Annotated in this window: 50 protein-coding genes and 1 riboswitch (1 of these 51 running past the window's edge); of the genes, 23 read left to right on the top strand and 27 right to left on the bottom strand. The window is 40.2% G+C overall.

Annotated elements, in window-relative coordinates; genetic code table 11:
- Both Q1A31_RS15525 and Q1A31_RS15520 read right to left on the bottom strand, forming a co-directional pair.
- On the bottom strand, nt 1-1,338 hold the 5' portion of the coding sequence (locus Q1A31_RS15525) for a glutamine synthetase family protein (protein WP_299878721.1). 33 nt of this gene lie to the left of the window's left edge; only the first 1,338 of its 1,371 coding nucleotides appear in the window; its start codon is at nt 1,336-1,338; its stop codon lies off the left edge, out of view.
- Nucleotides 1,339-1,389: 51 nt separating this feature from the next.
- Nucleotides 1,390-2,184, bottom strand: coding sequence for an N-formylglutamate amidohydrolase (locus Q1A31_RS15520; RefSeq protein WP_299878718.1), 795 nt, complete (start codon nt 2,182-2,184; stop codon nt 1,390-1,392).
- A 97-nt stretch (nt 2,185-2,281) separates the two neighbouring features.
- On the opposite strand from Q1A31_RS15520, the gene Q1A31_RS15515 reads away from it, so the two are divergent.
- From Q1A31_RS15515 to Q1A31_RS15495, 5 genes are all read left to right on the top strand, one after another.
- The gene (locus tag Q1A31_RS15515) at nt 2,282-3,154 is read left to right on the top strand and encodes a MurR/RpiR family transcriptional regulator (protein ID WP_299878716.1); all 873 of its coding nucleotides are present in this window, start codon (nt 2,282-2,284) and stop codon (nt 3,152-3,154) included.
- A gap of 19 nt (nt 3,155-3,173) precedes the next feature.
- Nucleotides 3,174-4,790, top strand: coding sequence for a GMC family oxidoreductase (locus Q1A31_RS15510; RefSeq protein WP_299878713.1), 1,617 nt, complete (start codon nt 3,174-3,176; stop codon nt 4,788-4,790).
- A gap of 175 nt (nt 4,791-4,965) precedes the next feature.
- The gene (locus tag Q1A31_RS15505) at nt 4,966-5,574 is read left to right on the top strand and encodes a nuclease-related domain-containing protein (RefSeq protein ID WP_299878711.1); all 609 of its coding nucleotides are present in this window, start codon (nt 4,966-4,968) and stop codon (nt 5,572-5,574) included.
- Between the two features lie 290 nt (nt 5,575-5,864).
- Complete coding sequence (locus Q1A31_RS15500) at nt 5,865-7,016, top strand: mandelate racemase/muconate lactonizing enzyme family protein (protein WP_299878708.1); 1,152 nt, start codon at nt 5,865-5,867, stop codon at nt 7,014-7,016.
- Between the two features lie 80 nt (nt 7,017-7,096).
- Entirely contained in the window at nt 7,097-8,044 is a 948-nt protein-coding gene (locus Q1A31_RS15495; protein WP_299878705.1) for a 2-hydroxyacid dehydrogenase, read from the top strand.
- Nucleotides 8,045-8,174: 130 nt separating this feature from the next.
- Here the strand turns inward: Q1A31_RS15495 and csiR are convergent, their stop codons facing one another.
- Nucleotides 8,175-8,921 (bottom strand): DNA-binding transcriptional regulator CsiR, encoded by a 747-nt coding sequence (gene csiR, locus Q1A31_RS15490; protein ID WP_299878702.1) that lies wholly within the window; start codon nt 8,919-8,921, stop codon nt 8,175-8,177.
- Between the two features lie 144 nt (nt 8,922-9,065).
- On the opposite strand from csiR, the gene glaH reads away from it, so the two are divergent.
- From glaH to Q1A31_RS15475, 3 genes are all read left to right on the top strand, one after another.
- Complete coding sequence (glaH, locus tag Q1A31_RS15485; RefSeq protein WP_299878699.1) at nt 9,066-10,040, top strand: glutarate dioxygenase GlaH; 975 nt, start codon at nt 9,066-9,068, stop codon at nt 10,038-10,040.
- 80 nt (nt 10,041-10,120) lie between these two features.
- Nucleotides 10,121-11,332 carry an L-2-hydroxyglutarate oxidase gene (lhgO, locus tag Q1A31_RS15480; RefSeq protein ID WP_299878696.1) on the top strand — a complete coding sequence of 404 codons (1,212 nt, stop codon included), beginning with the start codon at nt 10,121-10,123 and terminating at the stop codon, nt 11,330-11,332.
- A gap of 212 nt (nt 11,333-11,544) precedes the next feature.
- The gene (locus tag Q1A31_RS15475; RefSeq protein ID WP_299878693.1) at nt 11,545-12,357 is read left to right on the top strand and encodes an META domain-containing protein; all 813 of its coding nucleotides are present in this window, start codon (nt 11,545-11,547) and stop codon (nt 12,355-12,357) included.
- Between the two features lie 173 nt (nt 12,358-12,530).
- Here Q1A31_RS15475 and Q1A31_RS15470 read toward each other — a convergent pair whose 3' ends face one another.
- From Q1A31_RS15470 to Q1A31_RS15375, 20 genes are all read right to left on the bottom strand, one after another.
- Nucleotides 12,531-12,884, bottom strand: a complete 354-nt coding sequence (locus Q1A31_RS15470; protein WP_299878689.1) for a DUF1428 domain-containing protein — start codon at nt 12,882-12,884, stop codon at nt 12,531-12,533.
- A 30-nt stretch (nt 12,885-12,914) separates the two neighbouring features.
- Nucleotides 12,915-13,301, bottom strand: a complete 387-nt coding sequence (locus Q1A31_RS15465; protein ID WP_299878686.1) for a VOC family protein — start codon at nt 13,299-13,301, stop codon at nt 12,915-12,917.
- Between the two features lie 142 nt (nt 13,302-13,443).
- Nucleotides 13,444-14,457 carry an AraC family transcriptional regulator gene (locus Q1A31_RS15460; protein WP_299878683.1) on the bottom strand — a complete coding sequence of 338 codons (1,014 nt, stop codon included), beginning with the start codon at nt 14,455-14,457 and terminating at the stop codon, nt 13,444-13,446.
- A gap of 142 nt (nt 14,458-14,599) precedes the next feature.
- Nucleotides 14,600-15,964, bottom strand: coding sequence for a TRAP transporter large permease (locus Q1A31_RS15455; RefSeq protein WP_299878680.1), 1,365 nt, complete (start codon nt 15,962-15,964; stop codon nt 14,600-14,602).
- Nucleotides 15,964-16,593 (bottom strand): TRAP transporter small permease, encoded by a 630-nt coding sequence (locus Q1A31_RS15450; protein ID WP_299878678.1) that lies wholly within the window; start codon nt 16,591-16,593, stop codon nt 15,964-15,966. Before Q1A31_RS15450 ends, Q1A31_RS15455 begins: the two co-directional genes overlap by 1 nt.
- An 86-nt stretch (nt 16,594-16,679) precedes the next feature.
- Nucleotides 16,680-17,768 carry a TRAP transporter substrate-binding protein gene (locus Q1A31_RS15445; RefSeq protein ID WP_299878675.1) on the bottom strand — a complete coding sequence of 363 codons (1,089 nt, stop codon included), beginning with the start codon at nt 17,766-17,768 and terminating at the stop codon, nt 16,680-16,682.
- A gap of 303 nt (nt 17,769-18,071) precedes the next feature.
- Nucleotides 18,072-19,427, bottom strand: coding sequence for a sigma-54 dependent transcriptional regulator (locus Q1A31_RS15440; RefSeq protein WP_299878672.1), 1,356 nt, complete (start codon nt 19,425-19,427; stop codon nt 18,072-18,074).
- Nucleotides 19,424-21,187 (bottom strand): ATP-binding protein, encoded by a 1,764-nt coding sequence (locus Q1A31_RS15435; protein ID WP_299878669.1) that lies wholly within the window; start codon nt 21,185-21,187, stop codon nt 19,424-19,426. The genes Q1A31_RS15440 and Q1A31_RS15435 overlap by 4 nt, the downstream gene beginning before the upstream one ends.
- Nucleotides 21,188-21,490: 303 nt before the next feature.
- Entirely contained in the window at nt 21,491-22,627 is a 1,137-nt protein-coding gene (locus Q1A31_RS15430; protein ID WP_299878666.1) for a GGDEF domain-containing protein, read from the bottom strand.
- Nucleotides 22,628-22,837: 210 nt separating this feature from the next.
- Nucleotides 22,838-23,923: a DNA polymerase IV gene (gene dinB / locus Q1A31_RS15425; protein ID WP_299878663.1), complete on the bottom strand. Its 1,086-nt coding sequence runs from the start codon at nt 23,921-23,923 to the stop codon at nt 22,838-22,840.
- A complete protein-coding gene (gene hslO, locus Q1A31_RS15420; RefSeq protein ID WP_299878660.1) occupies nt 23,913-24,812 on the bottom strand; it encodes an Hsp33 family molecular chaperone HslO in 900 nt (299 codons plus the stop codon). The genes dinB and hslO overlap by 11 nt, the downstream gene beginning before the upstream one ends.
- A 154-nt stretch (nt 24,813-24,966) precedes the next feature.
- The gene (locus tag Q1A31_RS15415) at nt 24,967-26,148 is read right to left on the bottom strand and encodes a GGDEF domain-containing protein (protein WP_299878657.1); all 1,182 of its coding nucleotides are present in this window, start codon (nt 26,146-26,148) and stop codon (nt 24,967-24,969) included.
- A gap of 129 nt (nt 26,149-26,277) precedes the next feature.
- Entirely contained in the window at nt 26,278-27,159 is an 882-nt protein-coding gene (locus Q1A31_RS15410; protein WP_299878654.1) for a class I SAM-dependent methyltransferase, read from the bottom strand.
- A 257-nt stretch (nt 27,160-27,416) separates the two neighbouring features.
- Nucleotides 27,417-28,862, bottom strand: a complete 1,446-nt coding sequence (gene gatB / locus Q1A31_RS15405) for an Asp-tRNA(Asn)/Glu-tRNA(Gln) amidotransferase subunit GatB (protein WP_299878651.1) — start codon at nt 28,860-28,862, stop codon at nt 27,417-27,419.
- A 1-nt stretch (nt 28,863) separates the two neighbouring features.
- The gene (gene gatA / locus Q1A31_RS15400) at nt 28,864-30,336 is read right to left on the bottom strand and encodes an Asp-tRNA(Asn)/Glu-tRNA(Gln) amidotransferase subunit GatA (protein WP_299878648.1); all 1,473 of its coding nucleotides are present in this window, start codon (nt 30,334-30,336) and stop codon (nt 28,864-28,866) included.
- 25 nt (nt 30,337-30,361) lie between these two features.
- Complete coding sequence (gatC, locus tag Q1A31_RS15395) at nt 30,362-30,649, bottom strand: Asp-tRNA(Asn)/Glu-tRNA(Gln) amidotransferase subunit GatC (RefSeq protein WP_131904253.1); 288 nt, start codon at nt 30,647-30,649, stop codon at nt 30,362-30,364.
- 309 nt (nt 30,650-30,958) lie between these two features.
- A complete protein-coding gene (locus Q1A31_RS15390) occupies nt 30,959-31,480 on the bottom strand; it encodes a histidine phosphatase family protein (RefSeq protein WP_299878642.1) in 522 nt (173 codons plus the stop codon).
- Nucleotides 31,481-31,655: 175 nt separating this feature from the next.
- Complete coding sequence (locus Q1A31_RS15385) at nt 31,656-32,246, bottom strand: hypothetical protein (protein WP_299878640.1); 591 nt, start codon at nt 32,244-32,246, stop codon at nt 31,656-31,658.
- Between the two features lie 109 nt (nt 32,247-32,355).
- Nucleotides 32,356-34,215, bottom strand: a complete 1,860-nt coding sequence (locus tag Q1A31_RS15380) for a TonB-dependent receptor (protein ID WP_299878637.1) — start codon at nt 34,213-34,215, stop codon at nt 32,356-32,358.
- A 69-nt stretch (nt 34,216-34,284) separates the two neighbouring features.
- A riboswitch (cobalamin riboswitch) is annotated at nt 34,285-34,570 on the bottom strand.
- A gap of 60 nt (nt 34,571-34,630) precedes the next feature.
- Complete coding sequence (locus Q1A31_RS15375) at nt 34,631-36,400, bottom strand: chloride channel protein (RefSeq protein ID WP_299878634.1); 1,770 nt, start codon at nt 36,398-36,400, stop codon at nt 34,631-34,633.
- 116 nt (nt 36,401-36,516) lie between these two features.
- Between Q1A31_RS15375 and Q1A31_RS15370 the strand changes: the two genes are divergently transcribed.
- From Q1A31_RS15370 to Q1A31_RS15350, 5 genes are all read left to right on the top strand, one after another.
- Nucleotides 36,517-37,152, top strand: a complete 636-nt coding sequence (locus tag Q1A31_RS15370) for a paraquat-inducible protein A (RefSeq protein WP_299878631.1) — start codon at nt 36,517-36,519, stop codon at nt 37,150-37,152.
- A complete protein-coding gene (locus tag Q1A31_RS15365; RefSeq protein WP_299878628.1) occupies nt 37,152-37,859 on the top strand; it encodes a paraquat-inducible protein A in 708 nt (235 codons plus the stop codon). The genes Q1A31_RS15370 and Q1A31_RS15365 overlap by 1 nt, the downstream gene beginning before the upstream one ends.
- A gap of 2 nt (nt 37,860-37,861) precedes the next feature.
- Nucleotides 37,862-39,697: an intermembrane transport protein PqiB gene (locus Q1A31_RS15360; protein WP_299878625.1), complete on the top strand. Its 1,836-nt coding sequence runs from the start codon at nt 37,862-37,864 to the stop codon at nt 39,695-39,697.
- Between the two features lie 78 nt (nt 39,698-39,775).
- Complete coding sequence (locus Q1A31_RS15355) at nt 39,776-40,384, top strand: membrane integrity-associated transporter subunit PqiC (protein ID WP_299878622.1); 609 nt, start codon at nt 39,776-39,778, stop codon at nt 40,382-40,384.
- Nucleotides 40,385-40,435: 51 nt separating this feature from the next.
- Nucleotides 40,436-40,927, top strand: coding sequence for a DUF523 domain-containing protein (locus tag Q1A31_RS15350; protein WP_366943035.1), 492 nt, complete (start codon nt 40,436-40,438; stop codon nt 40,925-40,927).
- 90 nt (nt 40,928-41,017) lie between these two features.
- On the opposite strand, the gene Q1A31_RS15345 is transcribed toward Q1A31_RS15350, so the two are convergent.
- From Q1A31_RS15345 to Q1A31_RS15335, 3 genes are read right to left on the bottom strand one after another with little or no spacing between them, the layout of a single operon-like run.
- The gene (locus Q1A31_RS15345; RefSeq protein WP_299878619.1) at nt 41,018-42,559 is read right to left on the bottom strand and encodes a FecR family protein; all 1,542 of its coding nucleotides are present in this window, start codon (nt 42,557-42,559) and stop codon (nt 41,018-41,020) included.
- Nucleotides 42,546-43,868, bottom strand: a complete 1,323-nt coding sequence (locus Q1A31_RS15340; RefSeq protein ID WP_299878617.1) for a hypothetical protein — start codon at nt 43,866-43,868, stop codon at nt 42,546-42,548. Before Q1A31_RS15340 ends, Q1A31_RS15345 begins: the two co-directional genes overlap by 14 nt.
- Before the next feature lie 2 nt (nt 43,869-43,870).
- The gene (locus Q1A31_RS15335) at nt 43,871-47,836 is read right to left on the bottom strand and encodes an Ig-like domain-containing protein (protein WP_299878614.1); all 3,966 of its coding nucleotides are present in this window, start codon (nt 47,834-47,836) and stop codon (nt 43,871-43,873) included.
- Between the two features lie 250 nt (nt 47,837-48,086).
- On the opposite strand from Q1A31_RS15335, the gene Q1A31_RS15330 reads away from it, so the two are divergent.
- Complete coding sequence (locus Q1A31_RS15330; RefSeq protein ID WP_366943034.1) at nt 48,087-50,315, top strand: adenylate/guanylate cyclase domain-containing protein; 2,229 nt, start codon at nt 48,087-48,089, stop codon at nt 50,313-50,315.
- A gap of 105 nt (nt 50,316-50,420) precedes the next feature.
- Here the strand turns inward: Q1A31_RS15330 and Q1A31_RS15325 are convergent, their stop codons facing one another.
- Nucleotides 50,421-51,509 carry a sorbosone dehydrogenase family protein gene (locus Q1A31_RS15325; RefSeq protein WP_299878608.1) on the bottom strand — a complete coding sequence of 363 codons (1,089 nt, stop codon included), beginning with the start codon at nt 51,507-51,509 and terminating at the stop codon, nt 50,421-50,423.
- A 351-nt stretch (nt 51,510-51,860) separates the two neighbouring features.
- Here Q1A31_RS15325 and hisB point away from each other — a divergent pair, with 351 nt between their 5' ends.
- The 9 genes from hisB (at nt 51,861) to Q1A31_RS15280 (ending at nt 57,499) form a co-directional block, all read left to right on the top strand.
- Nucleotides 51,861-52,454, top strand: a complete 594-nt coding sequence (gene hisB, locus Q1A31_RS15320) for an imidazoleglycerol-phosphate dehydratase HisB (RefSeq protein ID WP_131904275.1) — start codon at nt 51,861-51,863, stop codon at nt 52,452-52,454.
- 157 nt (nt 52,455-52,611) lie between these two features.
- A complete protein-coding gene (hisH, locus tag Q1A31_RS15315; RefSeq protein WP_299878603.1) occupies nt 52,612-53,253 on the top strand; it encodes an imidazole glycerol phosphate synthase subunit HisH in 642 nt (213 codons plus the stop codon).
- Nucleotides 53,254-54,000, top strand: a complete 747-nt coding sequence (gene hisA, locus Q1A31_RS15310) for a 1-(5-phosphoribosyl)-5-[(5-phosphoribosylamino)methylideneamino]imidazole-4-carboxamide isomerase (protein ID WP_299878601.1) — start codon at nt 53,254-53,256, stop codon at nt 53,998-54,000.
- A 1-nt stretch (nt 54,001) separates the two neighbouring features.
- Nucleotides 54,002-54,775 (top strand): imidazole glycerol phosphate synthase subunit HisF, encoded by a 774-nt coding sequence (hisF, locus tag Q1A31_RS15305; protein WP_299878598.1) that lies wholly within the window; start codon nt 54,002-54,004, stop codon nt 54,773-54,775.
- 21 nt (nt 54,776-54,796) lie between these two features.
- Entirely contained in the window at nt 54,797-55,126 is a 330-nt protein-coding gene (locus Q1A31_RS15300; RefSeq protein ID WP_131905036.1) for a phosphoribosyl-ATP diphosphatase, read from the top strand.
- A gap of 87 nt (nt 55,127-55,213) precedes the next feature.
- Nucleotides 55,214-55,465, top strand: coding sequence for a Sec-independent protein translocase subunit TatA (gene tatA, locus Q1A31_RS15295; RefSeq protein WP_131904279.1), 252 nt, complete (start codon nt 55,214-55,216; stop codon nt 55,463-55,465).
- Nucleotides 55,466-55,507: 42 nt separating this feature from the next.
- A complete protein-coding gene (gene tatB, locus Q1A31_RS15290; protein WP_299878591.1) occupies nt 55,508-55,843 on the top strand; it encodes a Sec-independent protein translocase protein TatB in 336 nt (111 codons plus the stop codon).
- A gap of 5 nt (nt 55,844-55,848) precedes the next feature.
- Nucleotides 55,849-57,102: a twin-arginine translocase subunit TatC gene (gene tatC / locus Q1A31_RS15285; RefSeq protein ID WP_299878588.1), complete on the top strand. Its 1,254-nt coding sequence runs from the start codon at nt 55,849-55,851 to the stop codon at nt 57,100-57,102.
- A 247-nt stretch (nt 57,103-57,349) separates the two neighbouring features.
- Nucleotides 57,350-57,499, top strand: a complete 150-nt coding sequence (locus Q1A31_RS15280) for a hypothetical protein (RefSeq protein WP_299878585.1) — start codon at nt 57,350-57,352, stop codon at nt 57,497-57,499.
- Nucleotides 57,500-57,671 lie beyond the last annotated feature (172 nt).

The following is a 57,671-nucleotide window of genomic DNA, read 5'->3' as shown; positions in this document are numbered from 1 at the left end:
ATCAGTGACAACTTTTTCAAATTCTTCTATTTCTACTTCGCCACATCTCACGTAATGTTTAACGACTTCCTCGCCAAAGGCTTCTTTGAGCATACTCGATGCCCTCAAGGTCTCTATTGCTTTATATAAATTGCCTGGGATTGACTCAGCTTCGGAATCCTTATAAACATTGCCAGTGAATTCTGGTGGAAGTTTCATCTTTTCTTCAATGCCTTTTATACCCGCAGCTAACATTGCTGATTGTGCTAAATATGGATTCATATCCGACCCGGGCACTCTACACTCAACTCTAATTGCTGAACTACCTGCTCCACACAACCTGAAGGCTGCTGTTCGGTTATCTACAGACCAAACAATTTTTGTAGGAGCAAAGCTACCTTTGGCAAATCGTTTATAACTATTTACATAAGGCGCCATAAAATAGGTGTAATCAGTCGCGTAGGCAATTAAACCGGCTAAGTAATTATCCATAATTTCAGATTTACCTAATTCGCATTTTTCATCAAAAAAAATCGAATTTCCATCTTTCCATAAAGACTGATGCACATGAGAAGAACTACCGATACGCTTATGATCCCATTTAGGTAAAAAGGTTACTGCATGACCTTGTTGCCAAGAGATCTCTTTAGTCGCATGTTTTGCGATCGTATGATGATCAGCACATGCGAGGGCATCATCGTATTTAATATTGAGTTCTTCCTGCCCTGCTTCAGCTTCGCCTTTCGATCCTTCAACTGGGATACCCATTTCATATAAATGGTTTCTCAGTGGGCGCATAACACCTTCTTCTTTAGTGGTTTGAAAGATATGGTAATCTTCGTTATAAGCACCAATAGGCGTCATTTGCTTGTAGTTGCTATTCGCTAGTTCTTCAAAGCTTTCTTTGAATAAAAAGAACTCTAATTCTGTTGCCATATATGCCGTATAACCAAGACTTGCTAATTTTGCTATTTGACCTTTAAGCATTTCTCTTGGTGAGTGAGGCACTGGTTTATGAGTACTATGATCAATCACATCACACAAAACCATTGCAGTCCCTTCAAGCCATGGTACATATCTTAAAGTAGATAAGTCAGGCTTCATCACATAATCGCCATAGCCTGCTTCCCAACTAGTGGAGGCATAACCATCAGGGGTTGCCATCTCTAAATCTGTTGCCAGCAAATAAGTACAACAGTGAGTCTCCTGATACGCACTCTCAACAAAACTTTGAGCATGGAATCTTTTTCCCATAAGGCGTCCTTGCATGTCAACGAGGCAGACCAGAACAGTATCGATAATTCCATCATTAACGTCAGACTTTAAAGCCTCAAAGGTAAGTTGTTTGGTTTCAGTCATTTTTATCTTTTCACCTTTTGTAAATTAGCCCTAAAAATTAGCGCTAGACGTCTATGCATTTGCTAAAGCTTCGTAAATGGAAGTGCTTAAATCTACAGCCATAGCGTTAATATCTGATGAATTGGAAAGCAAATCATTCTTGATTTCTATCATCACATTCATGAATTTTTTATCTTGGGCATGTTTATTTATCGTATGCATGACATTGTCACTCACATCGTAGGGAGCGTTAAACTCTGCCTTTAATTGAGTTCGATTCTTCACTTCCCCCATCACTAGTTTCGCTAGGCGATCATCTTTGTCATGCAGTATTCCTAACTCTACAGAACGCTTCTCACCAAAATAGACCGGAGTAAAGCTATGTATTGTGATTATCGCTGGAGTAGCATGCTGTGTTGAAAGTGCCAAGCGATCAGGGTTGTAAATTGTCTGATTTATCAACTCATGAAAGGGTTCGTATACATACTTAACCCGTTCATTTATTTCGATTTCACTTAAGTTTTTGTTACCAGGAACATCAATAACTTCACTTTTACTAGGTATACCAATACCTGACTCAGGTGCTCTATTACAATCGTATACCAGTCTTGAAACTTTCGCTGCTATCAATGGCGCATCAAGTAGCTCACTAACTTCACAGGCCATTTCATAAGCACCAATATCCCATGCGGCATGTGATACTAAGCCTTCTTGATTTAAACCAAGATCATTTAAAAATGGTGGAATAAAATTAGAAGCATGCTCACAGATCAAAACAATCGGAGCTTTGCCGTCAGGGTTAATTAATCTGGCCGACTCAATGCTATGTTCAGAAAATAAATTAATCGATGTATTATGATTTTCCATTATGTACAATTCTGTACATTTACTTTAACACTGTCAATATTATTTCTGATAAAGTCTATTCCATAAGAAATACGCACATTCTTTGAGGGAAGTATTTATGAAATCAGGCACAGGTATTGTTAAAGACATTTTGAGCGATTGCATGGATGAATTAACGCATTCAGAACGTCAAGTAGCCAGTATTTTACTCACTGATTACCCAGTAGCTGGAATGCAATCGATTACTTCCTTAGCCTCTATAGCCAAGGTTTCCACACCTACAGTAGTCAGACTGGCAAAAAAACTGGGGTTTGATGGTTTTTCTAAAATGCAGGAAGCATTAAGAGAGGAAGTAGCGGCTCAAATAAAGAAACCTGTTTCAAAGCATGATTCATGGATTACTGAATCTTCAAATAAGCATATTTCACATCAATTTGCAGATGCTGTTGCGGCTAATTTAAGGCATACGTTAGATAGATTAGACCAGACTGCATTTGATTCCGTTGCAGATATTTTAGGAGATACCTCAAGAAGAATATTTCTAGCCGGAGGTAGGATTACGCGTTCGAACGCAGATTATTTTTATAATCATTTACAGATAATCAGACCTAAAGTTACGTTATTAAGTGAGTCTTCTAATGTTTGGCCACAATATATACTAGATATGGACGAGAGCTCCATACTGATTATTTTCGACATAAGACGATACGAAAAAGACCTGCAAAAACTCGCTCATTTAGTCAAAGAGAGAGGATGTACGATAATTTTATTTACTGATCAATGGGGCTCACCCATCGAGAAGCATGCTGAATATTGTTTCAAGTCCCTTGTTGAAGTGCCATCCAGTTTAGATTCCACGATAGCCATTACTTTCATCGTAGAATCGTTATTGGCGCAGATTCAAAACCAAAGCTGGGATAGCAGTCGTGATCGTATAGAAAGTCTGGAAGCAATGTTTGGGGTCACTAAACTGTTTAGAAATTTAAAGTGAATTTTCAAGAGAAAAGTTAATGAAGTCATTTGATTACATAATTGTCGGCGCCGGAGCATCGGGCTGCGTAGTAGCCAATCGTTTGAGCGCTGATCCTAAGGTTACAGTCTGTTTAATAGAAGCAGGTGGTAGCAACAAACAACCTTGGGTATCAATTCCTGCCGGCGTTTTTATTAGCTATAACAATAAAAACCATGACTTTAAGTACCAAGGTGCACCACAAAAACACCTGAATAATCGTGTGATTACAGTCAATCGTGGCAAAGGTTTGGGTGGCTCAACCTCGATAAACAATATGGTTTATATCCGAGGGAATCGTAAAGACTATGACACCTGGGAGCAACTTGGCTGCGAAGGTTGGTCTTATGATGATGTTCTTCCTGTTTTTAAAAAACTGGAAAAGAATGAAGTCGGTCAAAGCCCTGAGTTTCATGGTTTTGACGGTGAAGTTACTGTTGTTAAACCCCAAGATACCAACAAAGTAGGACAACTATTTGTATCTGCAGGAGAGCACATTGGGCTTCCTGAAAATACTGACTTTAACGGGAAAACTCAATTAGGCTTAGGCACGTTCAATTTAAAACAAAAAAATGGCGAGCGAGTCAGCAGTTACACCGCATTTGTAAAACCAGTACTCGATTCTCGATCAAACCTTACGGTTATGACAAACACGGAAGTTTTATCTTTAAATATTGAGGGTGACAACGTCACCAGTATCAAGATAGAACAAAATGGTGAAGCAAAAGTTCTTCAATGCAATAAAGAAGTAATTTTGAGTTCAGGCGTTATTTCTTCTCCACGTATATTGATGGCATCAGGTATCGGAAATGCCGATGAATTAAAAGAATTAGGTATTGAATGTAAAAAAGATTTAAAAGGAGTTGGGGAAAACCTTCAGGATCATATAGATAGCATGGTGACTGTTCGCTCAAACAGCGCCAGTTCAATTGGTGTTTCACTAAGGACTTTACTACCGCATGTAATTCCAGCGCCCTTCAAATACATATTAAAACGTATGGGCTGGTGGACAACGAATTACACAGAAGTAGGAGGCTTTGCCAAAACCAAGTTCGCCGAGCAAGCCAATGATGATCCCGATATACAATTTCACTTTACACCCCTGTACAGAAGTCACCGAGGCAAAAGCTTTGAATTTGGCCATGGTTATTCCATCTTCACTTGTGTATTGAGACCGCAAAGCAAAGGTACCGTGAAATTAGCCAATGATGGCACTCATCGCAACGTCATTATCGACTACAATTTTTTTGCTAAAGAACAGGACCAGAAAGTACTCATAGAAGGAGTCAAAAAAGCGCGTGAGGTTCTTGCGTCACCTGTATTTGATGAAAAACGCGGCAAAGAAATGGCACCAGGAAAAGACGTACAAACCGATGAAGAAATTTTAGAATATCTTAAGCAAACCACCACCACGGTTTATCATCCTGTCGGTACTTGTAAAATGGGAATTGACGAGATGGCAGTGGTAGACCCAAAGTCCTTAAAAGTCATCGGGATGAACAATTTACGCGTGATAGATGCCTCGATAATGCCAAAATTAATTAGTGGCAATACATCCGCCCCATCAATGATGATCGGTGAAATGGGATCGATGATGATTTTACGCGACAATTTTTAATAATGTCTTTAATAATATCTTTTATAAGTTCGATAATTGGTTTTATCTGAATAAGGCTTGAAGTGCTTAACAGGTAATTAGGCACTTTTTAACTTACCAATTATCTGAAAAAATATTAAAACCAATGAGACATATATTAAAATGCATTGCACACAAATAATAAAAAAATACTCACATGCACTATTTAATAATTTCTGCCCTTATCGCTATTCTCGCTATATATCTGAACTCTCCGGCTTTTAAAGGATTAATAGAAGGACCAAATATAAATCAGTCAATTATCAAAAATCTCAATAAAAACGAATATCACCTTATTAACGATATCAGTATGCCTGCCTTGAGTGGTACAACCCAAATTGACCATTTACTCGTCTCTCCGTATGGTATTTTTGTGGTGGATACTAAATACATGAAAGGCTGGATTTTTGGAGGAGAACACGAAAAGGACTGGGTACAATCAACCTCTAGCGGAAAATTCAAGTTCCAGAATCCACTGCATAAAAACCATAAACACATAAAAGCTTTGGCGCATATGCTGGATTTAACAGATGATAAGTTTCATTCAATCATTGCGTTTACCGGGAACAGTTCTTTCAAAACAACAATGCCAGAGAATGTGCTGGATGTAAGTTATATTGAGTACATAAAATCAATAGACACTGTGATCTTTCCACAAGCAGAAGTAAAAAACCTCATTGAAAGCATAGAACTACTTAAAATTGAACGTCCACGCTCTACAACAAAGAAGCAAGTTGCATACTTAAGACAACCCTATAGAGTTTAAAGTCACCCCCCTACTTTTAGGGCTTTTTTATTCAGCTACGGCTGCCCTTCTTAAAGGCATCATTAAAACTCGGCTCATTTCGCTTTTGAAATAACAAAAGGAACTAATGCTCCGAATTAAATCAAGATATTGTTCTTAACAAGTCCCTAGTCATTCAAACTTTAATAAAAAATTACAGAAAATATCCATCACACTAAAACATTAGGAACTACTATCTAATAAGTGAATTATTTCGCAATAAGCTTAATAACGTCACATTTGATTTTCTTATAATAAAGCGGGTGTTTTGAATGATAAATCCTTTATACAACAAATTAGATCTATCGATCACTATCAAGAAGCTGGATGTTGTGATCAAACGATTCAAGATCGAAACACCGGTTAAAACCTCTTTTGGAACGATGACGGAAAGGCCCGCCGTTTTTGTACGTATTCAAGATGATCAAGGTGCTTTTGGCTATGGGGAGATTTGGTGTAATTTTCCCGCATGCGGAGCCGATCATCGCGCCAAGTTATTTGCCTCAGAAATCATACCGCGCGTTCATGATAAACATTTCGATTCACCTCAGGCAACATTCGAACAGATAACAAATTCGATGCATATACTGGCACTGCAAACAGGCGAGTTTGGTCCAATAGCGCAAGCAATTTGCGGTCTGGATATCGCAATATGGGACCTAGTTGCCAAACGCCACAACATCTCTTTGCATAATCTCCTTAATGAATCGACAAATATCATTGATGTTTATGCCAGTGGTATTAATCCCAAAAATACTGGTGAAACAGTTGCCAAGCTACAAGCGATGGGGCACAGCCGTTTCAAACTGAAAATTGGGTTTGGCAAAGAGACTGATCTCAACAACCTTCAGGATGCAAGAGACACGATGTCTGACGGTCAGGAGCTGATGGTCGATGTCAATCAAGCGTGGGACATCGAGACTGCCTTAAACGAATTGCCTGATGTTCAAGCATTTAATCCTCGCTGGATTGAAGAACCTCTAAGAAAAGACGCACCGCTAAACGACTGGATCGCTTTCAAAAAGGCCTGCACCACTAACGTTGCAGGCGGAGAAAACTTTGATGACATGCTTGAGTTTGATCAGGCGATCGATGGCAACTGGATGGATATCTTTCAACCCGATGTTTGCAAATGGGGTGGCATCACCAAAGGCCATGAGGTTGCTGTAAACGCCAACCAATCAGGTAAAGTCTATTGCCCACATTCATTAGGTGGCGGTATTGCCCTTGCGGCATCAGCTCATATTCTAGCCGCCAGTGGCTCTGGTGTTCCGGGCGTTTTAGAAGTCGATAACAATCACAACCCATTGCGTGAAGATGTCTTCCCTATCACTCCAGTCGATGGTCAAATATCGCTCGCTGATTTACCTGGTTTAGGCGTAGAGACTGAAGTTCTCGATCATTACTTTAAAAACCCAGATTAAAACCTAAAAGCAGGAAGCAAAACTTCTATTAATCATCTATAAGTCATCCATAAATGACAAAAACAGCAGTAGGAAAAACTATGCAAAACCTATTCGTCACCGGAAAAATAACGCCCGAAATGGAAGAGCAACTCAGCACAGCGTTTTCGCTTCAATTTGCTTATGATTTAGATGATCCGGCAAGCTGGTTACAAACACACGGTGAAAGCTTCAAATACGTACTTACTAGCGGTCACGAAGGTATCAAACCAGAATGTATGGATGCACTTCCTAATCTTGAATTAATCAGTAATTACAGCGTTGGTTATGATTCGATTAATATTCCGCTGATAAAAGAGAAAGGCATTCTAGTCACACATACCCCTAATGTACTGAATGCCGAAACCTCTACTACCGCACTTTTACTGTTACTCGCATGTTATCGCGACTTTAACTTCAATGAAGCGCACGCACGCTCGGGACGATGGGAACAAGGCAAAGCGCCACTATCGCGCACAGCTGATAATCGCACAATAGGTATTCTAGGATTAGGTCGTATCGGACAAGCTATCGCTGACAAACTAACGCCATTTAATACACGTATTCTTTACCACGGACGCAGCAAAAAAGATGTTCCTTACGAATACTTCCCCAAGCTAATCGACATGGCAAAAGAAGCCGATGCAATGATTTGTATCACCACCGGCGGCCCAGAAACCAAACATCTAGTTAACCGAGAAGTCATGGAAGCATTAGGTCCCGAGGGTGTGCTCGTCAACGTATCCCGTGGTAGTGTGGTTGACGAATCAGCAATGATCGATTGTTTAGAAAATGGCAAACTGGGCTGGGCGGGTTTAGACGTTTTTGAAAACGAGCCGGTAATCCCCAAAAGATTACGAGACTTAAAAAATACGGTACTGACACCACATATCGGCAGCGCCACTCAGGAAACACGCACCGCAATGGGAAATCTTGCGGTCGAGAATTTATTGCAGCATTTGCGCGAAGGAACGGTGCTTACTCCAATTCCCGAATGTATTGAGAGTTAATCACTGATTAAATCATTGTTAAACATAGATAAACCATGGAGAAGATAGTCACCCCCCCTACTTTGGGGCACTTTTTTAGTTAGACCTATTTTTTGTTAGAACAGCTTTTAGCTAAAACAGTCAGGGTGGCTTAAAACAATGAAGGTTTACTTTCTTGCAATAAAAGGCTCGGGATCAACAAATGTTGTTTGATGATTTCGATTGCCTTCTCTTGATTGCGATCGAGTAAAGCCTCAACCAGGTCATCATGTTCTTGTCTGTTGGCATCATAAACGCCGTGATCAGACATATTCTTTTTCAGCCATAGATTCCGATACCGTGAAGCTTTTTCATAAAGAGATCGCCTCACCTGTAATAACGTTGCAGAACCACAGCCACTGGCAATCGCAGTATGGAATTTCTGATGAATTGCTTCCCACTGTTGTACGTCATCGTCTGTTTTTTCTAATAACTCTCCTGATTTCTTCAGAAGGTGATTGGCCGCAACAATCGAAGCCTCCCATTCATCATTCCCATTGGCAATGGCTAGCTCAACGCAAAGCGCCTCAATATGTGATCTGGTTTGATAGATGTCTATCATCTCTGCCAAGGAAATAGGATGTACTTTAAAACCTCGCTGATTTTCTACAACCACCAGCTGTTCCACCAACAGTTGAGACAATGCCTCACGCAAAGGGCTTATTCCGACGGCATAGCGTTCTTTTAGAATAGCCATTTTAAGTTTTTCGCCAGGCGCAAAATAACCACTGAGGATATCGCCCTTTAGCTGTTGAAGAACCTGAGAGGAAAAGCTATCAGTCGTTTCAGAGGGATTTACTATGGGTTTAGCTGTGGATTTATCGATATTTTTAGTCATTGATGAGATTACAGAACCCATTAAAGTCAGTTAAAGTGATAAGAATAGACGTATTCTATTCTTTATTGACATAAAAGTTAAATGACTTAAATAAATCAAAATATTGACATTAATATAGAATGTCGACATTATTCGTATTCACTTTTTATCGCAAATGAGATCGCCATGAATTCGCCAGACCTACACCTTATTAATATCGCTAAACCAAAGGGGTTCAGCGTTAAGCCTTCTTCAGCCAGTGCACGTCTTCAGGTTGTTACTTTGTCTCGAGAAACCATTGCTACTTTCAAAAACAAATGTGAAGACTTTTCCGTTCAAGCGCTCGAATACAAACCCTTTCTACGGTTTGCAATTGCAGAAACGCTCAATGAACTGACTAAATTCACCTTGGGAGAGACTTTAAACAGCATAGTAAAAAGTCGCGAAACAGGTGCCTTTTTACTTGAGTATGAAGACCAACCAACAACGCCTGAAGAAGCGTATGAAACCGGTGACTTTCATGTTCAGCTATCAACCGCAATCTCTCATATTGTTGGCTTACCCAATCATGACGCGATGATGAATAAATATTATGCGCGCTTCACGGTTGAAAACAAAGACAACAGCGATAGCTACTTACGCCAGGCACATCGCCGTATGGAGCTACACAACGATGGCACCTATGTTGATGAGAAAACAGATTTCGTATTAATGACGAAAATGGCAGAAGAAAATATGGAAGGTGGTGACTCACTAATCTTGCATCTGGATGACTGGGAAGAGTTAGACAAGTTTTACAATCACCCTCTGGCGAAACAAGATATGCAATGGGGTTCACCACCGAGCAAAAACACACCGACTAAAGTGTATCACCCCGTTTTTCTTGATGAGGATATCGATGGTGATAGTGATAATAAGGGTGGGCCACGCTTGTCCTTCATTGATCAATTTGTCGAACCACAAAATCGTGAACAAGGTCTGTACCTGTATGAAATGGGAAAATCCTTAGAAGCAGATACAAACTGCATTAGTGTTCGTGTTGATGTCGGATCAATGCTGGTGTTACAAAACAACATCTGGCTCCACGGACGCGATAAGTTTGTCGCAAACGAAGGCTTGCGTCGTGAGTTGCTTAGACAGCGTGGTCACTTCACAAACTAATAGCCTTTTAGCGCTTACTCCACGAAAATAATGATCGATAAAAATAGCCTGAAGCCTAGTGTTTCTCAAAGAGGTAGATTGTGAGCTCTACAAAATATGACTATGTAATTGTTGGCGGAGGCATTGTCGGTTTATCTACTGCCATGCAGTTACAGCAATCTTTTCCTGAGAAAAAAATACTCTTATTAGAAAAAGAAAACCAATTTGCCAAACACCAAACAGGCCATAACAGCGGAGTTATTCATGCTGGCGTCTATTACGCCCCCGGAAGTCTGAAGGCGGATTTTTGCAAACGCGGCGTTGCTGCAACTCTGGCATTTTGCGCCGAACATAATATTAAAGTCGAGCAATGCGGCAAGCTTTTAGTAGCGACCAATGAACTCGAATTAGAACGTATGGGGGCACTGTTTGAACGCTGCCTAGAGAATGGTCTTGATGTTGAGTTATTAACCCAAGCACAGCTGAAAGAACGCGAACCAAATATCATCGGCCTCGGTGCAATTTTTGCCAAAGACACCGGCATTGTTAACTACCAACAGGTCAGCATGGCAATGGCCAAACAGTTTGAAAAACTGGGAGGTGAGGCGCGCTTAAACCATGAAGTCACTGATCTTAATGAATCTGCAGACCACGTGACGGTGTTCGCAAACCATGAAGGCAAGAGCGAGGAATTTAAAACAGATTTTTTAATCACTTGTTCGGGATTAATGGCTGACAGAACGACACGAATGCTAGGGATAAAAACGGACTTCCAGATAATCCCATTTCGTGGTGAATACTACCAACTACCCGCAAAATACAACAATATTGTTAAGCACCTGATTTACCCTATCCCTGATCCAGAATTACCTTTTTTAGGGGTACATCTTACGCGCATGATCGATGGAACAGTCACCGTAGGACCGAATGCCGTACAAGGTTGGAAGCGTGAAGGTTACGGAAAAATTAACATCAGCCTACACGATGTACTAGACATGATTCGGTTTAAAGGTTTTTGGAAAGTGCTACAGGCTAATTATAAGACTGGCCTTGTTGAAACCTGGAACTCATGGTGGAAACCTGGCTACCTAAAGCTGGTTCAAAAATATTGTCCGCAATTAACCGTCAACGATTTAACACCTTATCCCGCAGGGATTCGTGCCCAGGCTGTAATGAATGATGGCACCTTAGTACATGATTTCTTGTTTGCAGAAAGCCCTAGAAGCTTACATGTATGCAATGCGCCTTCACCCGCAGCGACATCTGCAATTCCGATTGGAGAATATATTATTAATAGACTTCCACCAGCCTAGTCATTTGATGATCCAAATATAATGGAATCTGATTTCTATTAATCGCTAGCAGTGGAAAAACTCAGGAAAAAGTAGTGAAAACCAATCCTACAGATTTTATTAATACTGCTATTCGAGCACAACAATATTAAAAATTTTTCGATGAATTGAAACTATTTCTGTCCTACATTGTTATATATAAGTTAATACTTAAAAATATTTAAGGGGAATGAATGAATCAATTTAAAACGCCATTTTTGTTTTCACTTTTATTTATCGCTACATTGCTAACAAGTGCGTGTATGGATAAGAATAAATCAGAGAAAAGCACTGATAAACAAACGGAAAAACAAGAGAACGTCACCATTAACGGCAGTGTAAGTTACAGTGAAAGTGTAACTCCACCGGCTGAATCTAAACTTTATGTTCGTTTAAATAACGTCTCACTCGCTGATGCATCCTCTATCAATATTGAAGAGCAAATATTCGACCTTTCTGATAACGCCATCCCCGTCAAATATGAATTTAGTATTCCCAAAGACAGTTTAAAAGCTCAAGAGAGCTATGCCATGACAGCCGAAATTCGTGGAAAGGATAATGGCTTACTTTGGACGACCGATACGAATAACCCAGTCGATTCAGGCAAGACCTCACAAACGCTTGATGAAATTGTCATGATTTCTGTAAAGCCCGTGACAGCCAGTGATAACATCATGGACTTACTAAATATCAACTGGCAAGTCAGAGATATCAATGGAGTATCTGTGATTGATAATTCAGAAACCACCATGACATTTTCAACCGATGGAAAGTTGAGTGGACTCGCTGGTTGTAACCGTTTCAATGGCGACTACAAATTACACAATGGAAAATTATCGGTTGGACCTTTAGCCGTAACAAAAAAAGCCTGCCAGCCAGAACTTAATGGCCAGGAAATTCAGTTTCTGAATGCCATCGGCTCTGTAGATGATTTCTCATTCGACTCTAAAGGTTCTTTAACCTTGAAAGCCGCTAATGGAAAAACAATTTCAGCGCTACGTCCTTAATGCCATATTTATTAATTTGATGAATCAATGAAGAAAAAGTGCCCCAAAGACGGGGGGTGTTGAATTAATCACACCCCCACCTTTGAGGCATTATTTATATCAAATGAAAAACACTTAACTATGAGGTTATCGACCCCTCATTATAAAACGACTTCTAAGCGTCTTACCTTTGACTATTCGTTAACCACCCGTTGAAACCCACCAAAGATAAGGCGGCTACCATCAAACGGTATTGAACCCTCCTGCATATCCATACGCGGGTCTTTCATGACTTTTTCCATACCTGCATTCCTCACGTCTTTGGATGGCCAGACAATCCAGGAAAAAACCACGGTCTCATCTTCTTTACATTGAACCGCCATGGGAAAAGAGGTGAGTTCTCCAGAAGGAACATCATCACCCCAGCACTCCACGACGTTTAACGCGCCATATTCTCTAAATAGAGCCGCTGCTTCTGTGGCGTGTTGTATATAGGCGTCTTTATTTTTATTCGGGACTGCCACGACAAACCCATCTATATAGTCCATATAAATAACCTCAACTTACTAGACAAAAAACTAACTCATGGAATGCAAACCAATAATATTACCTTCGGTATCCATCACCAGTGAGATAAACCCAAACTCGCCGATAGACATTTTGGCTTGTTGAACCTTCCCTCCAGCACCTTTCACTCTCGACTCTTCTATACTGCAATCATCACAGGCAAAATACACAACAGTGCTATTACCACCAGCAGGAAAACCTTCCATTTTCACTAGCGCACCGGATGCGCCATAACTTTCCATATCGGCAGGAAAAGCCATCATCTGCATCTCCTCTTCAGAATCTGTTGGATCTTCGAGACTTTCAAGTTTGACTGCAAATACTGATTCATAAAACTTTATAGCTCTGTTTATATCGTCTACATAAATCTCAAACCAGCTAATTGGATTCATCGGCATGGTAATTTACTCCTCAATCAAAGTTAGGTTGTGTGGTGTGATTTTAAAGGTCACCCCCCCTACTTATAGCAGGTTTTTAGCAAGACTCAGGAACGAAACACTATCAAATCGCAGTCGAAGCTATATAGATGCACTTCTAGAACTATTTATTATTAGTCTTCCGATAGTTACCAGGTGCCATTCCCGTTAACTCTTTAAACGCTGTGTAAAAGTTAGATTGTGAGGTAAAACCTGTAGATAAACCGATAGATAATACCGATGCGTTGGGCTCGTCAATCAACATGCGCTTGGCTTCGGTAATACGATATTCTCGTAGCAGTTGAGAGAAACTCTTTTTGAAACGTGTGTTAATCAATTCGGACAATTGATGATTGCTGATATCCATTTTCTCGGCGAGCAAACCTAAGCTGAGATTATCCTCTGCGTACAGCTTTTCCACTTCCAGTAACTGGCGTAATTTAAGCACCAGAGCTTCACTATCCAGATTATTAAGCGTACTGGTGGCATAGGCAGCTTCGGCGGCTTCAGCAACTTCCTGAGTGATATCGGGGAAGCGCAATAAGGTAAATACGATCACGACAAAACTCAAGCCAAGCAGAGTGGCGTAACTCGTATAGAAAACGTAATCACTTATTACTGGCATCAACACACCGATGATTAAAACCAGAATGGCCAATAAGCCTATCGCTAACAGAGCCAGTAATTCTAATTTGAAACGAGAGCGTTGTGCTCTTATGGAGTAAATACTGTAAGCCAGCCACAACACATAACCTGTCCCAAATACAAATGCGAGAAGTTGGGCAATATTTGAAGGTATAAACAGTGAAATCAGCGCTGGTAATAAGTGTAATAACTGTATCGGTTGATAACTGCTTTCAACGCGCAAAACATCTCTGATAAAAAAGTAAAACGCAGGCGAAACGATAAATAATAAGAACACATATAATCGAGAATTCACCAGATCTCCCTGATTAGCGAGAAAGTCATAATGAATCAGTTGCATCGATGCCAAACCCAATAGCAAGACTACTCCTGCGATTCGGGACAGCCATTTACCTTGGTAGTGATTTCTGTTTGTGTCTAGGTGCGTAAATATCAACACCAAAGCGCTTATTACGGAGAAACCACAGAGCAGTAGAGAAATTGTATTTATCATGCTGAGCATAATGATAGTTTACAGCAAACAAGTCTGCAAACTTGCTGAGTTAGCTTAACGGTAATTAATATTTATCTAATAAAAAAGGGGATGTGATAAATAATCACACCCCCCACCTTTAAGGCACTTTTTTGACAAGAGCTTATTTGGTAATTATCTCCGGCCCCATAAACATCGTTGGCAACCATGTAGAAACAGCTGGTACGTAGGTTACGATGATCAAGAAGATAAACATGATCAACAACCAAGGTGCAGCCGCTTTAACTACGTTAAGCATCGACATGCCAGCAACTCCGGCGGTGACGAATAGGTTGAGTCCCACGGGCGGTGTGATCATCCCTATTTCCATATTCACCACCATAATGATACCGAGGTGAATCGGATCTATTCCTAACTGAATAGCGATTGGGAAAACTAACGGCGCAACAATGATCAGCAGTCCTGATGGCTCCATGAATTGCCCACCGATAAGCAGTAGAATATTCACAATAACCAAAAACATGATCGGACCAAAACCAGCAGATAACATCGCTTCGGTAATCATCTGTGGTACACGTTCTTCCGTTAATACATGCTTCAAGATCAAAGCATTGGCAATAATAAACAACAACATAATTGTCAATTTACCGGCTTCTAGCAGACTCTTCTTTGTATCTTTATGCCAAAAAACAGAAAGACCACGCCATAAAATCATTATGCCGCCTTTACCCTTTTGTTTAAATGGCCCCATGTCTTTGTAGACAAAGTTAGCAATCAAAAAAGCATAGATAGCTGCAACCGCAGCAGCTTCCGTAGGAGTAAATACACCACCGTAGATACCACCAAGAATAATGACAATAAGCATTAATCCCCAGATTGCATCTCTAGCCGCAGCAAATATTTCACCAACACCAGCCCATGGTTGCGCGGGTAGGTTTTTCCAGCGAGCCACAACATAAATGCCTATCATCAGCATGCCACCAGCCATTAAACCAGGAATAACACCTGCCAAGAACATTCTACCCACTGATACATCTGTAGCGGCAGCATATACAACCATAACGATTGAAGGAGGAATAAGGATTCCCAAAGTACCAGCATTACAGATAACGCCTGCAGCAAATTCTTTGGTGTAACCCACTTGCACCATGCCAGCTATGACGATCGAACCGATAGCAACAACTGTTGCTGGTGATGAACCTGAAAGCGCAGCAAACATCATACAGGCAAAAACAGATGCCATTGCTAAACCACCGCGAAAATGACCAACCATGGCAATTGCAAAACGAATAATTCTCTTCGCTACACCTCCGGTAGACATAAACACCGAAGCTAAGATAAAGAATGGGATTGCGAGCAATGTGTAATGCCCTTCAAATGCTGAAAAAAGCGTTTGAGCAACAGATGCCAGTGAAGCATCTGAATGAATAAATAAAAAGATAATACTGGAAAGGCCCAGCGAAATAGCAATCGGCACTCCGATTAGCATAAAACCGATAACCATCAGGAATAGAAATAAAATATCCATTAGTCTTTTCCTCCGGCTGTTTCGTGCTCAAGTTCTTTTATATCGTCTTCTACTTCGTGAGCAGCAATTAATTTATCGATATCCCCTTTAAATATTTTCCAACCCACTTGTAAATAGCGGAAGGTAATCAAGGCCATACCTAATGGCAATGCCATATAAGGAATAAAGCGAGGTATCTTCTCGTACTTTTCACCTTCATTTAGCCAGTCACCTAAAAATGCAAAGATTTCAGGCATGGGAATATCTTCCGTTTCTAACCAGACTCGTTCAGTAATAAATGGATACCAGTAATCCCAAGATCCAATTAATAATAAAATGGAGAAAGCCATGCAAGAAGCCCAGGCTATCAGGGCTAAAATTTTACGTGGCCCCGGTGCAAGCATGTTAATTACAACATCAACACCGATATGAATATGCTTTTTTACCGCATAGGAGGCACCCATTAATATTAGCCAAGCAAATAAAAACACAGTGATTTCCAGTGCCCAAAGAATATTTCCGTTAAAAATATATCGGGCAATTACATTGGCAAAAGTGATAAGTGTCATCAACCCCAGACATAGCGCAATACTGGTTTCTTCGATGTTGTCTACAAACTGTCCGATTTTATTGGGCGGAACATTTGTCATAACTACCCCTCAGTACATTAAAATTATATTTTTTAATTATAAACGGCCAGATAAATCTGGCCGCCAATTTACTTTATATGCATCAATTACTTAGACTCTAAAGCCTTAATTCTAGTTTCTAAAGCATTTATTCTTTCTAATAAAGATTCAAGACTAAGCTCGACAGTTGGTTCTGATGCTTTGTTAGCAGCAAGTGCAGCGTTCATTAAGTCTTCACCAATGTCGCCTTCAAACTTTTTCCATACTGGCTTCATTGCATCAACCCAAGCTTGGCGTTGCTCAGCTGTTAAAGTACGAACTTCACCACCCGCTTTAATAACGTTTTCTTTGTTCTCGTTATTCACTTTTGTAGATTCAGCGTTACGAGCAGCAGTTACTTCTTTAAGAATAGTAGCCAATTGAGTACGTACATCATCAGGAAGACCATCCCACCACTTGCTAGATGTTACTACCAAGTAGTCTAAGATTCCGTGGTTAGTTTCAGTCGTTCCATCTTGAACTTCAAAGAACTTCTTACCGTAAATGTTTGACCATGTGTTTGATTGACCATCGATTACTTTAGTCTGCAATCCACCGTAAACTTCTTTAAATGACATTTTTTGCGGTGAAGCACCTAACTGCTCGATCTGTGCAACTAAAACATCAGAAGCCTGTACGCGGAACTTAAGGCCTTTAGCATCTTCTGGTTTAATTAATGGCTTGTTAGCAGAGAATTGCTTCATGCCATTGTGCCAGAAAGCTAATCCTTTAAGACCACGACGATTCATTGAATTCAATAGCTTCTCGCCATCTTCAGAGTTTTGAAAACGGTCGACAGCATCTACATCTGTAAATACAAATGGTAAATCGAAAATACGGAACTTCTTTGTGAATTTCTCAAACTTTGACAATGAAGGTGCAGCCATTTGGACATCGCCATTTAGCATTGCTTCAAGTACTTTCTTGTCATCATAAAGTGTTGAATTTGGGAAAACCTCCATACATGCTTTGCCATTCATTTCTTCGTTGACGCGCTTCTCGAGAAGGCTGGCAGCGATACCTTTAGGATGTTTGTCAGTATTGGTCACGTGACTGAATTTAATCACCATTTCACCTGGATCACATTGTGCTTGTGCTACTGAGGTTGAAAGTACCATTGCTGACGCAACGGCTAGACCTAATAATGCTTTTTGCATGTTTTTCTCCTATTGAATAAATTTATTTTTCTATGAACAATTAATTTAAGTTCATCCAATATATAGCACAGACTGTGCCAACTATCTTTTTTGAATAATACTATTTTTACAGAATAGTTAACCACTTGATTAATAAGAATTTAACTATCAATGAGTTTTACGTTATTTCTATATAATAAAAATTATAGTAGTAAAAATGGCGAATGTTCGCCATATATCAAAAACAATTGGCGGATTTCCGCCTGTTTTTCTGTAATAAATACTGTGGGATAACCTGCGGGATATTTCTTCTAGACTTTTAAACTAGTTCAAATAACTTTTTCGCTCTAAGTCATATTTAGCTAATTTGTCCGACAATGTTCTTCGTGGAAGTTGTAATGCTTCCATGACTTTAGCAAGATTGCCTTTATGCTCGATTAAAGCTTGCTCGATAATGCTTTTCTCAAAACCAGAAACCTGATCTACCAAACCTAAGCCATCTTCCGGGGCATTCGAATGCATGATTTCTTTGAGTTCAAACTGGACGCTTTCACCCAGTAACACATAACGTTCTGCGATGTTTCTGAGCTCTCTGATATTGCCGGGCCAATCGTGCTCCAAAAGTACTTTCACTGCTTTGGAATCAAGGATAGGCATTTCCCGTTTGGTTCTAGCTGTTGCAACTAAAACGAAATGCTGAAATAACAAAGGAATATCTTCACGCCTATCACGAAGCGGTGGTAACTCGAGCGTTACTACATTGAGTCGATAATAAAGGTCTTGGCGAAACTCCTTTTGTTCGGCGGCAGTTTTCAAATCAACTTTGGTGGCTGCCAGTACCCTAATATCTAGCGGCAAGGATTTATTTGAACCCAAGCGTTCGATACTGCGTTCTTGTAACACTCTAAGCAGCGGCACTTGCGTGGTAAGCGCCATGCTTTCTATTTCATCAAGAAATAAGGTACCTCCGTTAGAATGTTCAAATTTACCGATGCGTTTTTGTTTAGCGTCTGTAAAAGCCCCTGCTTCGTGGCCAAATAATTCACTATTGAGTAGTTGCTCCTGAATAGCTCCACAGTTGATGGCGACAAAGTGGTTATCACGACGCTTGCTTTGCTCGTGCAAAGAACGAGCGACTAACTCTTTGCCGGTTCCCGTTTCACCCATAATCAACACATCGGTATCTGCATCAGCGATTCTTGTGATCATTTTACGAAGTTTTACTATTGCCGGTGCTTTTCCAATAATTCTTGGTCCAAGATGATTTTGACTCGCGAGTTCCTCTTTTAGCAAGCGGTTCTCCAGGCTTAATTCACGTTGGTTCAAGGCTCGATTGACCTTATCTACCAATAATATATTCGAGAAAGGTTTCTCGATTAAATCATATGCACCTTTGCGAATAGCATTTACAGCAGTGGAAACATCCGCGTGGCCACTAATGAGAATCACGGGAAGTTTAGGGTCTATCGCTAAACTATGATCTAACAGTTCTAAACCGTCCATTTCAGGCATACGGATATCGCTTAAAACAATTCCGTTAAAGCTGGTTGATAAAAGTGGTAAAGCTTCTTTTGCTGTGCTAAACGTTTCAACTTTTATGTCAGCAAGTTGTAAGGTTTGAGAGATAGATTGCCTAACCGTCTCTTCGTCATCAATCAGTAATACAGTGGGTGAATTCATAAACTAGAATCGCTATTTGCCTGCGGGTTAACAGAAGGTAAACAAAGGGTAAATAATGCACCACCGTCTTTGCGATTACGAGCATCAAGTGATCCATTCATATCTTTTACCAGATTAAATGAAATGGACAAACCGAGGCCCAGACCTTTGGTTGTTGGTTTGGTGGTGAAAAAGGGCTCGAAAATACGTGGTAAATCACTGTCTTCAATACCGGTGCCATTATCGCGTATTTCGATGCAGTATTTATGGGGGCTCTTTTCCTGATCTTCTGTATCTGTCGTTTCTTTAATTTCCGATATGTCCGATTCTTTTATATCAATCCAGACATTTCTCTCGATATTTTGATTGGTCGCTGAAATCGCATTACTAATCAGGTTAACCAAAACCTGGCTTAGCCACACTTCATCCGCTAAAACCATTCTAATCGGGTCATGGGTATTAATATCATAAGTAATGTTGGTGCCGCTGCTGACAATTTTAGAGTTAACTATGGATATAGCGCGATCTATTGTCGCATCTAAATTCACTGGTTTTAATTGCCCCTTACTTTTACGCGCAAACGATTTTAGCTGACCTGTAATGGCCGCCATATTTTCCGTTAATTTTGTGATTTCAGTTAAGTTTTGATCGACCATATCCAAGCGATCTTTTTGCAGAAACTGACTGGCATTATCTGCATATGCTCGAATAGCAGAAAGCGGATTATTTATCTCATGGGTGATGCCTGTAGAAAGTTGCCCTAACGCTGCCATTTTTGCTGCCTGGATTAAGTCTTCCTGAGATTTTTTTAAAGCCTGCGTTCTTTCTGCCACTTTGTTTTCCAGTTCTTCAGTTGCTTGTTGCTGAAATTCCTTACGTTGATTTTGTATCTTCAACAATAGAACAGCCAGTGCAGCTACTAACAAAATTAAGATTGCACTTATAAGCATTATTCTTGATATTTCTTTTTCAGCAATAGAGTAATCGGATAGCACCCTAACATCCCAACCGGCTATATCCATACTTTGACTCAACATTTGGTATTTTTTATTGAGCAACTTTATGAGTTGAAAACCTTCATTACTTAAGTTGATACGCTCTTTATTAAGAATTTTAATCGTTTCTTTATTTTGATAGTGTTTATTTTGACTAACAACATTCAGATCTAAATTCGATATCGCGTTTAAATCCCACTCACTTTTACTACTTAAGAAAACAATGCCATTTTTATCTGTAACTGCAAAATCAACATCAGCCAAGGTCCAGTTAAAAGCAAGATCACTGAGAGGCACTTGAACCACCACAATACCGATCAATTCATTATTATTATTTTGAATAGACCTAGCAAAGAAATAAAAACGCTCCTCATTAGCCGCCTGAGAAGTAAAGTACCTTCCTAATATATTATTCTTTGCTTGTTCAAAATAAGGCCAGGTCGAGTAATCTTTCTTAATCAGTGAATCTTTTTCGGCCCAATTACTCGAAGAGACAACCTGACCTGATGCATCCATCAAGAATATCGTTGTTGTGCCAGAAATATTGTTGATGTGCTCTAAGGAAAGGTTAACGCTATCTTGACCCTTTTTATATGCTTCAGTTGCTTCAGAAGACTTAAGGAAGTCAATAACATCGTTGTTATTCGCCAGTAACGAAGGTAGATACAAATGCCTTTCCAGTGTGATTTGTAATTTATTCACAATTTGTAGCAATTGAGTTTGAAGTGTTGTTTGAAGATCTCTTTCGGCAGTTATTTTGGCATATCTATAGGCCATCATCATCATGAGAAAAGCCAGAATGATAATGAATATAAAAAGAAACTTGGACGATTTGACTGAAGAGAAATTAATTTTAGATAAATCCTAACGATAATAGATACAGATCTGTTTCAAGAGACCTGCATTACTGTAGCACAATACTATAGTAGATTAACCTAACCATTAATTGGGTAAAGTTTTGACTGGGAGAATACAAAAAACGCCTAAAAGTAGGGGGGTGTGTTTAAACCCAATAGAGCATGATCTTTACTGGTTATCTGGGTATTATTTATTAGCTTTGTATTTTTGTTATCTGTATGTGAGAGTAGACTAATCAGCCTTCTTTAGTTTAATTACATTCGAAGCCAGACTGCCATCTATTTGATCGATGTTGAAATATTTAGCGTACTCCATGTAACTGTCAGAATTATTGGTATCATCATGCAGGGCTAAATATACTTTATTCCTGCCTCTATTTTTAGACAGATAAAGTGCCTCATCCGCTCTGTCTAACCAACTTACCGCATTTGCATTATTGGCAGGAATCTCCGTTACTCCAATCGACACGGTTAAATCGTATTTTGCCAGACAAGGGAATAATGCAACCTTCTCTCGAATGGATTCTGCAAGTTTAGCTGCGCTTTCTAAATTTGAGTTATAAGCAAGAACGACGAACTCTTCTCCACCATATCGATAGATAGAATCCGAACCTCGAATATTCGATTTAATTAACTGGGCAAAATCTGCCAACACCTGATCACCTTCTGCATGCCCGAAGGTATCGTTGATTTTCTTAAAGTGGTCTATATCCAAAATCATTATAGAAACAGTTTGTTTGATTCTGGTCATACTTGAACTTAATTCTTCAATTTTTTCATTGAATGCCAGACGATTTTTAACCCGAGTCAAACTATCAATAGTCGCTAATTCAAACAATAAATCTTGCTGATATCCAGATTTAGATGCACCTAAATAGAGCAAAGTATTTAATAAAATAAGTGAAGGGTAAAAACTGACCATAAAGCTTGTCGTAATTTGGTCTAATACAATGGCTGTAGAAGCTAATGACAATAAAATACTACCGAATAATGCATAGGTTTTATCAATCGTGTAATAACCTATTCCCACAAAGGCAAATATCCAAATAAGACTATCAATGCCTTTTACCGAAACGATCACTAACATCAAAATGGAGCTAATGCCAAACACGAAATAGTTTATATGATCAGTATTTTTGCGGTACCAAATCCTCACACTCAAAGAAAGCAATAGAAGTGAAATAGCAAGATCAAACATTCCTATAACACGGTCACCGGTATAAAAGCGATACATCGCCATTGGAAATATGATGAAAAAAGCCACAGAAATACCATAAAGATAGTATCGCGTATCTAGATTTTTTATCTGATTTTGACCCAGAAAATTTTCCAGGTTTGTTTTTTCTTCTTGTACTGAATCTAGCGGCATGGCATCTAATTATTTTTAAATATTATTAACTATAATATGATGCAATTTTCATGCCATGCAAGATATTAGCAATGCAGCTACATCAGGCTACTATATCGAGACATAATTTTCGCCTTTAAGTGACATTTTTTGCTGATTCTGACAACAAGTGGCGTTTGTACAAACTGAATTGTATCTACTGACAGCCTACGATAGCGACTAACTAAGAAATTATAATAAAGTTAACTGTTCAGGCATATCAGGCGGGTTAAATTGTAAACCCAAACCAATCAAACGAACAGGTCGTTGTCCACGCTGCCACGCATCTGCGCATAATCTCATATAAGAATTTTTATCTGGCCTACTGCCTATCATTTGAATGGTGGTCGTTTCAAAATCATCAAAACGTAGTTTTACAAAAAGCGCTTTTGGGATAAGCCGCTGTTTCTTCCTTGCTCTTTCCAATCGAAGCAGTAACTCTTCATAGATTGTAGATAGCTCCAGCAAACAGCTTTCCAGGTTTGGCAAATCTTCAGCAAAAGTATCTTCGACACTCAGTGATTTACGTATCCAGTGTGTTTGCACAGGTCTATTATCAATACCCTGACTGTATTGATAAAGCTGCTCGCCGAAACTACCAAAGTGTTGATTAAGTTTATCTAAACCCATCTGATTTAAATCTTCACAGGTTTCAATATTCAGTTCAGACATGCGCTTGGCAGTGACCTTGCCGACCCCTGAAATGGCTTTTACCGGTAATGCTTTTACAAATTCCTGAACATCATCGGGCGTTATGACCTTTTGCCCATTCGGCTTATTCCAGTCACTCGCTACTTTAGCTAAAAATTTATTGGGTGCGATACCAGCAGATGCGGTTAAACGCTGGGTATCGAAGATTCGCTCACGAATTTGTTGTGCGATTAAGGTAGCACTGCCACCACAATGCGGTGATTCACTGACATCGAGATAAGCTTCGTCTAATGATAATGGCTCGATTTGATCGGTGTAATCTTGAAAAATTTGATGAATCTCAGTCGAGATTTCTTTATAGAGATCCATGTGCACAGGCGTCGTAATCAAACCGGGGCATTGCTGAAATGCTCGCGACATAGGCATCGCTGAATGTACCCCGAATTTACGGGCTTCGTAATTACACGCTGCTACCACCCCCCTACTTTTAGGGCTTCCTCCCACCGCTACGGGCTTACCTTTTAATTGAGGGTTTTCACGAACCTCAACCGCTGCGTAAAAGCAATCCATATCAACATGAATGATTTTACGCATCGGAGAACGAGTTAAATCGACCTCAGTGGACACTTCCCGTTCCAGGAATATCAGTTACGTCTGCATCGACAAATAAGCGCTTAACATCAATGCTATCGAGCTTATATTGAGTATTGCAGAAATCACAATCAATGGTAATTAGACCTTGTTCTTCGATAATGGAGTTTGCTTCATCTTCACCGATTGAACGAATGGTATTCTCGATTTTCTCAGTCGAGCAACTACACTCGAAATGAATCTCTTTATCCTCGTAAATACGCAAATCTTCTTCGTGGTAAAGTCGATGTAATAGGGTCTGCGAGCTTAAGTTAAGTAATTCTTCTTGGGTCACTGTATCAGCTAAAATTGTCGCGTGATTCCAGCCTTCGTCCTGAATTTCAGAAGACTCCGAAGGCAAGCATTGCAACATCAATCCAGAGGCTCGGGTGTCATCGACAGCCAGCCATAGACGTGTTTTTAGCTGTTCTGATTGGGCAAAGTATTGGGTGAAAGATTCCGCGAGGGATTCACCTTCTAACGCCACCAAACTTTGATAGCGTTCGCCTTGTGCGGCATTAGGCTCAACGCTAATCACCATGGTTGCCAAGCCTTGTCCTTCCGCCACAAACAAATCCTGAAATTTTGCATCATCAGGAATCTCACCATGCCAGTTTGCCATTCCTCGAATTGCCCCGTTGGATGTTGCTTGAACGACTAGTGTAGATACAGGCAATGCGCCGCGAATTTGTAAAATAAGCGAACCATCGAACTTCAATGATTCTGCCAGTAAACTAATAGCAACCAGTGCTTCGCCCAAAACCTGTTTAACTGGCTCAGGATATTCAGCATTGCTAAGAATTTCTCGCCATGAAGAATCAAGTGAAACCCATTCGCCGCGAACGTGTAGATTTTCTAATTGAAAACGATGAAGTGAATCCGACATGAATCTGTCCTTTTGTTGCAAAGGACAATTCTAACGCAGATGAGAATTGAAGAACAATAAGGATACAGAAAATTTAAAAAGAGCTAAAAACCTATTAACTCAAGGATACAAAAAACAACAACCGAGAAGAGAAGAGAAGAGAAGAGAAGAGAAGCTAAACTTTCTTTCCGGGAAAAACAGTTACTTTATTATCACGTTCTTCGATAATTTTTTGCATAGATACTGAGTCTCTACCCTTCTTTGCATCGTACATTCTCTTATCCGCTATATCGAGAAGCACGCTGATTTGATTACCATGAATTGGATAGGCAGATAGACCGATACTAGAACCGACTCTAACGCGAATTCCTTCAATGTTCATTGGTTGCGCAATAATTGCCGCAAACTTTTCAGTCATATTTTCCGCTTCACCAAGGTGGTCTTTATTCATCATTAAACCAATTAGGTATTCATCACCACCCAGACGCGCTATATGATCACCGCTACGAATAGCCAGCTCTAAGCGTTTTGCAACAACCTTTAACACTTTATCTCCAGCAGCATGACCATAAATATCATTTACCTGCTTAAAGCCATTAAGATCAAGGAACATGATCACAAGAACTTTGTCTTTTTCCTTAGCTTCTTGCATAGAGTTTTCAAGTAACTCAGTCATATAACGACGATTAGGTAAGCCGGTTAATGCGTCATGATTTGCTAGATATTCATTGTCTTTGGCTTCTTCGGTTTTCTTTTCTAAGGCTTGAGTCAATGCTTCTTGTAAAAGATAATTTTCTCTTATAAATTTGTCTCTCATTAACCTCGCTACAATACCAATAACTACAGCTGAAGTTACAAAAAAGAGGTTAGTTATTAACTCGAAGATTGTTAATGAAAACTCAGGTGCACGAGTATAATTTTCAATATAGAAATAACCACCCATTACAATAAAAGTTACAACTAAAGAAGCACTAAATTTTATATAGGTCCAAGAATAAAGAGTCATGATGATTAAAACTAAACCAACAAAATATACAGAATAAGCATGCTCATGGGGCAATGCTTTATAGACCATGTACTCAATCCCTAATGAAGTAGTCAAAAAGATAAAAGAAAGAACATAATCTTTATATTTATAAAACGAAGGATGATATGTAGAAAAGTAAGTAAACACTAAAGCTACCAAAACTAATAATCTGGTACTCACTACTTCATTGAAGGCAGAAGGTATCGCCCAAACATCGACAAAAACAAACACAAGAAAAAGCAATGCGCTTAATATTGAGAGAGTCTTTGTTGAATCAATTACTTCATTTTCAGAGTAAAACTGAAACTGAGTTTTGGGTTTCTTAAACATTGAATGCTCGTATTTTTATTATTTTAAAGCTTTATATTAAAAACTATTGTTTATATGCAGTCCCAAGAATAATTGAAAACCCATACAAATCATAACTTTTCTGACTAACGGCTTTTCAATTAAGCTATTTTATTTTCTTAAATGTAAAAACAAATTAACCCCTGTTGCTTCACTGTTTACAGAAATCTTATCCCTATCTATCATCGCCTTTTGTGCAAGCTCAATTAACATCTCTTCATTTCTATGATTGAGATACCAATTTCCATAGACTTCCATTTCATTTTTGCCAGGATTGCTAGTAGAAAAATTCCCAATAACCATTTCACCACCTTCCTCTATAAATTCATACATTCTGTGAATTAATCGTACAAATAATTTATCAGAAAAGTAATCAAAAAGGCCTGAGGACCAGATTAAGCTATATTGCCTGTCTGGCTTTAATCTAAACGCATTACGATTTATAAAGTTAATATTTTGATAAAAATTATCGCAAACAGCAGAAGCATATTCTATCGCCGAAGCATCCATATCGACACAGTCTATAAAGACGCCACTTCTATCATTATTCAGGAAAAACTCGTTAACATCCCTGCAAGGGCCACTTCCAAGATTTAAGATATGAGTGTTTTTAGTTGGTTTATTTAAATCTCTTTTTTTATTGATCTGTTCAATGAAGTAATCTTTTCGATTTCTTACGGCAGTGGAGGAATCTGCCTCGTGATAATAACAATCCCATTTCTGAAGAAATGGATCATCAGAAACAAGTTTCAGATGAATTTTATCTATTAGCTCATAGTCCCCAGCATAACCGTGAGGCTTCATAAAGGTGTGGCCAATTATTGAATTCAAATCCAATATTGGTTTAAAAATTTTGTAGAGCTTAGCTTCTTCTACTAATGTAATATTTTTTAAGTTTGAGGCAATAGTCTTTAATTTTTCATAATCATTTTTTTCGGGGCCACCTTTTTTAACAATGCATTCCAACTCGCTTATGTACTTCCCAACTTCCATGTTCATCCTTTTTTATAAATTTATTATTGTCTGGAATGTATCTAAGTCAGACTCTGATTAAATTTATACAACGATAAAGGGTATACCTGAATCGATGATTAGCAATTAAGCTAGATAGAAATACCTTGGTTTTCATTGCCGTAAAATCCTTTTACGAACAAGGTATTCGTTACTTATATAGTGGTAACAATGCCCTAGTTTGTTCAAACCTTTAAAATCATTATTTTTATAGGCTTGATCATGAATTTTATCAGTTGTTAAGTACTTAACTTGTCTTTGAGCATTTGATTCACTTGTGCTGGATTTGCTTTGCCTTGTGAAGCCTTCATTACCTGCCCCACAAAAAAGCCAAAGACTTTGTCTTTACCGCTCTGGAATTGCTCAACCTGAGCAGGATTATTGGCGATAATCTCATCAATGATAGATTCGATCGCTCCCGAGTCAGTGATCTGCTTAAGACCTTTTGCATCGATGACTTTATCCGCTGCCGACTCGTCTGTACCGCCTTCAGCATTCCACATTGCTTCGAAAACTTGTTTGGCTATTTTGCCAGAGATTGTTTTGTCTTCGATGCGTTTGATTAATCCCGTAAGCATTGCTGCGTTCACCGGAGAATCATTAATACTAAGGTCTTCTTTATTTAAATGGCTAGATAGCTCGCCAGTAATCCAGTTAGCCGCGAGTTTGGCATCCGCACTTTTTGCGACAGATTCAAAATAGTCTGCTGTTGCAATATTTGCGGTTAAAACACCTGCGTCGTATTCACTGAGATCATATTCTTCTACGAAACGTTTGAATTTAACACCGGGTAATTCTGGTAATGTTTTTCTCACTTCTTCTAAAAACTCATCCGTGATTTCTATAGGAAGCAAATCAGGATCGGGGAAGTAGCGATAATCGTTCGCTTCTTCTTTAGAACGCATTGAACGTGTTTCGTTTTTATCAGGATCGTATAAACGTGTTTCCTGTACGACTGAACCACCGTCTTCAATTAAGTCTATCTGACGCTCTACTTCGATATTAATCGCACGCTCAACAAACTTGAACGAATTGATGTTTTTAAGCTCAGCACGTGTTCCAAATTCTTCCTGACCTTTTGGGCGTACTGATACATTAGCATCGCAACGGAAAGAACCTTCCTGCAAGTTACCATCGTTAATACCCAAATATTGCACAAGCTCATGAATCTTCTTCATGTAGGCAACGGCTTCTTTGGCAGAACGCATATCTGGCTCGGATACGATTTCCAGTAATGGCGTACCCGAACGGTTTAAATCGATGCCTGTCATGCCTGCAAAGTCTTCGTGCAACGATTTACCCGCGTCTTGCTCTAGATGTGCACGCGTAACGCCCACACGTTTAGTTTCACCGTCTTCTAAGGTGATATCGATATGACCGAGTTCTACGATTGGCTTGTCGAACTGGCTGATTTGATAGCCTTGAGGCAAATCCGGGTAGAAATAGTTTTTACGCGCGAAGACATTGCCTCTGCCGATTGGTGCACCAATTGCCAGACCAAACATTGCAGCCATACGCACTGCTTCTGCATTCAACACTGGCAACACACCAGGCATGGCGAGATCGACGACATTCGCCTGTGTGTTTGGCTCTTGTCCGTATTCTATGGATGAACCAGAGAATAATTTGGATTTAGTCGAAAGTTGGGCGTGTATTTCCAGCCCGATTACTGTTTCCCATTCCATGTTATTTCTCCCCTTCACTAACAGCGTATTTTGAAGGCGTTTGCTTGTGCCAATCTGTTGCTTGTTGGTATTGATGTGCGACGTTTAACATTTTTCCTTCAGTGAAAGCATTACCGATAATTTGTAAACCTACCGGCATATTATTAGCAAAACCTGCCGGTACTGACATACCCGGCAAGCCTGCTAGATTAAGAGCGATGGTGTAAATATCAGATAAGTACATGCTAATTGGATCATCCGATTTTTCACCAATTTTGAATGCTGTTTCTGGAGCCACTGGCCCCATAATCACATCAACTTTTTCAAAGACTTTTTGGAAATCTTCGCTGATTAAACGACGGATTTTCTGTGCTTTTAAGTAGTAAGCATCGTAATAACCGGCTGAAAGTGCATAGGTGCCTGTCATGATTCTACGTTTCACTTCGCGGCCAAATGCATCACCACGCGAACGCATATACATATCAGTGAGATCGACTGGATCTTCACAGCGATAGCCATATCGCACGCCATCAAAACGTGAAAGGTTTGATGATGCTTCTGCTGGTGCAATCACGTAGTAAGCAGGAATAGCTAAATGCGTATTCGGCAAGCTAACTTCGATGATTTCTGCGCCAAGTTTTTTGTATTCTTCAACCGCCGCTTCGATCACTTTTGCGACTTCGCTGTTTAAGCCTTCTTCGAAGTATTCTTTAGGTAAACCAATCTTTAAACCCTGCAATGAATCATTCAGCGTCGTTGAGTAATCTGGCACGGGAATATCAACCGAGGTTGAATCTTTCGCATCGAAACCTGACATGGCTTCTAATAACAATGCACTGTCTGCAGCCGATGAGGCAAATACCCCACCTTGATCAAGACTTGATGCATACGCGATCATGCCGTATCGAGATACACGGCCGTAGGTCGGCTTAATGCCTGTAATGCCTGTGAGTGATGCGGGCTGGCGAATAGAACCGCCTGTATCTGTACCTGTCGCGATAGGTGCAAGTTTTGCGGCAACCGCAGCGGCACTTCCACCTGATGAGCCACCAGGAACACGATCTAAATCCCACGGATTTTTCACTGCACCGTAATAGGAGTTTTCATTAGATGAACCCATCGCGAATTCATCCATATTGGTTTTACCCAACATAGGCATGCTGATTGATTTAAGCTTTTCTACCACTGTCGCGTTATAAGGTGCGATGAAGTTATCCAGCATTTTAGAACCTGCAGAGGTTTTGACACCATCGGTACAGAAAATATCTTTATGCGCTAGCGGTATACCTGTTAAACCAGACGCAGAGCCGCTGGCAATTTTTTCATCTGCGGTTTTTGCTGTCGCTAGTGCTTGTTCTGCAGTCACTGTGATAAATGCGTTTAGTTCGCTATCGTGGCTCGCTATACGATCAAGATAGAATTGCGTTAATTCAACACTTGAAAATTTGCCGCTTTGTAAACCGACACTGAGTTCAGCTAGAGATTTATTAATCATTTGATTATCCATACTAATGTGTCCCTCAATCCAGTACTTTCGGTACTAAAAACAAACCGTTTTCAGTCGCTGGTGCATTTTCCATGAGCTTTTCACGTTGATTGATTTCAGTCACTTCATCTTTACGCAAACGCTGCATCGCATCCTGAGGATGAGCCATTGGCTCGATATCTTCGACATTGGCTGCGTCCATCTGATCCACTAGATGAAGGATTCCGGATAAATCTTCAGAGTATTGTTCGATGCTTTCTTCTTTGATGGCGAGTCGCGCCAGAAAGGCTATTTTTTTGACTTCTTCAGGTGTCAGAGACATGTTATTACCGTGTAAATGTTGTAAGGGTTCTGCTGGATTGCAGAAGCACTATTTAGTGTGGAGAAATTTAACATATAGATACGCGAATAGAAACGCGCTAAGAAAGGTTTTCTAGCTTGTTAACTGTTTAAATCAATTATGTTGATTTCCATACGACTGAAATACAAACCCTTTCCTAAGCTGTACTTCATAGGCTGTTAGTACCTATTAAAAAAAACGGCCTCGCAAAGCATAAGTTCTATTTACGTTTTTAATACAAAAACGTAATATCACTCATAAGTAGGGGGGTGCCTTTTTGAATAACAGCAATTAGCTCTCTAATTCTTTGGGTCTTAGCATCGCGGTCAAATCGGCATGGTGCATCATCAGATTCTTCCAGCTTACATCGGCATTTATTTTTACCACATTTGCGGTAGTAAATAATTTTCCGTTATTTTGTTTGTATTGATGCGTTTCTGCAAAGCCACAAAGGTGTACCAATAAATCTTCCATCGCGGGGTTATGTCCTAGCAACATCACGCTGTCTATTGTCTCATCTACATTCGTTAGAATATGCAACAGCGTCACGGTGTAGGCAGAGTAAATTTCGGAGTTCCATTCGATTGATGCAATCGGATACTCTATTTCACTACAGAGTATTTTACAGGTCTGCTTCGCTCTGATCGCTGGTGAAGATATGACCTTTTGTGGCAACCACTGTCGATTCAACATTTCTTCACCAATGCGTTTTGCATCGGCTTCACCTCGTGCACTCAACGGACGATCGAAGTCCGTTTCGGCATCACTATTCCATGATGATTTTGCGTGCCTTGCGAGGTAGATTGTTTTCATGATTAAATTATAGGTGGTTTACTTCTAATCTAAAAAAAGCCCTATAAGTAGGGGGGTGTGTTTTAGCAAAAAAAATCCAGACATATAGTCTGGATTCTTAACTTAAAAGATATTAAACATTGTTTCAACAACTTATAACATTTCAATAGCTTTTAACATTTAATGCTGTCACAAATTATGAATGCGCTTGTTCTTTATTCGCAGCAGGGCTGTGAGTAATAAGCAAGTGAACTATAGCAGCAAAGCCTAAGTAGATTGCTGTTGTTTTCATGTAACCCGGTAAGTACTGCGCCACGCTTGAAGCATATTGTGCAACACTCATCTCTTCGAATTTACCTGCGAACAGGTAAAAACCAGCATTAGAGATTAAGAAACATACCGCAACGCCTGCTGTAGCTGAAGCTACAAATGTCGCTAGACCACGTGCATTCTCTTGATATTTATTCGCAAACCAACTGCCGGCAAACCACATTGCTGCATAAGCAGGAATCAAAAATGGATACGACGGTGTGAAGCAGTAATGTACGCCACCTTGTGCATCTATAACGATTAAATCAATCACAAACGCTGCCAGAAAGAATAAAGGAAAAGCTAATTTTTTGAGTGAATCACCACGTAGATAAAAACCTACCATGAAGAAGATCGCCCAAGATGCGTCAGCCATGTGGCTAAATAAATTACCACGAGTAACAACCATCAGTGCGAGTAAAACGCCGCCAATGATTAATTGTGTTTTGGTCGAAATGCTATTCTTTGCTGTATTCATATTTATTCCAGTTTAATAAGCTTATTTAAAAGCCATACAAAATATATTTAGTGATTATAGTATAACCCAGTTATCCAGATCAGTTAAATACGCGACTGATATTTATCAATTATTGATAACTCAGTGTTAGATAGGCTGCTCTACCGGGGGTATTAAAGCCACTTGCTAGTTGGTAATCTTCATCCGTTACATTTTCAACTCGTACGCCTACTTTCATGTGCTTATTGATTTTCTGATTTAACGTAAGATTCAATAAGGTATATGAATCAAGCTTTACGCGTGTTGACGGAAAACTACTGAAATCATCATCCTGACGTGAACTAGAAGAGATAAGATCTGCCCCTAAACGCGTTCTACTTGTCATCGCATAACCTAATTTAGCGGTGAATTTGTTATTAGGACGACGCACTAAACGTTCGTTAGTTAGGTCATTTGTCGCGCGAAGAATCGAAGCACCTAGACCCCAATCAAACTTGTTCGCACTGCCTGCATAACTTAACTCAACACCTTTGAGAAGTACTTTCTCAGTATTGCTTGCCTGATTATTTTCACCCGTGAAACCAATCATATTCTCTACTTTGGTGCGGAACATGCTGGCTTCGAATTTATGATTTTTAGCTAATTCTGATTTCAGGCCGATCTCAAACGTTTTTGATGTTTCCGCTTCTAAATCAGGATTACCTGCATAGCTACCAAAAAAGCCCGGGTAGTATAAATCGTTGATACTTGGTGCGGTAAATGCGGTTCCGTAACTTGCATAAGCCGTTGTTTTAGGTGTTAAAGCGAATCCAGCTGCTAACTGATTAGTGAATTCACTACCTGCCAGACTATGATCATCGTAACGACCCGCTAGTTCAAAGGTGAATTTACCTACGCCACTATTTAAGTTGGCATAAAGCGCTTTATTAGAAATATCGTCATCAAAGTCATTGGTTTTACCTTGATCTTTTCGGTAATTTGCTCCTAAAACCAATGCCGTTTTGTCTGACAGATTAAGATTATTTTGCCAATCTAATTCTTCACGCTCAGTATCAAACGTAGAAGCACCAAAAGAGGAAATACTCTCTAGATTATTTTCACTGCGGCTGACACTTAGTTTTTGCGACCATTTTTCATTTATATTAGATTGAAAAAAAGCGCTGATCGTTTGAAGATCAGTTTCACTTTTGCCCTGATCAAAATCATTCTTGTTATTACTTGAAAGAATATTGATTCCCACTTTAGTGGTATCACTAAAGTCGTGCGAGAATGCTCCTGTAACACTGCGCTTTTTATATCCGTCATCATCAGGGTTAAAACTAAATTCACCAGCATTACTATTTGTTGACGAGAAGCCATCCGAGTTTTCTGCGGCAACATTTAGTGATAATTTTGAATTGCCATTTTTACCCAGGCTTTTAGAAAAGCCAGCGCTACCGCGTTTGGTGCCAAATTCACCCAAAGAAACTGACGCATAAGGACCGCCATTTTTACGTGTAAAAACCTGAATGACACCTGCTATAGCGTCAGAACCATAAAGAGCTGTTCTTGCACCACGAACAATTTCGATGCGCTCGATTTGCTCGGTAGGTAATGCACTCCAATCAAAAGAACCGGCAGTTACTGAAGATACTCGCACGCCATCAACTAACACCAAACTTTGATTGCTGTTCGAACCACGAAGAAACACACTGGTCTGTGACCCTTCACCGCCGCTGCGTGAAATATCAACACCATTTTGCAAACGAAGAACATCAATAATGCTTTGAGCTTGAATCTCATCGATATTTTTTCGGGTGATAACACTCACTGGTGCTAGCGTTTCATTGGTTTTTTGTAATCGTCTATTGGCTGTTATGGATAATTCCAATTCACCTTCGTCGTTGAGCTGAACCGCTTCATCTGCAAAAACCGGAGACTGTAAAGACGCAAGTGAAATCGCAAGCACAGAAAGAGGAGCTACTTTTGTAGCTAAAAGGGGATATTTCATTGTATGACCTATTGTTTCAGCACCCGCCGTGCTGTTTAAAAAGTGAGCAACGAGAAATCATTACGATTTCGTTGTCGTTTTCGCGTAGGCCGGTCTCCGGGCTTATGAATATTGGCAAATGCCAAATTAGTGTATTCTCCTTCCCATGCATTCAAAATTGCACAGTGGATGTGAAAGCACTAATTAAAAAACACCCTAAAAGGTGGGGGGTGTCATTTTACGTCTATTCAATTACCGTTGCGGGGGCAGCTCTGGAATTATGTTTAAGTAGCAAAATTACTACCTAAATCATTCACCAGCTTCCCGTTTAATCCATTTGCTAATGCATCTGGACACCTAACGCAGGGCGAAAGGATAGAGCGTTTGGAGTTGGGTGTCTAGTTAAAGCCCCTGAAAAGAAAGAATCGGTAGGATATCAAAGCTTATAGGAGTCATCCACCATCGATTTAGTGATAATTCCGTAGACTCGAGAATTTTTATCCGCCTCCTCTTCATTAAAAACCACATACAAAGCTTCAGCGCCTTGCACAAATTTCTCATGTGCTTGCTGTAAATTTGCCTGCAATGATATGGGGCTGAGTTGAAGACGATTAGCCGGAATTTCGATTAAATTAACGTCCTGCTCTTCAAGGTTTTCTATATCAGTACTTTCTGACGCTTCATCATCCATTTTTTCTGATTGTTCAGTTTGGATATATTTAGCTAACTCTGCAATCGGCAACATGGTTTTCAATTCACCTTCGCCATTATTGATCAGTATCCAATTCACTTTGGCATCTGTAGTTATCATTTTTTTAGCAGCCGCCATATTAGTTGATGGAGACAGCCTAGTGAATTTATTGTCAAGAACACTCGCAACCCCTATTCCCCTAAGTACTTGTAAAACAGGGTTGATATCGTAATCCATACCGTTGTTTCTCATCATGCTGATGAAAAGTGATTGCTTGTTGAATACTTCGCTCGCGGTGAGTTGTGCTATTACTATAGTCAACATGCCGGGCATGATAATTCCGGGGTTATAGGTAAGTTCCATAATCGCAGTCAGTGCAGCCAATGGTGCTTGCAGGCTAGCGCCAACCATCGCCCCCATGCCTAAGATGGCATAAAAGCCAATATCAGACGCGTCGTAACCAAAAAAATAAGAGGCTAAATATCCAACAATTGCACCGAGCGCTGCTCCGATAAAAAAGGCTGGGCCAATCATCCCACCAGGAACACCTAAACCGATACAAAGACTGGTCGCTAGCAACTTGGCAAAAAATAAGCCAAACAATACAGTGACGGTATACCCACCTAACAACGTGGTGTTAACGGTATCGTAACCAATACCAAATACTTCTGGATAAAATAAACCAATAATTGCGACAAACACACCTGCTGCAATAACCTTCCACCAGATTTCTATGTGCTTGGTTTTTACAGAGATGATCTCAATCAGTTGATTATAAAAAGCAGCCCCAGCACCAACGATTAAGCCCAATAATATGATAAGCGGCAATTCAGCAAAGGAAGAAAAATTAAAATCAGGAATACTAAAAGCTGGCTCGCTACCCAAAATGAAATTTGAAAGCCCGGTTGCTGTAACCGCAGCCAGCATAATCGGAATAAAACTCACCAAGGTGTATTCCATCATAATCACTTCAAGCGCAAAAATGACACCCGCTAATGGCGTATTAAATGATGCCGCGATTGCCGCCGCTGCACCACTGGCGACTAACGTTCGAATACTGTTATTTGGTAGATTGAGACTTTGCCCAAAAAGACTACCAGAAGCTGCACCAAGATAAATATGCGGTCCTTCTCGACCAACCGAATGTCCACCGATAATGGCTAAAGCTGCACCTACAAATTGCAATATAAAGCCCCTAACCGTTAAATATCCTTGATGGTAAGCCATGCGTTCCATGACGCGCGCCACACCTAATACCCGAAGGCCATTTGATGCCTTATAAAACAACAACGCTAGCAATAAACCACTAACTATGGGAAACAGTAAACGCAACCCTGTGCTTAAAGCCTCATAGTTTTCGGGCCCATCTCCAGGTAATAGATAATCTTGAGTCTCTTCTACCAACAAACGAAAAATAACGATCACTGCGCCTGTGATCAAGCCAGATATTAGCCCTAATACCGCAAGTTGTAATAAGGCATCAGGGCGAGCGAGACGAAAATGAAAGGATTCCATCCACTGGGCTTTTTTCTTATTTAATATTTTTAACAGTGGTAGCATATAAAATGAGACTAATTTTGAGTCCTTAATGAATTAGGATTTTAGCATTAATTTCTGTCAATATATCGCACATGGATCAATCAAATCACACATCGGTAAATATCACTCAAATTGCCTGTCACGATTGTGATTTATTCCTGCAGGTACCACAATTGCGTGTTGGCCAATCAGCCACCTGCCCTCGATGTAATGCATTTTTGTTCAAAAATCAGAAAAACTCAGTCGATAGAAGCCTGGCTTTTGCTATCACGGGACTGATTCTTTATGTGATATCTAATATGTTCCCACTGCTATCACTAAGAGCCCTTGGCACCACACAGGATGAAACATTAATTTCGACATCGGTATCGTTATTCAAAGCAGATATGCCATTGCTAAGTATTGTCGTACTGTTTACTACCGTCATCTTTCCCGCAACAACATTACTCGGAACCATTTTTATATTGATGCAGGTAAAAATGGATAAATTTAACGATTACACCGCTCCGTTATTTCGGTTTTTGAGAAGTACTGACACCTGGGGCATGCTGGAAATTTTCATGCTTGCGTTGTTGGTGGCAATGGTAAAACTGGGTGACGTTGCCGAGGTGGTTTTTGGGACGTCTCTTTACGCTTTTTGCTTATTGATTCTGTCATTAACCTTGCTGAGTTATTCGCTTAATCCTCATGATGTCTGGAGCAAGCTTAGAAATGAGATAACGCAATAATGTCAGCTATCAAAAACACAGAGATCACAGCGCGTGATGCAGGCTTTATCTCCTGCCACTTTTGTAGCACCTTGTGCAAATTACCCAAGCACGCAGATTTGAAAAAAGTCGAACTTGTTTGCCCTTGCTGCAAGTCGAATATCCACTTGCGAAAACCTAATAGCATCAATCGTACATGGGCGTTATTAATCGCTGCGCTGATTTTATATATTCCCGCCAATACACTACCAATAATGACTTTCACTTTGTGGGGTGACGGCCAGCCAGATACCATAATAAGTGGAGTGATACATTTAATGGATGGCGGCATGTGGCCATTGGCATTATTGATATTTGTTGCAAGTATCTTTATACCGGTACTGAAATTAATTATACTCACGATGCTAATGATAAGCATTCACTTGAAAGCTCGCTGGAAACCCAAAGATCGAACCGTTTTGTACCGCATTACCGAGTTTGTCGGTAGATGGTCGATGGTCGATGTGTTTGTGATTGGCATATTAGTCACACTGGTTCAGTTTGGAAATAGCGCAAATGTCACGCCGGGTTTAGGTGCGCTTTCATTTGCTGCAGTAGTCATTTTAACAATGTTTGCAGCACGCGCTTTTGACCCACGTTTAATATGGGATGTTTTAGAATCCGAAACAAAATCGGGTAGTAAAAAAACAGTTAGCAATAAAGATAACAAACAGATGGTAAAACCATAAACATGGCTCAAACCGAATCTAATTCTGGTAGTGGAATTAACACCGATGATCTTCCATACGCCCAGGTTAATCCCAAAGCACGTTTTTCTTTAATCTGGATCATTCCTATAACTGCAGCGTTAATTGGTGGTTGGCTAATTTTCAAATATTACAGCGAACGCGGCACCATTATTAATATCACATTTGATGAAGCTGCCGGCATAGAAGAGAAGAAAACACCGATACGCTATAAAGATGTAGTTGTTGGCAAAGTGAGAAAATTACGCTTAACAGAAGACTTAAACAAGGTCAGAGTGACAGCCGAAATTTTCCCTGAAATGGCAGATAATCTGGGGACCAATACTAGATTCTGGGTCAAGAAACCGCGCATTACACTGCAAGGGGTTAGCGGTTTGGATACATTACTCTCTGGTGTTTATATTGGACTCGACCCCGGCGCAAAAAGTGAACCGCTTGATAGTTATCTGGGTCTTGCAACCGCTCCATTTATCACCAATGACGCCAGTGGTACACGCATAGCGATGCGTACCGAAAATCTGGGTTCGCTTGATATTGGCTCTCCTGTTTACTACAACAAAATCAATGTTGGTGAGGTTACCAGTTATCGATTGAATTCAGATACTGAAAGTATTGACGTGTTCATCTATGTACACGAACCGTATGACAAACTAATCAAGAGCAACACGCGCTTCTGGAATGCCAGCGGCATCGAGGTGGATATTTCTGCCAATGGGATATCAACCAGAATGGAATCGATGACTTCCCTACTGATTGGTGGCATTGCATTTGAAACACCTAAAGATGGCGTTAGTAAGGAGATTAGCGGCGAGACTGCATTTACTCTTTATGACTCCTATAAAGTTGCACAGGAAAATACTGAGCTTTATAACAAACTGTTTTACACCATGTATTTTGATGATTCATTACACGGCCTAACAGAAGATTCAAATATCGAATATAGCGGTGTCAGAGTAGGTAGAGTGGAAAAAATATCACTGCAACATGATGAGGCTAATGACAACATCAGAGCAGCGGTAAAAGTCTCATTGCGCATTGATAAATTTTCACGCAAAGCAGATGCCAAAGAAGCCGAAGCAAAATTGAAAGAGCTTGTTGAAGAAGGGCTTCAAGCGCAATTGGTCGTGGATAGTTTATTAACCGGCTCACAATATATTTCACTTGATATACCACCTAGCAGACTAATAACGGGCGAAAAAGGAAGAAATGAATTTTCTCTAATGCCTACCAGCATAAGCAAAGCATCAAGATTCCCAACCACTGCGGCACAATCCACGTTGATGAATTTTGATGCCACGGAGATATCAGAAGAATTAACAGAGACACTTGCCAGCATCAAAGCATTGATCAATTCAAACGACGTCAAAAAGACACTCACTGGACTTGCTAATACCACTGCAAATTTAGATCGAATTACCAGTCAATTAGATAAAGAAGGCTTTTCTCAAGAGTTAGTCAAAACCTTAACAAGCGCAAAAAAGACCACCGAATCTATCAATCGATTAATGTTAGATGCGCAAAAGGCTGTCGTCACCATTTCATCGGCAACTGATAAACTGCAAAAAGATGCGGGCCACACCTTAAAAACATTTAGTAATGTCGGCAATAAGCTTGAGCAGAGTGCAGCCAAAACCATGCAAAGCATCAATAGAACCAGCAACACACTGGATGCTGGCTTGAAGTCTACCTTGAGTGAAGACTCGGTATTACAACATCGTTTACGAGTATTAATTAATGAATTAACCGAAGCGTCTAAGTCATTTTCAGTATTGGCAGATACACTTCAACGTAAACCCGATTCACTTATTTTTGGCAAATAAGCGTCTCGTCATCAATAAATAATTAACCAAACAACTATTCAAAGAACTATGCAAACGGCAAATAAAAAGTAGATCAACATGATTAAAATTTTAGCTCTACCTGTTTTTATCTTAATTTTCAGCGCACTTTCTGGCTGTAGTAGCAATTCATCATCTGGCAATCTGGGAGGAACACACTTTTATTCGCTGTCTTCCATGAAACCTAGTGCTGCGGCAAGCGCTAATAAAATCAGCATCGGTATTGGCCCAGTTGAAATACCTCGATTGCTCAATCGTCCACAAATAGTTAGCCGAAAAAACAAATCTGAAATCATCATGTCAGAGAGCCATCAATGGGGTGGTTCTTACAAAGAAGAACTCAACAAAGCTATTACAGATAATCTTTCGGTATTGTTAAAAACGGAAAAAATTGAACAATATCCGTGGAAATCTACCTTTCAACCAGACTATCAGGTGCGTATCGACATCGAGAGTTTTGATGGTGATATAAATAGCCCAACGCATAAAAACGTTACGCTTAATGCTCGTTGGCGCCTACTAAAAAATGACAAAGAATTATTGGTAAAACGTGCATTAATAACAGTTCCCCTAAAAGGCTCAGGCTATACTGCGTATGTTAATGCTCAAAGTGAAGCTCTCACACGATTTAGCCGTGATGTAGTTACACAAATTCGTAAAAATCCCTAGTTAATTCATTTGAAATTTATTACATAGGGAAAATAAAAAAGGAATACAAACATCTCTCAAGGGAATATTTTAATCAGCGCTTGTCTCATTGGAAAACCAGTTCGTTACAATGGAGCTGACTTAATGCTAGACCATCCTTTAATGACTAAATGGAGAGATGAAGAACGCTTAGTTGCCATTTGTCCAGAAGTTGCTGGCGGATTACCAACCCCACGTCTTCCTGCTGAGATTCAATTTGGTGATGCAAACAGTGTACTTGATGGCAAAACTAAAATTTTACAAGTAGATGGTGAAGATGTAACACAGATGTTTATAGACGGCGCTAATAAAGCATTACAACTAGCTTTAGCCAACAATTGCAAAGTGGCGATACTCACCGAAAGAAGCCCTTCATGCGGCAGTAGCATGGTTTACGATGGCACCTTCAACAAGGATTTAATTCTTGGAATGGGAGTCACAACAGCGCTCTTAGAGAAAAACAATATCCGGGTTTTCAATCAAAACCAATTAGATGAACTCGATTACTATTTAGACAATGGTTAAATAAACCATAAATGTAAGTAATAGTTATAAAGGTCACCCCCCCTACTTTTAGGCAGTTTTTACCATAGCACTTCATTTATTGTTCTTCACTTATTGCTCTTCAACTGTAAATAACCCTTCGATATTATTACTGGGATCAGCATCTTCTGACAAACCAAATGCACCGAGTATGGCTTCTGCATTCTCACCCACAAAATCACCAGCAATAAAACCACTCGCATCGCGCGGTGGACTTGCTGTATTGGGATTTGAATCTATCACGCTGGCACCATTCATTTGAAGATCCAGATCTCCTGAGGTAATCTGACCATCAAATACGGCAACCCATGTTTCATTGGGCGTATTTGCCGATAGTGCACCATTACTGACAGCACCCGATTCGAAATTCACATCCATTTGCACTTGTAGATTACTAGCGTCTCCCGCTGTAGCGCTTAAGAGACTGTTTGAGACATTATCATAACGATTGAAGGTTCCGGTTCTGGCACTGACGACATCAGGGTCAGTTGCTTCATAAGTTGCCCAGAGGAGACCTCTATTGCTTGAATCATCGACATTCCTACTTGCCAAAGTGGAATTAAACTCTCCCCAATATCCCCAACTAACCGCATAACCACCAACGGATTGCTCGTAATTTTGTACGGCGCTTCCTGCTGCATTATCTAATAAATTCAAACCCACATTAAAAGTTGGTGTTGCCGTGTTTAATTCTGATGCCGAAACATCCAGTTCTGTTGAAGGTCGCGTTTGGTCAATCGCAAAAGCACTTACCTCGTAAGTCACTTCAGGTGGCGGAATAACTGGTGGCGTGGTTGGCGGCGTTACCGGAGGCTCAACGGGTGGAGTTACAGGCGGAGTAACCGGAGGTGTAACAGGCGGCTGACTATTGCTTATCACTTCAATGCTAGGATCCAATAGAACAGGTCTAGCCAACAGCTCCTTACCCGTCACGTAATTCGCATCTAATACATTATTAGCTGCAGGTATTTTAATGTTTGAGCTGTGTCCATCTCTAAATACATCGGGAACTTCATCTAAGCCGGTACATTTACCCAAGCGATCAATAAAGATAAACATGAAAGGCTTGGAACGCCCCAATAATATATTGCAACCACTACGCAAACGAGCACGCAAATGGATGACGCCTTCCCAAACGGCGACATACATACCATTAGAGACAATTTCTACCTCATAATCCGTGCCGCGAATACCAATGGTCGCCAGAGGAGTTCTGAGTTCATAGGCTTTTTTATTGCCTTTACCAATGGCTCCGGTGATGGTTCTTAAACCACCCGACAACAGTTCCAGTAACGCAGAGTTGGTAGTCTCACCTTCAACAAACTGGTATTTTTTAATTTGTAATACTGAGTTTTCCTGGAGAGAAATTAAGGCCTGATCAATCATTCTAAACTGGGCGCGACCATCTTTACCCACTCGAATTTCATCTTTCTCATAAATATTCGAACGACGTTTTAACGTAATGTTTTTCCCATCGCGTTGCCCAATGACTTCTCCACGGGTCAAGAGCGTTTTACCCGCTTCTTTTTCTGCCGCCATGACCTTGGTATTTGCGAATGCCGATAAAACAATCAGACAAACAGAAAATACAATTGTTTTATTAATCCCAGTCATAGCGAATACCTACTTTTACTTCGTTTCTTTTTGCATCGTATAGATCCAGATTACTTTGATTATTGATGTGTCTTGCCTGCGCAATAAACGCGAGTTCATCATTAAACCGATGCTCATGACCCACTTTAAAGATGAATCGATCATCGCTGCGTTTATTATCGTAAATCGCATAAGCTTGCTGATGTTTGTAGTGACGATAATCGAGACCCAGGTAGGTTCTATCTTTCTTATTCCACTCTTTGACCGCCCAATACCCTATTCCACTAATATTTCGGCTGTATTGTTTACCTTCGGATTTGTCTGGCCATTCCTTACCCAAATAAAGATTCAACTGATGTTGCGTGTCACCAACTTGTTTATCAATTCGGCCTGAAACAATTGCTCTGCTTCTATCGCTGAGCGCAACCTTTTTGTTGTCATACTTTTCGATACTCAGTTTAAGGCTCCCTACCTGAGAGGAGCCTATGGATTTTCGAGCAATAGCATCAACACCAATAGTATTTGAATACAACTCCCCACCTAGCATCACAGGGCGCGTTCTGCCCACTAATTGATATTGTTTTTTCGCATGGTTAAAGGTGATACCCGTACGCAAATCCAAATCAGTTACATTGAAATCAGAATTTTTAAAGTATTCTCGGTGCGTTGCATTCGCCGAAAAAAACGTACTTTTCACTTTATTCTTCAAGGTGCGATGTTTGAATTGAAACTTTCCCTCCGCAAAACCACTGCCCTGCTTCACCGAAGAATCATTCAAAGTAACCACCCCAAAATCAGAAAGATCAATCTCAGCATTATCGTAACCAAAATTGATATTATCATCGTAACCAAAAGACAATGATGCGAGGCTCTTAGTGACAGAGTGCTGTGTGATTCTATCCCCTTTTTTCTCTAATTCTGCCAGATAAGCCTGTACTTTTTTTCTTACAACAGGCGGTGGATTTAAATTCAAAACATCATTGAATTCTTTTTTTGCCGCGTAAGAGTTGTTAAGGCTTAAGTAGGCGCGAGCTAACTCCAAACGCGGGCGAATGACATTAGGCGAAGAGACTGTCACTCGATCTAATGCAAATACCGCTTCATTGTAATGGCCAGTTTGCATCGCAGATAAGCCATATAAGTAATCAAAACGAGGATCACCTTCATTTTGAGAACGGGTTTTTATGGCTTGTTGATATGCTTGTTGATACTTTTGTTGTTTTACCAATTTTTCAAGCACATCATATTTATTCGTCGCTATTGAACTCGACTGAATCAAGATTAAGCCCAAACAAAATAACCATTTGAAAGATTTATTGAAATTTCTCATATTTATTCATTGTAGTTAATCGTTATGGTGGCAGGGGCTGAAGCGTTTCCATAAATATCAATCGCTCGATATGTATAACTCCCTGTGGCCGCTGAGGTTCTAGAATTATTATCCATACGCAAGCTATTTCCACTAAATTCTGTGAAATTGACTTGCGTATCTTCCTGGCTAATAACATCTATAATATACTCGTCACCATCAGCATCTTGAATCAATGTTGACAAATCCAGGATATAGCGACTATTACTTGAAGATAATGGTGGATCAATATCTATCGTAATACTCTGTGCTACTGGAGCAGTATTGCCAGGCGGAGAAGTTAGCGGTGTGAAAATTACCGTTGCAGGATCTGACTCAGCGCCATCTTGATCTATTGCAACGTAGGTCAGTGTATTTTCGAGTACAGGATAAAAAGGCTCATAAAAAACCCTTGGATTAACACCAATTACATCTAAATAGCTAATAGAGTTGATTCTTCCTCTTGTATCATCTGACAAGCCAATTACCCTATAAGTTAAACCACGATTATCGCCATCAGGGTCATCCCCTAATAACGAAACACTCGAAAGTGATCCGTTCGCATTGGTTATAACATTTTGATCTACGGCTGTTGGTTTTACATTTGTAAGGATAGTTCCTGTTGGATAGATAGTTATTACTACAACAGCAGGCTCAGAAAACCCGAATTCATTATCAAATACAATTAATTGTAATTTTATCTCAGTAGGTACAGTTACTGCAGGGGCAATAAAAGTTGGCGTGTATCGCTGATAAGTTGGATCAAATACTAAATCAATCTCAGTACCTGGGATAATATCAATTTGTGTCCACTCCCATACAAATGTTGAATTATCTAATCCTTGAGGAGCACTTCCAGATCCATAAAGTTGGACTGTGGTCAACTCTATTTCATCTCTATCTTCACCAGGTAATGCAATAACGCTTGGATTAGGTAGAGAGATGAAAAATGAGACTTGATCGGCAACCGATATTAATCCACCTCTATCAGTGACCACTAATTGAAACACATACTCACCAACGATAGACTGACTTACATTAGTATTAATAATAGTGAATGAGGGCTCCATTACTTGAGGAATATCCGCAACGGGAATTGTAATAGGCCCTGACATTTGACTCCATTGATAACTCAGATCAGTATTCGCATCTTCAGCGTCAGAACTATACGAACCATCTAAAGTAATTACCGATGTTTCTTCAAAACCCACTGGGTTACTTGGATCACCTGTTACTAGTGCCACTGCAGATCCACTAAAATAGCCCGCGTTTGCAGTAGGAGGGGTATTAGGCTCCGTCAAATTAACAGTTGCTACATTAGATCCTAAGCCTAGCTCATCTACAACTCTGTACGTAAAGCTATCAATTTCAGGAGAACTTATGCTGTAGGGTTGATATTCCAAGATATTATCAGTATAAGTAACAGTCAAATTACCAGTAATAGGTTGAGTCAGAACCTCATACGTTAAATTTGCATTATTTCCATCGGGATCATTGCCAACTAAAGTAATTGAAGTTGGATTACCTGATAAATCTATGGGGATAAACAAATCATCAGCTATAGGCGGTTGATTTGGACCTACGGTAATTGTAATTTCATCAGGATCAGAAACTAAGTTACCTGAATCGGTAACCTCCAACTTAAACACATAGTCCCCAGAAATAACTTGTGACGAACCTCCAACAATATTAAAAACAGGCTTAATGTCATCATCTGGATCAACCGCTACCGGGCCACTTACCTGAGTCCAATTAAATCTTAAATCCGATATTGGATCCTCAAGATCAGAACTACCTGAACCATCAAGTGTTATTGGGAGTGTAGCTTCTTGAAACCCGCTTCCAAAAGATGTTCTTACAGAAGCAATTGCTTGATCTAGACCAGCATTAGCAACAGGCATATTGTTTCCGGGAGGGTTTACCACAATTTCTACAGAATCACTTACTGATTTTGCACCATCATTATCAGTCACTATTAAATTAAAAATTAATATTTCTGGAGCACTCTGTACTGTAGGAGCGGTAAAACCAGGAGCCGCAATACCTGTATTGCTAAGACTAACGGCAGAGCCACTACTCTGAGCCCAAAGGAATCCAACAACATCACCATCCACATCCGTGCCTGAGCCATTAAGATTAACTAAATCCCCAGAAAAAACTTCTTGATCATCACCTGCTATCGCAATAGGCGCTTCATTTAATGGATTAATTGTTATTTCGACTGTATCGACTGCTGACTCAGCCCCATCATTGTCAGTTACTACCAAGTCAAATATAAGCGTCTCAGAAACACTTGAAACAGCTGGAGCTGTAAAGCTAGGATTAGAATCAGACACATCACTAAGGCTTACTACCGAGCCCCCCGGTTGTTGCTGCCATAAATACGCTTCAACCGTTCCATCTACATCTGTGCTACCTAAGCCGTTAAGTAAGACTGTTTGTGAACTTTCGACGATTTGATCTTCATCTGCATCAGCTTCAGGTGGATCATTAACGGGTGTTATCTGAATATCTACAGTGGCAACATTAGAGCTTTCAAATCCATCATTAACCAAAAACGTAAAACTATCAGAACCAAAATAATCTTTGGTTGAGGTATAAACTACATTAGGCAAGGCAGAACCCAAGTCTGGGTCTAGTTCTATTATTCCGTTAGCGGTAGATAGTGGTGTATTTAAATTAAATACGATTGGATCGCCATCCTCATCACTTCCCGTTAATGTGATTTTTAATGGCACATCTTCATCTGTTGTTAATTGCTGAGGCTCTGCAAGTGGGGGGGTGTTATCTATCGGCGTTTTTTTAACAATAACTTTCACAACACCTGTATGCGTTAGTTTTGCCTCATCGGTCACGACTAAAGCATAAAGCAATGCGATCTCTTGATTCGGCGCGGCTAAAACTTCTGCCTCGCTTGGTACTGTAATGGTTGGACTTGAGTCAAATCTATCACTGACAGGAACAGGGTATTGCGTTTGCTGATCGACTCGAAACCAGGTGAAATTGATTATGTTACCGCTATCGTGACTACCGCTACCATCAAGAACAATTGTCTCGCCGGGTGATGCAAATAATTCGGCGGGCACATTTGCTACAGGACGAGAAGCCAATGGAAAGTTGCGAGGCAAGCTACTAACAGATACAACATCGATAGCCTGCTTTTCCTGTAAACGCTTTGCGTATTTTTTTGCATGGGCGATGGGGTTATCTTTAATTGCTGCTTGCATGCGCAAGAACCACTGATCACCTTCAGCAGACAAGTTTCCGTCATTGGAAAAATCATCGCCTATCTGATCAATCATCGATTGTGGTTCAACTTGATGTGCCCGGGCAACTTCCATTAATACACCTGATAATAAAAGCAACATGGCGCTATTGCTTTCGTCATCAGAGCTAGAAAAATCCAAAGAATGAATTCGATCTATTCCAAATACCTTCACAAGCTCATCATTTGCCTGTTTGAGTGATTGATTAAAACCTTTACCTTCTGCCAAGAGTGTCTGCGTTCGCTGGGCTTGCCAGTGTGTGAGTATATTGACTGAATTTAGGCTTGATTCATTATCGGTGCTTTGAGTGATTGCCGTTAATGTTATAGGCGTTTCTAACTCTATCCCTAAAGATTCATCAAAGACTTTTCCTCTCGCTTTCAAATAAAGGTTAACTGGCGCAGCTGTATCCCATTCTGCAGGAAGCTGGAAGCTAAACTCACCATTATTAGCGCTTACCTTTGCAGAAATAGTATCACCTGTCGGCTGTCCGACAGAATTCAGCCTCGATATTTCAACTGGCGTATTGATTGAGAACGGGCCTTTTTGGGCGACACCGGTTGTTATCTTTGTCGCCTGTTGAATAGTGTTTGAAGAGGAAGAGGAAGACGTTGAAGAGCCGCCACCGCCTCCGCAAGATGACAATAGCGATACAACAAACGATAGCATTAGCAGCTTAATCATTTTTGAGAAGCTAATACAGATTCCTTTCACAACTCCCTCTCAATACGTTTGTTATATTCCATCACAATAAACTATAGTCCAAATTATAATTGTTGGTAATTTCAGTGTTTTCCATCACACTGGCAGCATAAAAACGCAACTGCTTTCCACGCTGACTTACTGATGCTAACCTGTTGATAATAGAAAAAAGGGTAATTTTTCACATTTTAGGGTTAATTCACTATTATTTAGTTAACTACTTCTTTGTCATATAATTTTCGAGGGTAATAAGCTGTTTAGTAAACATAAACAATCTCTACTACCCATCATTACAGGTATCGTTTTAACCATACTTGCTGCTCTTTTTTATTTGAGCGACGATCCAACAAGTATTGATATACAACAAAGACTCGAAGCGATTCCCTACGACATCCGCCTAAAGCTCAGCACTCCTATTGAAATAACAGAACTTCCGCCGATAATCATTATCGACATTGACGAAGCGAGCATAAAAAAAGACGGGCGTTGGCCCTGGGAAAGAAAAAAAATAGGCACACTGGTCAATAAACTGCATGAGAACAATGTTGCAGTTATCGCAATGGACGTCGTGCAATCAGAGAAAGAACAAAACCCTCTAGAGAAAGTAAAGATTGCATTAAATCAAACAGGTGAAGAACTACCTGACTGGTATTTAAAGATAGAAAACAACCTCAACGGGGATAGCTTTTTTGCCGACAGCATTAAAGATAAGGAAGTCGTTTTAGGCTATCCATTTCACAGAAAACTGGTGACTCAATCGGGAAAACTGGCTAGTTCTGCCATAGTAAGCGACATTGAAAATACGGAAAAACTCACGGCGATTCACATGCTCGGGTATACCGCAAACCTGAATGAGTTTACTAACAATTCTGCCGGAAGTGGTTTTTTCAGCATTGCCCCTGATAGAGATGGAACCATTCGAAGAGCCCCGGTAGTGGCTGTCTACAACAACCAGATTTACCCTTCTTTAGCGTTGGAAACTGCACGCATTTATTTGCTGGAAGATGAAATAAAACTGCATACTGATTTTGTAGGAAGCGCCCAAACGATCACCCATTTAAGCATGGGAAAAATGGTTATCAAAACGGATGCTCAAGGGCAGATTCTCATCCCTTATCTAGGCAAACAAAAACATTTCCCCTATATCCCTGCAAGCGAGATCCTGCATAACAAAAAAACATTTCCCGAGTTAGAAAATGCAATCGCTTTAGTAGGTACATCTGCTGTTGGTTTGTCAGATCTGCGCCCTACTCCAGTTCAAGCTAGCTTTCCGGGGGTGGAAATTCAGGCAAATATTCTTCATGGTTTATTACATCCGGAAAACATTGCTTATGTGCCAGATTGGGCTGCTGGGGCAACGGTCATGACGCTTGCTGTCTTGAGTTTATTCATGGCGCTGTTTTATCCATTACTACAACCCATGGGCTTAGTTATTTCAGGCACAGCACTCGTCTTCGTCATGTTTGGGTTTAATTACTGGATGTGGTCTTCTCATCACATCAATTTACCGTTGATTATTCCTCTACTCACCGTAATGGCGGTTTCATCGATTCATGTTATCTACGATTTGATCAAAGAAAACAAAGGTCGGCGACGCATTCACGATATGTTTGGCCAATATGTGCCTCTAGAACACATCAATAAGTTGATCGAGTTCCCTCATGCGGTAAATACCGATGGCGAAAAAAGAGAAATGACTGTGCTTTTTTCTGATATCAGAGACTTCACCGCACTGTCAGAACCGTTAACAACACGACAATTGAAAACTTTTCTCAATCAATACCTGACACCTATTACTGAAATCATCTTTAATAACCAGGGCACGATTGATAAATACGTGGGTGATATGGTGATGGCATTTTGGGGGGCTCCTATTTACCACCCTCAGCATGCTACCAAAGCGGTTATTGCGGCTATGGAAATGCAGCAGAAAATCAAAAAAATGCAGAAAACATTTAAGGAAATGGGAATCAATAATATTGCTGCAGGCATTGGCATTCACACGGGCGAGATGAATGTGGGAGACATGGGGTCCGACTATCGAAGAGCTTATACCGTGTTAGGAGATGCGGTTAATTTAGGATCACGCCTCGAAGGATTAACCAAATACTATGGCGTTGGGATTTTAGTCAGCGAAGAGACTAAACTACAATGCCCTGATATTGTTTTCCGCTATATAGATAACGTTAGGGTAAAAGGCAAACAGGATTCTATTAAAATCTACGAACCTCTGAAAACGGTCAGTCAGTTAACAGAGCTACAGAAATCCCAGCTAGAAAATCATGAGCAAACCTTTGCTGAGTATTTATCAGGAAAGTGGGAAACAGCCCATGCAGGCTTTCGCCAATTATATGAAACCTCAAACGATCCGCTTTATCGGGTTTATCTGGAAAGAACCGAAACCATCCTGAAAGAACAACCTACTGACTGGGACCCTATTCATAATCACACTGAAAAGTAATATAAAAAAGTGCCTATAAGTATGGGGGTGACTTGGATGACTCAGTTAGATCAGGAAGCTTAAGCATTTCAATCAAACGCCCCGAATAAACTACAAATCATAAACTTATTGAGTGTATGAAACGCGATAGATAGCGCCACCCCTATCATCTGATATCAATAAGGAACCATCTTTGAGCACAAGCACATAAGCAGGTCTGCCCCAGGCTTTTTGCCCCTGTAACCAGCCTGTTACAAATGGCTCATATTTGGTGATTATCTCATCTTCGTCACTACCTGTAATCGTTGCCATCATGACCTTGTAGCCCGATTTTTTACTGCGATTCCATGAACCGTGTTCCGCGACAAACAACCTGTTTTTATAAGCTTTTGGAAATTGCTTGCCTGTATAAAAAGCAATACCCAATGGAGCCACATGTGCACCCAGTGCCTGAATTGGTGGCGTAAAAGCTCGACACGATAAATCGTTGAATTCAGGATCTGCAATCGTTCCACCGTGACAGTAAGGGAAACCAAAATGCTCCTGAAATTCATCAACACGGTTGATCTCATCAGGGGGAATATCATCGCCCATCATGTCTCTGCCGTTATCACTCAACCATAATTTTTTTGATACGGGGTGCCAGGTAAAACCTACGGTATTACGAATACCTCTCGCCTCTACGCGTTCATCCGTTCCATCCGCGTTCATACTGCGAATCACGGCATAATCTTTCTTCAAGCACACATTACACGGCGCACCGATGGCCATATATAAGCGGCCATCCGGACCGAAATCCATATATCTCCAACCGTGGTGTGTTTCAGAAGGTAAATCATCTCGAATTAAAGTAGGAATCGGCGGGTTATCTAATCGAGCTTCAATATCATCCATTCGAAATAGTTTATCTACAGCGCCTATGTAGAGTGCTTTGTCGCGAAACGCTAAACCGTTCGGCATGTTTAGATCTTCAGCAATAATATAGCGTTTATTATTCTTAATGGCATAAACGACACCTTCGTTTCTTGTGCCCACAAACAAGGTACCATTAGTACCCAAAACCATAGTTCTCGCATTAGGTACATCACTTTCAAATAACTCTATCTTGAAACCAGCAGGGACTTTTAACAAATCAAGATTGGATTTAGCCGCAGCAAATTGATGGATCAAAAGAGCCATTGCAAACAACACAGATTTAACGATTAAACTATTCATAGTTTTACACCCCCCCCACTTATAGGGCTTTTTTTAATTGTTTGATTCGAAAACATCGTTATTAATATTCAAACCGCATAGGAAAAAGCAAAAACAATACAAACACTTAAACACGCCATGGATAATTGCATTATTAAAAAATATCCCCAGTATCTATTTAGCGCCAATATTAACGTGAAAGTTCAGTTTTATGCGAACAAACCGCATTAAACGAGCAAGTAGAACATTGACTGTTTAAACTATTTTATAGGGCACCCCCCTACTTTGGGGCCTATTTCTTTCTATTTCTACAGGTTACATCGCGTCACAATATGGTATTATCCGCCACCTAAACAACCGAAAATGATAAACATGACCGAACGTACAGCCACTATCACACGTGATACTTTTGAAACACAGATTACCGTCAATATAAATTTAGACGGCACGGGAAAAGCACGCTTCAAAACCGAAGTACCTTTCCTTGAACACATGATGCACCAGATAGCGCTGCACGGCATGATCGATATTGAAATCGAAGCAAACGGTGATCTGCACATAGATGCGCATCATACGGTTGAAGACATCGGTATTTCACTGGGTCAGGCTTTTGCAAAAGCGATTGGTGATAAAAAAGGCATCCGTCGTTACGGTCACGCTTATGTACCACTTGATGAGTCACTATCACGCGTAGTGATTGATTTTTCTGGTCGTCCACATTTGGAAGACACTGTAGATTACAAACGCCCAATGCTAGGAAATTTCGATACCGATCTATTCCACGAGTTTTTCCAAGGCTTTGTAAACCACGCTTTAGTCAGCTTACATCTGGATAATATCCGCGGTCGTAACGCACACCATATTGCTGAAACTATATTCAAAGCATTTGGACGCGCATTACGTATGGCTGTTGAAAGAGATGAGCGTTCTGCGAACGCAATACCATCAACAAAAGGTTCTCTATAAACTTTTTCAAATGTTGTCTTATTTAAAACTAAATTGCCCAAATTGCTCTTTATATTCACTCAAGAGCAAGGCGAAGACGCGGAGTTTGCAAGCGCAAACGAGCATCGACAACGCAGTTATTGGGTGGATAGAAAGAGCAAGGTGGGTGATTTAAAAGATGATTGCGGTTATAGATTACAGCATGGGCAATTTACACTCCGTGCACAAAGCCCTTCAACACGTTACCAATGAAACGGTTGAGATAACATCTTCTCCCGATGTTATCAACAAAGCGGATCACATCGTATTCCCTGGTCAGGGTGCTGCTCGCGATTGCATGAGTGAATTACACAAGCGTGAACTCGTTGATGTAGTTAAACAAGTCGCTGTAAGCAAACCTTTTCTAGGTGTTTGCATGGGCATGCAAGTGCTGATGGAGCATAGTTCAGAAGGCGGCGGAGTCGATTGTATCGGTCTTTATGAAGGTAAAGTTTTGTACTTTCAAGACCACATTGGCGCGACTGACGAGAATGGTGAACGACTAAAAATCCCACAAATGGGCTGGAATAAAGTCTCGCATACTCAACAACATCCACTGTGGAATGGCATCAAAGAAAACTCTCGTTTTTACTTTGTGCATAGTTACTTTATTGCGCCAGAAGATAAATCAATTATCGCTGGTGAGACCGATTACGGTATTACCTATCCATCTGCTATTGCAAAAGACAATGTCTTTGCGATTCAGGCACACCCTGAAAAAAGCGCGGATGATGGATTACAACTTTTGAAAAACTTTACCCAATGGGATGGAAACGTTTAGATGTTATTACTACCTGCGATTGATCTTAAAGACGGGCAATGCGTACGCCTAAAACAAGGCCGCATGGAAGACACCACCGTATTCTCTGATAGCCCTGTTGACACAGCTACGCGCTGGGTTGAAGCTGGCGCAAAACGTTTACACTTGGTTGATCTGAATGGTGCATTTGATGGCGCTCCAGTAAACAATTCTGCTGTCGAAGCAATTGCGAAGAAATTCCCTGACCTACCGATTCAAATCGGTGGCGGCATTCGTGATGCAAAAACGGTTCAAGCTTATCTTGATGCCGGAGTCACTTACTGCATCATTGGTACCAAAGCGGTTGAAGATCCTGAGTTTGTAAAAGACCTTTGCAAGCAATTTCCTGGGCATATTATTGTCGGTATCGATGCTAAAAATGGCATGGTAGCAACAGATGGCTGGGATAAAGTTTCTACCGTTTCAGCTATTGATCTTGCAAAACAGTTCGAAGAAGCCGGTGTAGTGGCGATCGTTTATACCGACATTTCACGCGATGGCATGATGACAGGCGTCAACGTTGAAGCCACGAAAGAACTTGCTGAAAGCATTAACATTCCTGTTATCGCTTCTGGTGGTGTAACCAATATGGACGATATTATCGCACTGTGTAATGTCGAAGCTTCGGGTATCACAGGCACAATTCTTGGTCGTTCGATCTACGAAGGTACGATCGACCTTGCCAAAGCGCATGAGTTCGTAGACACATTTGCTGAGAGAATGGCATAACATGGGATTAGCAAAACGCATTATCCCTTGTCTCGACGTTGATAATGGACGCGTTGTGAAAGGTGTTAACTTCGTCGATATCCGCGATGCGGGTGATCCAGTTGAAGTTGCCGCACGCTATAATCGTGAAGGCGCAGATGAAATTACTTTTCTGGACATAACTGCAAGCTCTGATGATCGTGAAACTACGGTCCACATGGTTGAAGCGATTGCATCCGAAGTGTTTATACCTCTGACTGTTGGCGGCGGTATTCGCAAACTGGAAGATGTTCGCACAATGCTCAACGCAGGCGCGGACAAAGTAGCAATCAATACCGCTGCTATTCACAATCCAGAATTAGTTAGACAAGCCGCTGAATACTATGGCTCTCAATGCATTGTTGTTGCGATTGATGCAAAAAAAGTCAGCAAAGAAGGCGAACCTGATAAGTGGGATATATTCACCCACGGTGGTCGTAATGATACTGGAATTGATGCCGTAGAATGGGCAAAAAAAATGGCAGACTATGGTGCTGGCGAACTGCTTGTAACCAGCATGGATAAAGATGGCACAAAGTCAGGTTTTAACCTACCTTTAACAAAAGCGATTGTAGATGCTGTTAATATCCCTGTTATCGCTTCTGGCGGTGTAGGTAATCTTCAGCATTTAGCCGATGGCGTGACCATAGCTGGCGCTGATGCGGTTTTAGCGGCAAGTATTTTTCACTTTAATGAATACACCGTTGGTGAAGCCAAACAATTTATGCAGGATCAAGGCATTGAAATGCGCATTTAAGGACATATTATGGATAAGAGTATGAGTAATAATACGCTTAGAGACGTTGCAGATGTTCTTGAGGCTCGCAAATCGGCTGAACCTGACAGTTCATACGTAGCAAAATTGTACGACAAAGGATTGGATGCGATTCTTAAAAAGGTAGGCGAAGAAGCGACTGAAGTCGTGATGGCTGCTAAAGATACTGAAAATGGCAAAAGCCCGGATAAAATAGTCTACGAAGTTGCTGACTTATGGTTTCATACCCTAGTATTATTAGCACAACAAAATTTACATCCAGATGATGTTTTAAAAGAATTAGAACGTCGATTTGGAACATCTGGTCTAGTCGAAAAAGCAAGTCGACAGTAAACGTACCAGATAGAGAGTATTAAATTAAAAGTCTCTAATTTAGAGATGTTAGCGGTACATTAAAGAATCAAAGAAGAGAGGAATAGTATGTTATACGGATTTGGATTAGGCGGGATTAGCCCATGGTCACTATTAATTATCTTGGTAATCGTAGTGGTTATCTTCGGCACAAAGCGTCTACGCAATGCAGGTGGCGATTTAGGCGGAGCGGTTAAAAACTTCAAAGACTCTATGAAAAGTGGCGCAGATAGCGTGAATGCCAAGAAAGAATCGATTGAAGATGCTGCTGACGATGTTATCGACGCTACTTCAAAAGTTAAAGACACCACTAAGTCATAAGTTTTTCACAATTTTAGACTAACCCCTTTCGAGTAGTTTTTAATGTTTGATTCTGGCTTTCTGGAAATGCTTGTCATTGGCGTGATTGCACTGCTAGTGGTTGGCCCTGAGCGATTACCCGGTCTTGCTTCTAAAGCAGGTAAATTCGTGGGTAAAATGAAAGCATTTATTGCTAATACGCGTGAAGATATCGAAAAAGAAATTCGCGCGGATGAAATGCAGTCTATGCTGGCTCAACAAAAAGAAGAAATCAGCGAATTACGCGATATGATGAAAAGCACTGGAAATGAAGTTTCCAGTGAAGTAAATGAAGCCGCAGAAATGCTTGGCGATAGCATCAACGAAGCAGAAAAAGCTTCCTCGGCAAATAACAAATAAACTCTATGAGCGATACCCCAGCAAAAGAACTACCTGAAACAGCTGTAGGTGGTTTCCTCTCCCATCTGATCGAAATGCGAGATCGCTTACTTAGAGCGGTAATCGTTATCTTTGTTGCCTTTGTTTGTCTATTTCCCTTCGCTAAAAATATTTATAACTGGCTAGCAGCTCCACTGGTTGATCAAGGCCAGGAAATGTTAATCATTGGCCCTGTAGCGCCATTCCTTATTCCAATGAAGCTAACCTTGATGGTGGCTTTTTTAATCGCCCTACCCTACTTGTTTTACCAATTATGGTCATTTGTAGCACCCGGCTTGTACAAGCATGAAAAACGCTTAATTTATCCACTAATTGCTTCCAGTATCTTCCTCTTTTATCTCGGTATTGCGTTTGTTTACTATATTCTGCTACCGATGATGTTTAAAATTATTCCGCAGTTCGCCCCTGAAGTAGCCGTCTTTAGCCCAGATATAGCTCAATATCTCGACTTTACGATCATGATGTTCATGGCATTTGGTTTTGGTTTTGAAATGCCAATAGCGACAATTCTATTGATCAGCACGGGTATGACTACTGCTAAAGATTTAAAATCAAAACGCCCTTATGTGATCGTTGGTGCTTTTGTTGTTGGCATGTTACTTACGCCACCTGACGTTATTTCGCAGATCATGCTCGCTATTCCGATGTGGTTATTATTTGAATTAGGTATTATTTTCAGCCGTTTCTTTGATATTCGAATCAAAGAAGCCGGTGAAGCCAAAGAACAGATGGATGCTGAGAAAACAGCAGCTTCAGCAGCTGCAGGCACTGCTGCAATAAGCGCAGATAAACTTTGGGAAGATGATGACTATACCTATGAAGAGGATGATTCTGACCGCACTATTAACAACGAAGATAACAATGATACAGGTCATAACGAATACACAGATGATGATGCATTCGACATGTCTAGCCCATCATCAGATATAGAAGATGATGTTAAAAAGACAGAAGACCTGATCAAAGACGAAGACCTCAGCAGTGAAGAATATGATGAAGATTATATTCCAGAAGAAAATGGGAAAATTAGCGACTCAGAAGAAGCAGAGAGATTCTACGGTACTGATGTGGTCGAGGATTTTGATGAACTCTCTGACGAAGAAATGGAAGCTGAATTAGACCGTATTGAAGCGGATGATATGGCTGACGAATTCGTTGAAGATAAGGCAAAGGAACGTGCCGAATCCAAAAAGGACGACGATTCAAACGACAAGAGTTAGCTCAATAAAATTGAAATAAATCTAATAAAAACAATGATTTGATAAATATCAAATATTAGAATTTAATTAAATAGTAATGAACCATTCAGTTTCTTCATGTTACTATTCATATAACTTTGATTAATTAATAATAGTTTTCACGAGATATGGAATAGCGGCCATTTAATCTCGAACTATTATTTTTTAATTAATAGTTAAAAACATACTTTATAAATAGTTTTGTAAAAATCACGAAGGGGAGCATCCTATGACGTGTTTACTAAAAAACTTATTAGGGCTAGCATCATTAAAAAATAATGATGACTGTGGAGTGTTACCGCCAATTGTTAAATCTCTGGTTGCCAGCACCCTTTTTGTCATTGTTATGGCTATTGCAAGTCACTTAATAAGAGTGTAATTGATATACCATCGAAGGAAGCCTGCTAACGATTAATTGTTAGTGGGCTTTTTTATGTCTACAAAAGAACCTCATCATCAAAAACCAACTAATCTAGTCACCCCCCCAATGCCGTTGAATTAAGCAACCAAGTCATTGTTTTTACTATCATACCTTATAGCCTTTTCGCAGT

It is taken from the genome of uncultured Cocleimonas sp. (assembly GCF_947495625.1).
Lineage (GTDB): Bacteria > Pseudomonadota > Gammaproteobacteria > Thiotrichales > Thiotrichaceae > Cocleimonas.
The sequence above is the reverse complement of the archived record's forward strand: the minus strand, read 5'-3'. Positions and strand labels throughout refer to the sequence as shown.

What these genes read in the sequence shown, in the direction of transcription:
- Q1A31_RS15520 (WP_299878718.1), bottom strand. Translation starts at nt 2,184, where the DNA reads ATGGAAAATCATAATACATCGATTAATTTATTTTCTGAACATAGCATT.
- Q1A31_RS15515 (WP_299878716.1), top strand. Translation starts at nt 2,282, where the DNA reads ATGAAATCAGGCACAGGTATTGTTAAAGACATTTTGAGCGATTGCATG.
- Q1A31_RS15510 (WP_299878713.1), top strand. Translation starts at nt 3,174, where the DNA reads ATGAAGTCATTTGATTACATAATTGTCGGCGCCGGAGCATCGGGCTGC.
- Q1A31_RS15505 (WP_299878711.1), top strand. Translation starts at nt 4,966, where the DNA reads ATGCACTATTTAATAATTTCTGCCCTTATCGCTATTCTCGCTATATAT.
- Q1A31_RS15500 (WP_299878708.1), top strand. Translation starts at nt 5,865, where the DNA reads ATGATAAATCCTTTATACAACAAATTAGATCTATCGATCACTATCAAG.
- Q1A31_RS15495 (WP_299878705.1), top strand. Translation starts at nt 7,097, where the DNA reads ATGCAAAACCTATTCGTCACCGGAAAAATAACGCCCGAAATGGAAGAG.
- csiR (WP_299878702.1), bottom strand. Translation starts at nt 8,921, where the DNA reads ATGGGTTCTGTAATCTCATCAATGACTAAAAATATCGATAAATCCACA.
- glaH (WP_299878699.1), top strand. Translation starts at nt 9,066, where the DNA reads ATGAATTCGCCAGACCTACACCTTATTAATATCGCTAAACCAAAGGGG.
- Q1A31_RS15475 (WP_299878693.1), top strand. Translation starts at nt 11,545, where the DNA reads ATGAATCAATTTAAAACGCCATTTTTGTTTTCACTTTTATTTATCGCT.
- Q1A31_RS15470 (WP_299878689.1), bottom strand. Translation starts at nt 12,884, where the DNA reads ATGGACTATATAGATGGGTTTGTCGTGGCAGTCCCGAATAAAAATAAA.
- Q1A31_RS15465 (WP_299878686.1), bottom strand. Translation starts at nt 13,301, where the DNA reads ATGCCGATGAATCCAATTAGCTGGTTTGAGATTTATGTAGACGATATA.
- Q1A31_RS15460 (WP_299878683.1), bottom strand. Translation starts at nt 14,457, where the DNA reads ATGATAAATACAATTTCTCTACTGCTCTGTGGTTTCTCCGTAATAAGC.
- Q1A31_RS15455 (WP_299878680.1), bottom strand. Translation starts at nt 15,964, where the DNA reads ATGGATATTTTATTTCTATTCCTGATGGTTATCGGTTTTATGCTAATC.
- Q1A31_RS15450 (WP_299878678.1), bottom strand. Translation starts at nt 16,593, where the DNA reads ATGACAAATGTTCCGCCCAATAAAATCGGACAGTTTGTAGACAACATC.
- Q1A31_RS15445 (WP_299878675.1), bottom strand. Translation starts at nt 17,768, where the DNA reads ATGCAAAAAGCATTATTAGGTCTAGCCGTTGCGTCAGCAATGGTACTT.
- Q1A31_RS15440 (WP_299878672.1), bottom strand. Translation starts at nt 19,427, where the DNA reads ATGAATTCACCCACTGTATTACTGATTGATGACGAAGAGACGGTTAGG.
- Q1A31_RS15435 (WP_299878669.1), bottom strand. Translation starts at nt 21,187, where the DNA reads ATGATGATGATGGCCTATAGATATGCCAAAATAACTGCCGAAAGAGAT.
- Q1A31_RS15430 (WP_299878666.1), bottom strand. Translation starts at nt 22,627, where the DNA reads ATGCCGCTAGATTCAGTACAAGAAGAAAAAACAAACCTGGAAAATTTT.
- hslO (WP_299878660.1), bottom strand. Translation starts at nt 24,812, where the DNA reads ATGTCGGATTCACTTCATCGTTTTCAATTAGAAAATCTACACGTTCGC.
- Q1A31_RS15415 (WP_299878657.1), bottom strand. Translation starts at nt 26,148, where the DNA reads ATGTTTAAGAAACCCAAAACTCAGTTTCAGTTTTACTCTGAAAATGAA.
- Q1A31_RS15410 (WP_299878654.1), bottom strand. Translation starts at nt 27,159, where the DNA reads ATGGAAGTTGGGAAGTACATAAGCGAGTTGGAATGCATTGTTAAAAAA.
- gatB (WP_299878651.1), bottom strand. Translation starts at nt 28,862, where the DNA reads ATGGAATGGGAAACAGTAATCGGGCTGGAAATACACGCCCAACTTTCG.
- gatA (WP_299878648.1), bottom strand. Translation starts at nt 30,336, where the DNA reads ATGATTAATAAATCTCTAGCTGAACTCAGTGTCGGTTTACAAAGCGGC.
- gatC (WP_131904253.1), bottom strand. Translation starts at nt 30,649, where the DNA reads ATGTCTCTGACACCTGAAGAAGTCAAAAAAATAGCCTTTCTGGCGCGA.
- Q1A31_RS15390 (WP_299878642.1), bottom strand. Translation starts at nt 31,480, where the DNA reads ATGAAAACAATCTACCTCGCAAGGCACGCAAAATCATCATGGAATAGT.
- Q1A31_RS15385 (WP_299878640.1), bottom strand. Translation starts at nt 32,246, where the DNA reads ATGAATACAGCAAAGAATAGCATTTCGACCAAAACACAATTAATCATT.
- Q1A31_RS15380 (WP_299878637.1), bottom strand. Translation starts at nt 34,215, where the DNA reads ATGAAATATCCCCTTTTAGCTACAAAAGTAGCTCCTCTTTCTGTGCTT.
- Q1A31_RS15375 (WP_299878634.1), bottom strand. Translation starts at nt 36,400, where the DNA reads ATGGAATCCTTTCATTTTCGTCTCGCTCGCCCTGATGCCTTATTACAA.
- Q1A31_RS15370 (WP_299878631.1), top strand. Translation starts at nt 36,517, where the DNA reads ATGGATCAATCAAATCACACATCGGTAAATATCACTCAAATTGCCTGT.
- Q1A31_RS15365 (WP_299878628.1), top strand. Translation starts at nt 37,152, where the DNA reads ATGTCAGCTATCAAAAACACAGAGATCACAGCGCGTGATGCAGGCTTT.
- Q1A31_RS15360 (WP_299878625.1), top strand. Translation starts at nt 37,862, where the DNA reads ATGGCTCAAACCGAATCTAATTCTGGTAGTGGAATTAACACCGATGAT.
- Q1A31_RS15355 (WP_299878622.1), top strand. Translation starts at nt 39,776, where the DNA reads ATGATTAAAATTTTAGCTCTACCTGTTTTTATCTTAATTTTCAGCGCA.
- Q1A31_RS15345 (WP_299878619.1), bottom strand. Translation starts at nt 42,559, where the DNA reads ATGACTGGGATTAATAAAACAATTGTATTTTCTGTTTGTCTGATTGTT.
- Q1A31_RS15340 (WP_299878617.1), bottom strand. Translation starts at nt 43,868, where the DNA reads ATGAGAAATTTCAATAAATCTTTCAAATGGTTATTTTGTTTGGGCTTA.
- Q1A31_RS15335 (WP_299878614.1), bottom strand. Translation starts at nt 47,836, where the DNA reads ATGATTAAGCTGCTAATGCTATCGTTTGTTGTATCGCTATTGTCATCT.
- Q1A31_RS15325 (WP_299878608.1), bottom strand. Translation starts at nt 51,509, where the DNA reads ATGAATAGTTTAATCGTTAAATCTGTGTTGTTTGCAATGGCTCTTTTG.
- hisB (WP_131904275.1), top strand. Translation starts at nt 51,861, where the DNA reads ATGACCGAACGTACAGCCACTATCACACGTGATACTTTTGAAACACAG.
- hisH (WP_299878603.1), top strand. Translation starts at nt 52,612, where the DNA reads ATGATTGCGGTTATAGATTACAGCATGGGCAATTTACACTCCGTGCAC.
- hisA (WP_299878601.1), top strand. Translation starts at nt 53,254, where the DNA reads ATGTTATTACTACCTGCGATTGATCTTAAAGACGGGCAATGCGTACGC.
- hisF (WP_299878598.1), top strand. Translation starts at nt 54,002, where the DNA reads ATGGGATTAGCAAAACGCATTATCCCTTGTCTCGACGTTGATAATGGA.
- Q1A31_RS15300 (WP_131905036.1), top strand. Translation starts at nt 54,797, where the DNA reads ATGAGTAATAATACGCTTAGAGACGTTGCAGATGTTCTTGAGGCTCGC.
- tatA (WP_131904279.1), top strand. Translation starts at nt 55,214, where the DNA reads ATGTTATACGGATTTGGATTAGGCGGGATTAGCCCATGGTCACTATTA.
- tatB (WP_299878591.1), top strand. Translation starts at nt 55,508, where the DNA reads ATGTTTGATTCTGGCTTTCTGGAAATGCTTGTCATTGGCGTGATTGCA.
- tatC (WP_299878588.1), top strand. Translation starts at nt 55,849, where the DNA reads ATGAGCGATACCCCAGCAAAAGAACTACCTGAAACAGCTGTAGGTGGT.
- Q1A31_RS15280 (WP_299878585.1), top strand. Translation starts at nt 57,350, where the DNA reads ATGACGTGTTTACTAAAAAACTTATTAGGGCTAGCATCATTAAAAAAT.